The following is a 57671-nucleotide window of genomic DNA, read 5'->3' as shown; positions in this document are numbered from 1 at the left end:
GTCTTCGCCCGCGCCATCGACGAGTGCGCCCGGGCCTTCCAGCCGTGGCTCGACTGGTCCCTGGTGGACGTGGTGACCGGCGCCGAATCGGCGGCCTCGCTGGACCGGATCGACGTCATCCAGCCGGCGCTGTTCGCGATGATGGTCTCGCTGGCGCGGGTGTGGCGTTCGCTCGGGGTGGTGCCCGACGCGGTGGTGGGGCATTCGCAGGGTGAGATAGCCGCGGCGTACGACTGCGGGGCGATCTCGCTCGATGACGCCGCACGGATCGTCAGCGTGCGCAGCCAGGCCATGGCCGAGCTGACCGGCTGCGGTGGGATGACCGCGGTGGCGGCGTCGCCGGAGTGGGTCCGGGACCGGCTGGCGCGGTGGTCCGGACGGCTGTCGGTCGCCGCGGTCAACGGGCCCAGCTCCGTCGTGATCTCCGGCGAGGTGCCGGCCCTCGACGAGTTCGCCGAGCTGGCCGGCGCCGAGGGCGTCCGGGTACGCCGGGTCAAGGTCGACCTGGCCGGCCACTCCCACTACCTCGAACCCCTCCGGGACCGGTTGCTCGACGCCGTCGCGGACGTCACGTCCCGGGAGTCGGCGGTCAGGTTCTACTCGACCGTCACCGGCGGACCGTTCGACACCCGGGGCCTGGACAGCGCCCACTGGTACGCCAACCTGCGCTCGATGGTCCGGTTCGGCGAGGTCGTCGAGCAGCTGATGGCGGTGCCCGGGACCGTGTTCGTGGAGGTCAGCCCGCATCCGGTGCTCCAGCTGGCGATGGCCGAGACCGCTGACGCGCTGGCCGCCTCTCCGGTGCTGGTCAACACCCTGCACCGGGACGACGCTGGCCTGCTCAAGGTGTACGGCTCGCTGGCCGAGCTGCACGTGCGGGGCCTGCCCGTCGACTGGAGCGCGGCCTGCGGCGTCCACCCCGCCCGTCGGATCAGCCTGCCGACCTATCCGTTCCAGCGGCAGCGGTACTGGCTGACCGCCGACGACGCCGCCACGTCGCCCGGTGCTCCGGCACCGGCCGACGGCGTGCGCCCGGACAGCGAGTCATCCGCCCTGGGCCTGGTGTGCGCCGAGGCGGCGGCGATGCTGAGCACGACGAAACCGGGGCTGACGCCGGCCGTCCTCACGGCGCGGTCGGCACAGACCTTCCGGGACCTCGGCTTCGACTCCGCCATGGTGGTCGGACTCCGCAACCGGCTGGCCGCGGTCACCGGGCTGCGGCTCTCCGCCACCGTCGCCTTCACCTACCCCACGCCGCAGGCGCTGGCGGCACACGTCTTCGCTCTGGTCGAACCGCCGAAGCCGGACCCGCCGGCCGAGCCGGCGGAGCTCGACGACCGCGCCGACGACGAGCTGTACGCGCTCATCGACCGCGGATACCTGTAGTCACGTCCGTTCTCGTCCGTCCGTAAACGTTAGGGAGGGCCCGGTGGAGGATCTCGACAAGCTCCGGTCCTACTTGCGACGTGCCGTCAGCGACGCGCAGCAGCTGCGCGACCGGGTACGTCACCTGGAGGAGTCCGCTCGCGAGCCGATCGCGGTGGTGGGCGTGGGGTGTCGCTTCCCGGGCGGCGTCGCGTCTCCCGAGGACCTGTGGGACATCGTCTCCGACGGCGTGGACGCCCTGGGCGACCTGCCGTTGGATCGGGGGTGGAACCTGGCGTCGTTGTCCGGCCCGGAACCCGACGCGGCCGGAACGACGTACCCGCGGGCCGGCGGCTTCCTGGCCGACCTCGCCGGGTTCGACGCGCCGTTCTTCGGGATCAGCCCGCGCGAGGCGCTGGCCATGGACCCGCAGCAACGGTTGATGCTGGAGATCTCCTGGGAGGCGCTGGAACGGGCGGGCATCGATCCGACCGGCCTGCGCGACACCGACACCGGTGTCTTCACCGGCCTCTACGCCGTCGACTACGGCCCCCGCATGGGCAGCGGCGCCGCCGGCGAGGTCCAGGGGTACACGCTCACCGGGACGTACCCCAGCGTGGCGTCGGGCCGGGTGGCCTACGTGCTGGGCCTGGCGGGTCCGGCGGTGTCGACCGACACCGCCTGCTCGTCGTCGCTGACCGCCATCCACCAGGCGGTGCGTTCCCTGCGCTCCGGGGAGTGCGCGCTCGCGCTGGCCGGCGGGGTGTCCACGATGCCGACGCCCGGCGTGCTCGTCGAGTTGGGCCGGCAGCGGGGTTTGTCGGTCGATGGGCGGTGTAAGGCGTTTGCGGATGCGGCGGATGGTACGGGTTTTTCGGAGGGTGCTGGGGTTTTGGTTTTGGAGCGGTTGTCGGATGCGCGGCGTCATGGTCGTCGGGTGTGGGCGGTGATTCGTGGTTCGGCGGTTAATCAGGATGGTGCGTCGAATGGTTTGACGGCGCCGAATGGGTTGGCGCAGCAGCGGGTGATTCGTGCGGCGTTGGTGGATGCGGGTTTGCGTGCTGGTGATGTGGATGTGGTGGAGGCGCATGGGACTGGTACGCGGTTGGGGGATCCGATTGAGGCGCAGGCGTTGTTGGCGACGTATGGGCAGGGTCGGGATTCTGGTGTGCCGGTGTGGTTGGGGTCGTTGAAGTCGAATATTGGTCATACGCAGGCTGCGGCGGGTGTGGCTGGTGTGATCAAGATGGTGATGGCGTTGCGGTGTGGGGTGTTGCCGCGGACGTTGCATGTGGATCGGCCGTCGTCGCATGTGGATTGGTCGGCGGGTGCGGTGGAGTTGTTGACGCAGGCGCGGCCGTGGGTTGGTGGTGCGGGTCGGGTGCGGCGGGCGGGTGTGTCGGCCTTCGGCATCAGTGGGACGAATGCGCATGTGATTGTGGAGGAGGCGCCGGCGCTGGAGGAGTCGGTGGCTGGTGGTGGGGTGCCGGTTGTCGGTGGTGTGGTGCCGTGGGTGGTGTCGGGGCGTTCGGAGTCGGCGTTGCGGGCGCAGGCAGTCCGGTTGCGGGATTTTGTGGTGGGTGCGCCGGGTGTGGATGTGGCGGATGTGGCGCATTCGTTGTTGTCGACGCGGTCGTTGTTCGAGCATCGGGCGGTGGTCCTCGGCCACACCCGCGACGAACTGCTGGCCGGCCTCACCGCGACGGCCGACGGAACCGACGGCCCGTCCGTACCGGCGACGCCGGGTGGCCGGACGGTGTTCGTCTTCCCCGGCCAGGGTTCGCAGTGGGTGGGCATGGGCCGCGAGTTGTGCGCGTCGTCGCCGGCCTTCGCGCGCCGCATGCAGGAGTGCGCCGACGCACTGTCGCCCCATGTGACCTGGTCGCTGCTGGACGTCCTCGACGACGCCGAGGCACTGGACCGGGTGGACGTCATCCAGCCCGTGCTGTGGGCCGTCATGGTGTCGCTGGCCGAGGCGTGGCGCTCCTACGGCGTCGAACCGGCCGCCGTGATCGGCCACTCGCAGGGCGAGATCGCCGCCGCCTGTGTCGCCGGCGCCCTGACCCTGCCGGACGCGGCCAAGGTGGTCGCACTGCGGTCGAGGGCGATTCTGGCGCTGTCGGGTCGCGGCGGAATGGTGTCGGTCGGGCTGCCGGTCGACGCGGTGCGGGCCCGCCTGACCGAAGGGCTGTCGGTGGCGGCGGTCAACGGGCCGTCGTCGGTCGTGGTCTCCGGTGAGGTGGCCGCGCTCGACGCGCTCCTGGCCCGGTGCGACGCGGAGGGGGTGCGGGCCCGTCGGATCCCGGTAGACTACGCCTCGCACTCCGCCCAGGTGGACGATGTGCGCGACGAGTTGGCCCGGGTGCTGGCGGGAATCACCCCGCGACCGTCCGAGGTGCCGTTCTTCTCCACGGTCACCGCCGACTGGCTGGACACCACCCGGCTCGACGCCGAGTACTGGTACACCAACCTGCGGCACACCGTCCGCTTCGAAGAAGCCACCCGGTCCCTCGCCGACCAAGGCTTCACCTTCTTCATCGAGGCGTCCGCCCACCCGGTGCTGACCGTCGGCATTACCCAGACGCTGGACAGCACGGACGTCACCGGCACGGTGGTGGGCACGTTGCGCCGCGACGAGGGCGGCCTCGAGCGCCTGCTCCGGTCGGCGGCCGAGGCGTTCGTGGCGGGCCTGCCGGTGTCCTGGGACGCCGCGCTGCCCGGCCGGGACGGTCGGTGGACGCCGTTGCCGACCTACCCGTTCCAACGACAGCGCTACTGGTTGAACACCCCGCACGACGGTGCCGTCGAACCCGGACCGGACCAGCGGACCGACCGGCTGTACCAGGTGGACTGGCTGCCCCGCGCCGTCGACACTGTCGAGCCGGTCGGGCGGCACGTGGTCCTGGAGCCGTCCGAGACCGCCCTCGCCGGCCTCGACGACCCACCTCCGGTCGTCATCGTCTCGGTCGCGGGTGCGCCCGAGGCGGGCCCGGACACACCGGCGACCGTCGAGGACCACCTGCACCGGCTGCTCCGCTGGTTGCCGCGCTGGCTCGGCGACGACCGGTTCGCCGACTCCCGACTGGCCATCGTGACGCGCGACGCGATCCAGGACGAGCAGGTCCTCGCCCCGGATCTCGTCGCGACCGCGATCTGGGGATTCGTGCGTAGCGCGCAGACCGAGAACCCGGACCGGATCACGCTCGTCGACGTTGACGACCAACCCGCTTCGTGGGAGCTGGTCCCGGCGGCCGTGGCGACCGGAGAGACCCAGATCAAGATCCGGGCCGGCGTGCCGAGCACCCCGCGACTGGCCCACGCCGACGCCCACCGCGCCGCGCCGCACCACCCAGGCCAGCCGCCGTCGTCCCCGGGCGACGCCACGCTCGGAGCCGGAACGGTGTTGATCACCGGCGGCACCAGTGGACTGGGCGCCATGCTGGCCCGCCACCTCGTACGGCGGCACGGCGTCCGTCGACTCCTGCTGACCAGTCGCCGCGGGCCGACGGCTCCGGCCGCGGCAGGTCTACGCCAGGCGCTGACCGAGGCGGGTGCCGAGGTCGAGGTGGTGGCCTGTGACATCACCGACCGGGCCTCGGTGGCCGAGCTGATCGCGGCGGTGCCGGCCGACCACCCGCTGACAGCGGTGATCCACTGTGCGGGGGTCCTGGACGACGGGGTCGTGGTGACCCTGACCGAGGACCAGATCGACACGGTGCTGGCGCCGAAGGTGCGCGGCGCGTGGCACCTGCACGAGCTGACCAGCCATTTGAACCTCTCCGCGTTCGTCCTGTTCTCGTCGATCGCGAGCGTGCTGGGCACCGCCGGGCAGGCGAACTACGCGGCGGCCAACGCCTTCCTCAACGGCCTGGCGGAGGTTCGCCGGGCGGCAGGGCTGCCCGCCAGCTCCCTGTGCTGGGGCTTCTGGGCCGAGCGCAGTGAGATGGTCGCCGAACTCGGCGACGCGGACCTGGTTCGGCTGCGTCGGCAGGGTGTGCTGCCGTTGTCCTCCCACCAGGGCCTCGCGCTCTTCGACGCGGCACTCGACCACGACCGGGCCGTGCTGGTGCCCGCCCGCCTGGCGCAGCCGTCGCCGCACACACCCGACGCCGAACGGCTGGCCTCGCCGCTGCTGCGGGGTCTGCTCGCGGCGTCGGTCGAGGGCACCGACCCGACCGCCGATGCCGCCGCGGAGCCGGCACTCGTGCAGCGACTCCGCACGCTGCCCCCGGACGAGGCGGAGACGGTGCTGCTGGACGCCGTCCGTACCCATACGGCGATGGTGCTCGGGCACTCCGACATCAAGACGGCCGGTGCCACCACGGCCTTCAAGGAACTGGGCATCGACTCGCTGACCGCGTTGGAACTGCGGAACAAGCTGTCGGCGATCGTCGGCGGCAAGCTGCCCGCCACGATGGTCTTCGACCATCCGAACCCGCGCGCGCTCACCAAGTTCCTGCTCACCCGGATCGCTCCGGACGCCGGTACCGACACCGGCTCTGTCGTCGATCGGCTGACCAGGGAGATCGAGGCGCTGGGCAACCAGCTCGACGACGTGTACCTCGGTCTCGGGCCCGAGGAGCAGGCGAGCATCGCCGCGCTGCTGGGTGAGTTGCGCGGCCGGGTGACGGCGAAGGCGAGCGTTGGCGCACCGGTCGGCATCGTCGATCGGATCAGTTCGGCCTCGGCGGGAGAGCTGCTCTCGCTGCTGGACCACGAGCTCGGCTAGGGGAAGAGCGATGACCAACGACAACAATGCCGATGTCCTGGAATACCTCCGTCGGACGTCCATCGAGCTGATGGAGACGCGCCAGCGGTTGCGTGAGTTGACCGAGGCCGCCAGCGAGCCGATCGCGGTGGTCGGCCTGGCCTGCCGGTTCCCGGGCGGCGCGGTGTCTCCGGAGGCGTTGTGGGACCTTGTCGAGTCGGGCGCGGACGTCATGTCCGACTTCCCCACCGACCGGAACTGGGACCTCGACGAGCTGTACGACCCGACCGCCGGCCGACCCGGCACCTGCTACACCCGTACCGGCGGCTTCCTGAGCGACGCCGGAGACTTCGACGCCGAGTTCTTCGGCATCAACCCCCGGGAGGCGCTGGCCGCCGACCCGCAGCAGCGGCTCCTGCTCGAGGTGTCGTGGGAGTCGCTGGAACGTGCCGGCATCGACCCGCACTCGTTGCGTGGCAGCCGCACCGGCGTGTTCGCGGGCCTGGCCTACTTCGGATACGGAAACCACTTCGTCACCCCCGAGGTCATCTCGGGGTACGCGCAGACCGGATCGCTGGCGAGCGTGGCGTCGGGCCGGGTGTCGTACGTGCTGGGCCTGGAGGGCCCGGCGGTGTCGACCGACACGGCCTGCTCCTCGTCGCTGGTCACGGTGCACCAGGCGGTGCGTTCGCTGCGCCAGGGCGAGTGCGACCTCGCCCTGGCCGGCGGCGTGACGGTCACCGCGACGCCGCAGGTGTTCCGGGAATTCGCCCGGCAGCGGGGTTTGTCGGTCGATGGGCGGTGTAAGGCGTTTGCGGATGCGGCGGATGGTACGGGTTTTTCGGAGGGTGCTGGGGTTTTGGTTTTGGAGCGGTTGTCGGATGCGCGGCGTCATGGTCGTCGGGTGTGGGCGGTGATTCGTGGTTCGGCGGTTAATCAGGATGGTGCGTCGAATGGTTTGACGGCGCCGAATGGGTTGGCGCAGCAGCGGGTGATTCGTGCGGCGTTGGTGGATGCGGGTTTGCGTGCTGGTGATGTGGATGTGGTGGAGGCGCATGGGACTGGTACGCGGTTGGGGGATCCGATTGAGGCGCAGGCGTTGTTGGCGACGTATGGGCAGGGTCGGGATTCTGGTGTGCCGGTGTGGTTGGGGTCGTTGAAGTCGAATATTGGTCATACGCAGGCTGCGGCGGGTGTGGCTGGTGTGATCAAGATGGTGATGGCGTTGCGGTGTGGGGTGTTGCCGCGGACGTTGCATGTGGATCGGCCGTCGTCGCATGTGGATTGGTCGGCGGGTGCGGTGGAGTTGTTGACGCAGGCGCGGCCGTGGGTTGGTGGTGCGGGTCGGGTGCGGCGGGCGGGTGTGTCGGCCTTCGGCGCCAGTGGGACGAATGCGCATGTGATTGTGGAGGAGGCGCCGGCGCTGGAGGAGTCGGTGGCTGGTGGTGGGGTGCCGGTTGTCGGTGGTGTGGTGCCGTGGGTGGTGTCGGGGCGTTCGGAGTCGGCGTTGCGGGCGCAGGCAGTCCGGTTGCGGGATTTTGTGGTGGGTGCGCCGGGTGTGGATGTGGCGGATGTGGCGCATTCGTTGTTGTCGACGCGGTCGTTGTTCGAGCATCGGGCGGTGGTCCTCGGCCACACCCGCGACGAACTGATCGGCGCCCTGGACTCGTTGGCGGACGGTGCGGAGACCGCAGAAGTCGTGCGTGGCGTCGCCACCGAACTCGGCGGCACGGCCTTCATGTTCCCCGGCCAGGGAGCGCGCTGGAGCGCAGTGGCGCGGCAGTGGTACGACGCCTTCCCCGACTTCGCGCGGAGCCTGGACGAGATCTGCGCACGCTTCGACGCGCTCCTCCCGTTCGCCCTCAAGCCCATCCTGCTCGCCGAGCAGCCCGCGGACCACAACCGGACGGACATCGCCCAGCCGGCCCTGTTCGCCCTGCAGGTCAGCCTGTACCGGCTCATCACCCGCTACGGTCCGCGACCGAACTACCTGATCGGTCACTCCGTCGGCGAGATCGCCGCCGCGCACGTCTCCGGGGTGCTCAACCTCGACGACGCCACCAGACTGGTGGCCGCGCGGGGGCGGATCATGCAGACGGTCCGCGAACGCGGCGCCATGCTGGCGGTACGCGCCGACGAGGACACCGTGGGCGAACTGCTCGACCGGTACGACCGCGTCGCCATCGCCGCGGTGAACGGCCCGGACTCGGTGGTGGCCTCGGGCACCCGTGACGACGTGCACGACCTGCGGGACCGGCTCCTCGCCCGCGGCGTGTCGGTGAAGCTGCTCGACGTCGACCATGCGTTCCACTCCCCGCTGATGGACCCGGTCCTGGACGAGTTCGCCGACGCGATCGGCGAGCTGGCGCCGGGCACGATGACGGTGACGATCGTGTCGACCCGGCTCGGCCGGGAAGCGACCCTGGCCGAGCTGACCTCCGTCGAACACTGGGTGAACCACGTGCGCGAACCGGTCCGCTTCTACGCCGCCGTGGAGCAGGCCCGCACCGCCGGCGTCGACGTGTTCTTCGAGGTGGGGCCGGGCTCGACGCTCGCGAGCATCACCAAGGACGCCTTCGCCACCGCGAACGTGGACGACGCGCTGGTGGTGTCGTCGGCGCGGCGCGGTCGCGAGGCCGCGGCGGGACTGGCCGACGCGTTGGCGCGGCTGCATGTCCGGGGCGGCGTCGTGGGTTGGGCCGACCTGCTCGGTACCCGTCAGTGGGTCGACCTGCCGACGTACGCGTTCCAGCGTCGACGCTACTGGCTGGACTTCCGGGCCGGGACGACGGCCGACGTGGCGACCGCCGGCCTGGCGGCGCCGGACCATCCGCTGCTCGGTGCCGCCGTCGACCATCCCGACACCGGCGAGGTGATGTTCAGCGACCGGTGGTCGGTGCGGACTCACCAGTGGCTGGTCGGCCACACGGTGTACGGCCAGGTGGTCGTGCCGGCGACCGCGTACCTGGACCTGGCGCTGTGGGTCGGCGACCAGGTCGGCTGCGCCGCGGTCGAGGACCTCTCCCTGGAGGTCCCGTTGATCCTTCCGGACGCCGGTGACGTGCGGGTGCGGCTGGTCGCCGGTGCACCGGACGAGACCGGACGTCGTTGCCTGACCGTCTACTCGTGCTCCGGCGACGACCAGCCGGCAGCGGCGTGGACCCGCCACGCCGTCGGCCGGCTGGCTCCGGTGACCGCGCCGCCGCCCGCCCGGACCGTCACGCAGTGGCCACCGGCCGGCGCCCGACGGCTGGAGTTGCGGGATCTGTACGACTCCCTGGCGGACGCGGGATTCGACTACGGTCCGGCGTTCCGCGGGTTGGCCGAGGTGTGGCAGGACGGTGACGACCTGTTCGCCGCCGCCACGCTGCCCGAGGCCGCGACGACCTCGTCCGGTGGCGGGTTCGCGCTGCACCCGGCGCTGCTGGACACGGTGCTGCACGCCCTGGTGGCCGGCGGTGCCATCGAGGTACGGGGCGAGCAGGGCTGGATGCCGTTCGCCTGGTCCGGCGTATGGCTCGCCGGTGACTGCGGACCGTCGGTCCGGGTCCGGCTGTCCCCGGTCGGGGAAGGCGCCTTCTCGGTGACCGTCGCCGACGAGCGCGGTCGTGCGGTCGCGCACGTCGACGCGTTGACGTTCCGGCGGGTCAGTGCGGAGCAGGTGCGCTCGGCCGCCGGCAGTCCGGAGCAGTCGCTGTTCGAGCTGCGATGGCGGCAGGTCGAGGCGCCCGAACGGGCACCCCACCGCGGGCAGTGGGCGGTGCTGGGTGCCGAGGACGGCCTGGCGGGCCGCCTCGGTGGCGCGGACGAGGGCGGCGACGTCACTCGTTACGAGTCCGTCGACGCGGCGATCGAGGCCGGTCCGCCGCGACACCTTGTGATCGGGGTGGACGACCTGCTCGTCGGCGGCGACCCGATGGCCGAGGTGAGCCACGCGACCACCGGCGTCCTCACGCTGGTCCAGCGATTCCTGACCGAGGAGCGGCTGGCCGCCACGACGCTCGTGGTGATCACCCGGTCGGCCGTGGACACCGGCGACGGGGTCGACAGCCTGCCCGGCGCGTCGGTGTGGGGCCTGATCCGGTCCGCCCAGACGGAGCATCCCGGACGGTTCCGGATCGTGGACGTCGAGGACGAACCGGCCGCACGCGCCTGCTTCCCGGCCGTGCTCGCCGCGGGCGACGAACAACTGGCGGTGCGTGGCGGCGCGTACCTCGTTCCCCGGATGGTGCCGGTCACGCCCGCGGAGCACCAGCTCGCACCGCCACCGGACGACGCCCACCGGCTCGGTATGTCCAGCGCCGGAACGCTGGAGAACCTGACCTGGATCCCGGGCCCGCGGGCGCAGGCCCCCCTGACCAGTGGGCAGGTACGGGTCGCGGTGCAGGCCGCCGGCCTCAACTTCCGGGACGTCACGATAGCCCTCGGGCTGGTGGAGCGAACCGCCTTCGACGCCGGGCTCGGCAGTGAGGGTGCCGGCGTCGTGCTCGAGGTGGCCGACGACGTGACCGGTCTCGCGCCGGGCGACCGGGTGCTGGGCATCTTCCCCGGCGCGTTCGCGCCGGTGGCCGTGGCGGACCACCGCCTGGTCACCGCCATCCCCGACGGGTGGAGCTTCGCCGAGGCGGCGTCGATGCCGAGCGCCTTCCTGACCGCCTACCACGCCCTGTTCCAGGTGACCACGCTCGCGGCCGGACAGCGCATCCTGATCCACGCCGGTGCCGGCGGCGTGGGTATGGCCGCCGTCCAGTTGGCCAAGCACGTCGGGGCCGAGGTCTACGCCACCGCCAGCCCCGGCAAGTGGCCCGCGCTGCGGGCCTTGGGAATCGACGACGAACACCTGGCCTCGTCACGCGACCTGGAGTTCGCCACGAAGTTCTCGGCCACCACGGACGGTCGCGGGCTCGATGTCGTGCTGAACTCCCTCGCCCACGACTTCGTGGACGCCTCCCTGCGGCTGCTGCCCCGGGGCGGCACCTTCATCGAGATGGGCAAGACGGACATCCGGGACCCGCAACGGGTGGCGGCCGAGCATCCGGGCGTCGACTACACGGCCTTCGACCTCTACGAGGCGGGTCCGGACGCGCTCCGGGACATGTTCGAGAAGGTCATGGAGCTGTTCGCCGACGGACGGGTCCGGCTGAACCCGGTCTCGGTGCGCGACGTCCGGGACGCGCGTCGGACGTTCCGGGAGATGAGCCAGGGCCGCCACGTCGGCAAGCTGGTCCTCGACGTGGGCGGCGGCCTGGGCGGCGGCACCGTGCTGGTCACCGGTGGGACCGGGGGAGTGGGCTCGCTCGTGGCCCGGCATCTCGTCGCCGAGCACGGCGTACGTAGTCTGCTGCTGGCGAGCCGTAGCGGCCCGGCGACGCCCGGGGTGCGTGAGCTGGTCGCGGACCTGGAAGGCACCGGCGCGTCGGTCCGGGTCGTGGCCTGCGATGTCGCCGACCGGCAGGCCGTGGCGGAGCTGCTGGCCGCCGTGCCCGGCCGGTACCCGCTGACGGCGATCGTGCACGCGGCGGGTGTGCTGGCGGACGGCACCATCGAGTCGCTCAACCGGGAGAGCCTCGACCGGGTGCTCCGGGCCAAGGTCGGCGGTGCGGTGAACCTGCACGAGCTGACCAGGGATCGCCCCCTGTCGGCGTTCATCCAGTTCTCCGCGCTCGCCGGCACGCTGGGTACCGCGGGACAGGCCAACTACGCCGCGGCGAACGCGTTCCTGGACGGGCTGGCGTCACGACGCCGAGCCGGCGGCCTCGTCGCCACCTCGCTGTGCTGGGGGTGGTGGGAGCAGAGCAGCGGCATGACCGAGAACCTGGACCAGGCCGACCTGTCCCGGCTGCGGCGGATGGGTGTCGGTCCGTTGCCCACGTCCCAGGCGTTGGCCCTCTTCGACGCGGCGTGCGCGCTGGACACGCCGGTGCTGATCCCGGCGCGACTGGACTCCGCGGCGCTGCGCGGCAGGCCCGCCGACGAACTGCCGCCGGTGCTGCGCGAGCTCGCCGACAGCGGTCGACCGGTACGCTCCGGCTCCCGCCGGGCCTCCGACGGTGGCTCCCGTGGGTTGCGCGACCGGCTGGCGACGCTGCACGGCGACGAGGCGCAGGCGGCCGTACGGGAGTGGGTCTGCGAACAGGTCGCGGTCGTGCTCGGCTATCCGGCCGGTGCGGTGGTCGACGCCGAGCAGCCGTTCACCGTTCTCGGGTTCGACTCGCTGACCTCGGTGGAGCTGTGCAACCGCCTGGCGTCCGCGACCGGGCTGCGCCTGCCCTCCACGCTCGTCTTCAGCTATCCGACGCCGGACGAGTTGGGGCGGCACCTCAACGACCTGCTGCGTCCGGAGCCGCTGCCCGACCCGGCCGAGGACGAGGTCGAGGTCGGCGACGAGGCGATCCGTGAGGCGCTGCGCACGGTCTCCATCGACCGGCTGCGTGGCCTGGGCATTCTCGAACAGATTCTGGCCTGCGCCCAACCGGTGCAACCGGACAGTCCGGTTCCGGCGGCCGGTGCCGAGCCGGACGAACTGGCGGAGCTGGACCTGGAGGCGCTGCTGGACCTGGCTCTCGACGGGAGGAACAACTGACATGAGCGACGCCAATGACGGTCCGGCCGTGAGCGCGGGCGGAGACCGGGTGCAACAGGCCCTGCGCGCCCTGCTGGCCGAGCGTGACCGGCTCCGCCAGGAGAACGACGCCCTGAAGGCCGGCCGCGGTGAGCCGATCGCCGTGGTGGCGATGGCCTGTCGCTACCCGGGCGGTGTCTCGTCACCGGAGGAACTGTGGGAGGTGATCCGCGCCGGCCGGGACGTCGTGTCGGATTTCCCCGCCGATCGTGGCTGGCGCGACATCTACCACCCCGACCCCGACACCACGGGAAGCTCGTACGTGCGGCAGGGCGGGTTCCTCACCGACATGGCCGGGTTCGACGCCGACTTCTTCGGCATCTCCCCGCGCGAGGCCCTGGCCGTCGATCCGCAGCAACGGCTGCTGCTGGAAACCTCGTGGGAGGCGTTCGAGCGGGCGGGCATCGTGCCCGCCGAGGTACGTGGTGCCGAGGTCGGCGTGTTCACCGGGGTGAGCTCGTCGGAGTACGGGACACGACTCCTGGACGGCCCCAGCGAACTGGAGGGTTATCTGCTGCAGGGCAGCACCCTGAGCGTCGCCTCCGGCCGGGTGGCGTACGAGCTGGGGCTGACCGGGCCGGCGGTGTCGATCGACACGGCGTGTTCCTCGTCGCTGGTGGCCCTGCACCTGGCCGCGCAGTCGCTGCGGGCGGGGGAGTGCTCGCTCGCGCTGGCTGGCGGGGCGTTGGTGATGTCGACGCCCTCCATCTTCGTGGAGTTCTCCCGACAGCGCGGGCTGGCGCCCGACGGCCGGTGCAAGTCCTTCGCGGACGGCGCCGACGGGACGGGTTGGGCCGAGGGGGTGGGCGTGCTGCTCCTCGAACGCCTGTCCGACGCCCACCGCAACGGCCATCCGGTGCTGGCCGTGCTGCGCGGATCCGCGGTGAACCAGGACGGCGCCAGCAACGGGTTGACCGCCCCCAACGGTCGGGCCCAGGAGGAGGTCATCCGGCGGGCGTTGGTCAACGCCGGCGTGTCGGCGTCCGAGGTGGACCTGGTCGAGGCGCACGGCACCGGGACGGTGCTGGGCGACCCGATCGAGGCCGGGGCCCTGCTCGCGACCTACGGCCGGGACCGGGCGGCGGGCCGTCCGGTCTGGCTCGGCTCCCTGAAGTCCAACATCGGCCACGCCCAGGCCGCGGCCGGCGTCGCCGGGGTCATCAAGGCCGTGCTGGCGATGCGGCACCGGTATCTGCCGAAGACGCTGCACGTGGGCGCCCCCTCCGGGCACGTGGACTGGTCCTCCGGTGCCGTCCAGCTCCTGGTCGAGGGACGCGAGTGGGAACCGGCGGACGGTCCGCGGCGGGCCGCGGTGTCGTCGTTCGGGGTCAGCGGCACCAACGCCCACGTCATCCTGGAGGAGCCGGCGGCGGCCGAGGCGGACGACCACCGCCCGCGTTCCGCCGTGCCCGGTGGGCTGGTGCCGTGGGTGGTGTCGGGTAAGAGCGCCGCCGCCGTGGCGCAGCAGGCCGCCAGGTTGCACGACTTCGTCGCCGGTGATCCCGCCGTCGAAGTCGCCGACGTCGCCTCCTCGTTGATCTCGCACCGCACCCGGTTCCCGCACCGTGCGGTCGTGCTCGGCCGCGATCGGGACGAACTGCTCCAGGGCCTGACTGCGGTGCGCGACGGTGCTGACTCTCCCTCGGTGGTGCGCGGGGTCGCCGGCAACCTCGGCGGGGCCGTCTTCCTGTTCCCCGGGCAGGGCTCGCAGTGGGTCGGCATGGGCCGGCAGTTGTACGACTCCTTCCCGGCCTTCGCCACCAGGTTCGACGAGTGCGCCGCGGCGCTGGCCGAGTGGGTCGACTGGTCCCTGCTGGATGTCATGCGGGGTGTGCCCGGGGCGCCGACGCTGGACCGGGTCGACGTGGTGCAACCGGTGCTCTTCTCGGTGATGGTGTCCATGGCCGCCTTGTGGCAGTCATGGGGGGTCGTGCCGGCCGCGGTCATCGGGCACAGCCAGGGCGAGATCGCCGCGGCCCATGTCTGCGGCGCCCTGTCCCTGCGGGACGCCACCCGGATCGTGGCACTGCGTAGCCAGGCACTTGTGGACCTGATCGGACACGGTGGCATGGGTTCGGTGGTGGCCGGCGTCGACGTCGTGGCGCAGCGCCTGGCCCCGTGGCAGGGTCGGGTGAGCATCGGCGTCGTCAACGGACCTCGCTCGGTGGTGGTGTCCGGCGAGCCGGAGGCGCTCGACGAGTTCATCGACGCGATGAAGGCCGACGACATCCAGGCGCGCAGAATCTCCGTCGACTACGCGTCGCATTCCCACCAGGTGGCCCGGGTACGCGACAAGGTGATCGGTGCGCTGGACGGCGTGGCACCGGTCACCGCCCCGGTGCCCCTCTATTCGACGCTGCACGGCACGCGTCTGGACACCGCCGAACTCGACCGGGATTACTGGTACGACAATCTGCGTGAAAGGGTGCTGTTCGATTCCGCCGTGCGACGCTCGACCGAGGACGGATTCCGCCTTTTCATCGAGATGAGTCCGCATCCGGTGCTGACCGTTCCGGTGCAGGAGATCGTCGAGGACCTCGACGACGCGCTGGTGCTGTCGTCGACCCGCCGGGATCGGGGGGAGGTGGCGGCCTTGCTCGGCTCGCTCGCCCACCTGCATGCCCGGGGCGGACCGGTGGACTGGAGCGCCCTGATCGGGGCGGGCCGCCGGGTGGATCTGCCGACCTACGCCTTCCAGCGGCAACGCTACTGGGTGGACTCCGTACGCCGCGAGGCCGCACCGGAGCTGCGGTCGACGGTGCCGCCGCCGGTCGACGAGCCGCAGGCGCCCCTGTCCGACCAGATCTCCGCCCTGCCGGCGGAGGACGCGACGGCACTCGTCCTCGCGCACGTCCTCGACAAGGTCGCCGTCGTGCTGGGCCGCAGCTGCGGCACGAGCATCAACCCGGACCAGCAGTTCAAGGAGATCGGGTTCGACTCACTGCTCTCCATGGAGCTGAGTAAGCGTCTGACCACCTCCACGGGTGTCAAACTCCGGGCGAACCTGGTGCTGCGCCATCCGTCACCACGAATGGTCGCCGGGCACATCGTGTCCACCCTTGCGGCCGGCGACCCGCAGTAAGGCAAAAAAAGGGGCTTTCCGGGCTCCGCCGCCGATGCATTGTCCCGCCAGCGGGACGAGGCGGGTAAGGGCGGCGAGCATGCCGCCTCCGCTTTCCAAATGGCTTGTAAAGCTGAATCACCTCACCGAATGTGGGAGGTGGTTGGCGAATTTCTTCGATTCCCGCGCTATTGCTGAGGGGTGATTCGTGTGCGCTCGTTCGATGCGTCGCCCGCACACAAGGGACTGTGGCTGGCGGACGGCATGGCGTCCGCCACGCTCAACCACGCGCTGACGATGTGGGACGTGGCGGGTGAGCTGGACGGGTCAGCCATCGCGGCCGCGTTCCGGCACGTCCTCGACGAGGCGGAGATCCTTCGGGTCACCTTCGTCGACGACGGCGACGGACTGAGGTTGGTACCGCGGGAACTGGACGACTGGCAGCCGTTCTTCCTGGACCTCGCGGACGCGGACGATCCCGAGCAGGCCGCGCGGGACGCCCTGGCCGAAATGATCAGCAAGCCGTTCGACGTGTCGCGCGACCTGCTGTTCCGGCTGGGCGTGGTCAAGCTCGCCGCGAACCGGTCGCTGCTGGTGATCGCCTACCACCACCTCGTCGCCGACGGCTACGGCGCCGGCGGCCTGCTGTCGCGGCGCCTGGCCGAGGTGTACACGGCACTGGTACGGGGGCAGGACATCCCGACGCTGCCGCACCGCTGGGACGTCGAGTCGTTCGCGGCGATCGCCACCGAGTACCTCGCCTCGGATCAGTCCACGGCGGACGCCGAGTTCTGGCGCGACTACCTGAAGGAAGCACCCCCGCCGGCGCAGGTTCCCCGGATCGTCGTCCCCGATGCGCGGCGACCCGCGCTCGAAACCCCGATGAGCAGCGCGGACAGCTGGGCCGAGGTGGCCGGCGCGATCGGCATGGCCAGCCGGACGCTGACCGTCGCACGAGCCGAGGCCGACGCGTGGGCCGCTGCCGCGGAGTCGATGGGCGTGTGGATGTCGTCCATGCTGACCACCGCCGCGGCGGCGTTCCTGCGGCACCGCTGTGACCTGCCCGAGTTCCTGCTCTCCCTGGCCGCCGGCAACCGGAGCGGACCGGCGGGCACGACTCCCGGGCTGGCCGTCAACGTGGTGCCGATGCGGATCCGCGTCCCGATGAGCGCGACCGTCGCCGAGCTGGCCGACGCGATCGTCGAGGAGACCTACGAGATCTCCGGGCACACACTGCGCCACTACTCCGACATCCAACGCGCGATCGCGGTGACTCCCAGCGAACGCGGAAGCTTCGGCGTGGTCATGAACGTCATCGAGTTCGTCGACCAGATCCACTTCGCCGACCACCCGGCACGCTACTCCGGAGCGACGACCGGGAGCTTCAACGAACTCTCGATCGGCGTGTACCGCGACGGAACCCCCGACAGTGACCTGTTCATCCGGCTGGACGCGGCCGCGAGCCTGTACTCGCGGGCGGAGCTGCGCCTGATCGGCGAGGACCTGATCGCGTTCATCCGGGCCGTGGTCGCCGCCGGCGCACAGCCGATCGGCGCGTTGGACGTGGCCGGCGACACCGAGCGGGACCGGCTGCGGACGGCACCGGAGGAGACGACGTCCTCGGCTCCGACGATTCCGGAGCTGTTTGCGCAACGGGTGGCGCGGGATCCCGACGCGGTCGCCCTCGTGACCGGCGACTCGTCGATCTCCTATCGGCAACTGGACGAGCGATCCGCCCGGCTGGCCGCGGCGCTGCGCGGCCGCGGCATCGGACCCGGGACGGTCGTGGCGGTGGCGATGTCCCGCTCGGCGGACCTGGTCGTCGCGCTCCTGGGCGTGGTCCGGGCGGGTGCCGCCTACCTGCCGGTCGACCCGGGCCTGCCGGGCGACCAGCTCCGCTCGCAGCTCGACATGTCCGACGCCGGCATGCTGCTCGTCGACGCCGCGCCGGCCGTCGACCCGACGGTGCCGGTGGTGATGTGCCACGACCTCGAGGCGGCGGCCACCGATGACGCCGAGCCGGCCCGGGCACATCCCGACGGCGCAGTCGCCGTGCTGTACGGCTGCGCCTCGGCCGACCCGGACACGGGCGTCGTGGTCACCCAGCGGAACCTGGCCCGCTTCGTCCTGGACCGACACTGGCCACGCGACAGCCGCGACACCGTGCTGTGGCACACGTCGCCCGCCTCCGACGCACTCGCGCTCGAACTGTGGATGCCCCTGCTCACCGGCGGCCGGGTCATCGTGGCCGAGCAGCCCGAGATGGACGGCGACGGGCTCACCGCGATCCGGTCGGCACAGGAGATCTCCGTCGTCTGGCTGGGCGCGCGGCTGTTCTCCGCCGTCGCCGCCGAACGCCCCGACGCCCTGGCGGGACTGCGCCAGGTGTGGATCCCGGCCGACCAGGTGACCGCGACCGCCATGCAGCGGGTCCGCGCGGCCTGTCCTGGGCTGTCGATCGTCAACGGTCATGGTCCGGTCGGCGCCACCGCCCTGGTCCGGGGCGCGGCGAGGCGACCGACGAGCAGCGGCCCGCTGCCGCCGCCGGACTGACCGACGGCGTGGCACGCCACGTGCTGGGCCCCGGGCTGACGCCGGTGCCGGACGGCGTGGTCGGTGAGCTGTACGTCGCCGGCCCGGCCGTCGCGCGCGGATACGCCCGGCGCCCCGGGCACACCGCACAACGGTTCGTGGCCTGCCCGTTCGGGCCGCCGGGCGGGCGCATGTACCGCACCGGGGACCGAGCCCGGTGGGGTGCCGACGGCCGGTTGGAGTACGTGGGCCGGGCCGGTGGTCAGGCGAGCCTCGGCGGTGCCCAGGTCGACACCGGCCACATCGAGGAGGTGCTCGCCGAGCATCCTCGGCTCGCACAGTCGTTCGTGGACGTCGGTGCCGACCCCGCCGGCCAGCAGCGCCTGGTGGCGTACGTGGTTCCGGTACCCGCCCAAGACACGACGGCCGCCGGTGCCCTGGATTCCGGCACCGAAGCCTTCCACGAGGAGCTGAGCCGCTTCGTGGCCGGGCGGGTGCCCGAGTCCCTGGTGCCCTCGGCCTTCATGGTGCTGGACCGGCTGCCGGTCACGGCCGGCGGCCGGGTGGACCGGACCGGGCTACCGGTGCCCGAGTTCCGCGACAGTTCGTACCGTGCGCCGCGCAACCATACCGAGCAGGTCCTGGCGAAGCTCTTCGCCGACGTTCTCGAACTGGACCGGATCGGGATCGACGAGGACTTCTTCGACCTCGGGGGCAACTCGCTGCGGGCGATCAGACTCGTCGGACTGATCCGCGCGGAGCTGCACCTGGAAGTTTCCATCCGCACGTTGTTCGCCGCGCGCACCGTCGCCGGCCTGTCTCAGCGTTGGGAGAACCTCAACAAGTCGAGCAGGCCCGCGCTGCGCCGGCGGACGAAAGGCGGAGCAATCGTCTGAGCGGGCAGCTGCTCGCTCAGCCGGATCACATCCCAGCGACATCGACATGGCGATGGCGCGAAAGTATAGGAGGACGTGGATGCCAATGAGGATTTCTTCGACAACAGCGGCCCTCACCGGCGTGGCGCTCGTTGCCGCGGCGGTGCTGAGCCCGGCCGTCGCCCAGGCCACCGGGTCGTTCGGCTCCTCAGCTCAGCGGGTGGCGCCGACCTCCGCGCTCCAGCCGCTGAAGAAGCTGACCGGTAAGTGGACCTGCACCGGGGCGACGACTCTGCCGGACGGCAGCCAGTTGGCGTTCGACACCCAGTCCACCGCCAAGTTCATCCTCGACGGGAACTTCATGCGGTGGCAGGAGACGAACACCATCGACGGCACGCCGATCGCCTCGGCCGAATACATCTGGGGCTGGGACGCCCAGCAGGGCCTCTTCACGGCGGACCGCTTCGACAACTCCGGTCAGCGTGGCGCGCAGACGACCCCCGGATGGGTCGACAACACGCTCACCTCGACCGGCGTGCTGATCCAGCCGGACGGCACCTCGCTGCCGCTGACCACCACGATCACCAAGACCGCCAGGGACGCCTTCACCGTGCAGGCGACGATCAGCCTGGGGGCGGAGCCGGGCGCAGCCAGCGTGGTGTCCGCATCGTCCTGCGTCCGGTGACGGGCGTGTCGTCACCACTCGACGGTTCCTACCAGGTACCGGGTTTCGCTCACTGACCCGGGGATCCCCGGCGGGCGAACGCTCGCCGGGGATCCCGCAGAGCCACTATTCCCGGCCGACATACGAACAGCGCGTCGTGCGGCCATGCCAGCGGGAGAGTATTCATGACGAATCGTGAACATGAGATCTACGACGTGGTCGGCATCGGGTTCGGACCGTCCAACCTGTCGCTTTCCATCGCCCTGGAGGAGCGCGCACGGGACGAGCCGGAACGTGCGCTCAGCAACCACTTCTTCGAGCGTCAGCCGCGATTCGGCTGGCACCGCGACATGTTGCTGCCCTCGGCGACCATGCAGATCTCCTTCCTCAAGGACCTGGTGACCTTCCGCAATCCGACGTCGAGCTTCAGCTTCATCTCCTTCCTGCACGCGGCGGGACGGCTCTCGCAGTTCGTCAACAACCAGGACTTCTTCCCGACCCGCCAGGAGTTCCACCAGTACCTCGAGTGGGCGCAGTCCCGGGTGGCCGGCCGCGTCTCGTACGGCTCCGCGGTGACCTCGCTCCGCCTGGCACCGGTCGACCCGACGGCGCGACCGGACCGGCTGCGGCTGACCGTCGCGGACGTCACCGGTCAGGTCAGCCGCGTGGTCGAGGCCCGCAACGTAGTGATCTCGACGGGTCTGGTGCCGAAGATGCTCGACGGGGTCACAAGTGACGAGCGGGTCTGGCACAGTTCGGAGTTCCTGCAGAAGTTCCGCCGCATGGACCCGCGCGAGCTGCGGCGGGTCGCGGTGGTCGGGGCCGGCCAGAGCGCCGCCGAGATCACCAGATTCCTGTACGACGAACTTCCGCACGCCCAAGTTTCGGCGATCATCCCGTCGTACGGCTACTCCATCGCCGACGCCACGCCGTTCGCCAACCAGATCTTCGATCCCCGGGCCGTCGACCACTACTACTTCGGCTCCGACCAGACGCGCGAGGCGTTCTGGCGGTACCACCGCAACACCAACTACGCGGTGGTCGACGACGAGGTGATCCGGGATCTCTACCGCAGGGCGTACGACGACGAGGTACGCGGCGTCGACCGGCTCCACTTCCTCAACCTGACCAGGGTGGACGCGGTGAAGCGCTCCGGCGCCGAGACCCGCGTTCTTCTCCGGGGCGGCCCCGGCGGCGAGAAGGACGAGCTCGACGTGGACGCCCTCGTCTGCGCGACCGGCTACGACTCGATGGAGCCCACGGGGCTGCTCTGTGCGCTCGACGAGCACTGTCTGCGTGACGAGGCTGGCCGGCTCCGGATGGAACGTGACTACCGCATCGTCACCACTCCGGACCTGCCCTGCGGCATCTACCTGCAGGGCGGCACCGAGCACACCCACGGCCTCAGTTCCTCGCTGCTGTCGAACATCGCCGTACGCAGCGGCGAGATCGTCGACTCGATCCTCGCCCGGAGTTCCGGACGAAACGACAAGCGCTCCATGTACGCCAGGGCCGCGGGCGGAGTCCGTTAGTCGTCGCGTGCGGCTCGGCGACCTGGAGAGGAGACGGTGTGATGAGAACCCTGACGAAGGACCGGTGGATCCGTCGCTTCCACGACGGCGAGGGGTGTGAGACGAAGCTCGTCTGTTTTCCCCACGCCGGCGGCTGGGCGAGCGCATACCGCACCTGGCCGGCGAGCCTGCCGAAGGACATCGGCGTGCTCGGCATCCGGTACCCGGGCCGGGAGGACCGCCTCACCGAGCCGTTCCCGTCCAGTATCGAGGCCCTGGCGGACGACGTGACCGACGTGCTCGACGGGCTGGCCGGGCAGCGGCTCGTGCTGTTCGGGCACAGCATGGGCGCGTCGGTGGCGCACGAGGTGGCCGTGCGCCTGCACCGGCGAGGTCGTCCCCCGGCCGCGCTGTGCGTGTCGGCCCGGCTTCCTCCCGCGGCGCTGGTGGACCAGCCACGGCTCAGATACACCGATGACGAGATCATCGCCGAGATCGTCCGCCACGACGCGAGCCGTACCGAGGTCTTCGCCGACCTGGAACTGCGGGAGTTCGCGTTGCCCGCCATCCGCGCGGACCTGGAGCTGGTGAACGACTACCGCGGCGGGCATCGGCCGCTGCTCGACTGCCCGGTGTTCGGGTACCTGGGCGAGCAGGACACCGCGATCAGCCCGGAGACGATGCGGAGGTGGGCGGACGTCACGCGCGGACCCTTCCGGCTCCGGCTGTTTCCCGGTGGGCACTTCTATCTCAGGGACGAGGAGCGCAGGCTGCTGACCGACATGGCGCGGATCTGGGCGCCGTGATGGCGATCCGCGATGACGGCGGCGGCCGCAGAGCACTTACCGAGCGCTGGTCGCGCACGACGGTGAGCAGTTACGGCACGCCGGGTCTGGCGCTGGTCAAGGGCAGTGGCGCGGTGGTGACCGACGACGCGGGTCGGGAGTACCTAGACCTGATGGGCGGCGCCGCGACGAACGTGCTGGGGCATGCCCACCCGGCCGTCGTGAACGCGGTGTCCAGGCAGGCCGCGACGCTCGGCCACGTATCCAGCCGGGACGTGGCCGAGCCGACCGTGCTGCTCGGCGAACTGCTGCTGGCCCTGACCGGGCCGGGGCGGGTGGTGTTCACCGACTCGGGCGCCGAGGCGAACGAGACGGCGTTCCAGGTGGCGCGCCTCACCGGACGGTCCGAGGTGGTCGCGACGACCGGAGCCTTCCACGGCCGGACCATGGGGACGCTCGCGTTCAACGGTCAGCCGGGCAGGGTGCATCCGTTCCGAACGCTGCCGGACGTCGTCACCCATGTCCCGTTCGGTGATGTCGAGGCATTGCGCGGCGCGGTCAGTGACGCCACGGCGATGGTGATCCTGGAGGCGATTCAGGGCGAGAACGGCGTGCTGGTGCCGCCGCCGGGCTACCTCGCGGCGGCCCGCACGATCTGTACGGCGACCGGGGCGTTGCTGGTGCTGGACGAGGTACACACCGCCCTCGGGCGCACCGGGTACTGGTTCCACCACCAGAGCGAGGGGATCGCGCCGGACTTCGTCACCCTGGCCCAGGGCCTCGGTGGCGGCCTGCCGCTCGGGGCCTGCCTGGCGTTCGGGACGGCGGCGGACCTGCTGGCCACCGGTGCCCACGGGACCACGGTCGGTGGCAGCCCGCTCAGTTGCGCGGCGGGGCTGGCGGTGATCCGCACCATCGCCGGCATGGGCCTGCTCGACCACGTCAAGCGGGTCGGCGACCGGCTGCGCGCCGGCATCGAGGCGGTCGCGCACCCGCTGATCGCCGGGGTGCGTGGCGCCGGGCTGCTGCTCGGCATCGCGCTCACCGAACCGGTCGCCGTGCCGGTGACCGACTGGCTGCGGGCGGCCGGCTTCCTGGTCGACGCCGTTCAACCCGCCGTGATCCGGCTCGCGCCGCCCCTGGTGCTCACCGCGGCTCAGGCCGACGCCTTCGTCGACGCGCTCGCGCGGGCACTTGTCGCCGACCCGGGGCCGAGACCTCCGGCGCGGTTGCTGGTGCCGGAGGCGGCCTGAGCGGCACGACTCTTCTCGGCCGGACACCACCGCCCGGGCGGCGTACGCCGACGGTGGTGTCCGCGTACGCCGCCCGGGCGGGGGAGTGGAAAGCAGGGTGGTGGTGCGGGTGGCTCGGCTCGTCACCGCCGGGTCGGCCGTGGCCGGCGACCCCTACAGGCTGCGGGCGGCGATGTCACCGTAGGCGGTGGTCGCGTGGATGTTCAGGCCGGCGGCGGCACCGTCGGTGTTGCGCAGCTCGTTGCGGACGCGGCCGTACGTGGTGCCGGCGTCCAGGGTGGCCGAGCTGTCGCGGGCGGCGCCGATCGTGATGTTGCCCTGTTCGGTGCGCAGCGTGACGGTGCCGGCGACGGCCTCGGCGACGGTCAGGTCGCCCCGCTGGGTGCTGATTTGCCCGGGACCGCCGAGACGGCCGACGGTGATGTCGCCCGACTGCAGGGTCAGGCGGGCCTGCGCGGTCTCGTCGAGCTTCACCACGCCCTCCGCACCGTCGAAGGTGACGTCGCCGAGGCGGCCGACGCCACGGAACTCGACGCTGGCGGCCTCCGCCTCGACCCGTGAACCGGCGGGCAGCTGCACCGTGACCTCGACGGATCCGGACGAACCGAGGATCCGCCGCGCCGGCTCCGCCGCCTGGACGCGCAGGACATTGTCGTCGAAGGTGACCACGACGCGCTCGGCCGCGGTCACGTCGCGGGACTTGCCGGCGTCGGTGGGCAGGATCTCCACGGTCGTGTCGGTGCGGTCGGCGGCAATGATCTGGATGCGTCCCGCGGGGATGTCGAGCACGGCCGAGATTGCGGCGGGGGTGTCGAACCTCTGCATCATGGCTCCTCCTGAATGATGTTTCCGATGTAGGAAACACTACGTTGCTTTCAATAGGGTGGCAACAACTCCGTTGCAAAAGCTAGATAAACCAGCAGCTCAAGACGGCTATTTCGTTGCAATGGCATGGCATTCAATGCAACGCTGCGGGCGGGACCGTTGCAATAGAAGGCAGGTGAACGCTATGCTCGGGGCCGGTGCGGAGCACGGAAGGAGGCCATGATGCCGGGAGGTAGGCTCACTCAACCCGAGCGCCAGCAGATCGCCCTCGGGTTGGCCGACGGCCTCGCCTACGCGGCGATCGCCCGGCGTCTCAACCGGCCGACCTCGACGATCACTCGCGAGGTGATGCGCAACGGCGGCCCCACCGCCTACCGCGCCGACCTCGCTCACCACGCCACCGAGCGACGCGTCCGGCGCCGCCGAAAGGCCACCCCCGGGCGTGCCGACACACCACCACGGGCGCACGGTCGTGACGCCCAGGCCGTGCAGGAGTACGAGGAGACCTTCGCCACGGTCTTCATGCAGTCGGGACTGCCCCGGATGACGGCCCGGACGCTGGCCTGCCTCTACACGACCGACACCGGCAGCCTCAGCGCCTCGGAGCTGGTCGGGCGTCTGCGGGTGAGTCCGGCGTCGGTCTCCAAGGCGGTCGCCTTTCTCGACAGCCAGGGCCTGGTCCGCCGGGAACGTGACGAACGACGTCGGGAACGCTACGTCGTCGACGACGACGTGCTGTACGAGTCGGTGATGGCCAGCGCCCGAGCCACCGCCCACCTCGGCGAGATCGCCCGGCAGGGTGTGGGTGTCCTCGGCCGTGGCACACCGGCCGCCACCCGGCTGGAGAACATCGCCCGCTTCGTCGACTTCGTCTCGGAGAGCATCGCCCGGGCCGCGGGTCAGGCCCGCGAAATCCTGCACACGAAACTCGAGACCACCCGGGGCGACGCTTCCTGAGCGTCGTGGTGCCCGGCCCACCCGGCGTCGGACGGTCCGTGCCCGACCCACCCGGCGCATACCTGTGGCTTCAGCGGGGAGCGGTCGGCACCGCGACGAGCCGGCGCTCGATCTCGGACACGACCGCGTCCCGGTGGGTGGCCACGAAGAAGTGACGGCCCGGGAAGGTCAGACACTCGAAGCTACCGAGGGTGTGCCCCTGCCAGGCGGCCGCTTCGGCGGCGCTGACCACCGGGTCGTCGCGGCCGGTGAGCACGGTGATCGGGCAGTGCAGCGGCGGCCCGGCCGTGACCGGATAGGTCTCCACGGCGCGGTAGTCGGTACGCAGCGCGGGCAGCGCCATGGCGCGCACGTCGGGATCGTTGAGCGCCTCGGCGACGCCGGCGTCGCCGTCGAGTTCCTGCACGTGGGCGACCAGCCGGTTGTCGCTGAGCCGATGGACCGCCTCCGGCCGGCTCGTCGACGGGGCCCGCCGGCCGGAGGCGAACAGGTGTGTCGGCTGGTGGCCGGCCTGTTCCAGCAGCCGCGCGGTCTCGTAACCCACGAGCGCGCCCATGCTGTGGCCGAACAACGCGACCGGTCGCGGGCCGAAGACGGCCACCTGCTCGGCCACCGCCGCGGCGAGCGCCGCCAAGTTGTCGACCTGCGGCTCGTCGTGACGGTCCTGGCGGCCCGGGTACTGCACGGCCACCACGTCGACCGAGCGGGACAGGGCTGCCGAGAACGGGTAGAAGAAGTTGGCCGAGCCACCGGCGTGGGCCAGACAGACCAGGGTGACGGCGGCTTCCGGCCCGCGGTGGTACCGCCGGATCCAGCGCGGATCGGGACCGTTCATGCCGCGCACCCGGCCGGCGGCCGGAACCGGTTGATCGCCGTCAGATGCCGCTCCCGCAGTTCGGGGTCCTCGACGCCGCCGCCCTCGGCGGCTGCCAGGCAGAGCACGCCGACCTTGCCCTGGTGCCGGTTGCGGTGCAGGTCGTCGACGGCCTGTCCGACGTCGTCGAGGGGGTAGGTGACGGACAGCGTCGGATGGATGCGGCCCCGCACGACGAGCCGGTTGGCCTGCCATGCCTCGCGGTAGTTGGCGAAGTGCGTCCCGACGATCCGCTTGAGACTCATCCACAGATGGCGGTTGTCGAACTGGTGCTCGTACCCGCTGGTGGAGGCACAGGTCACCACTGTGCCGCCACGGCGGGCGACATAGACGGACGCGCCGAACGTCTCGCGCCCGGGGTGCTCGAAGACGATGTCGGGATCCTCTCCTCCGGTCAGCTCGCGGATGCGCTGGCCGAACCGGCGCCACTCGCGCGGGTCCTGGGTGGTGTCGTCGCGCCAGAATCGGTAGGCCTCGGCCTCCCGGTCGATGACCGCCTCGGCACCCATGCGCCGACACACCTCAGCCTTCTCGGAGCTGGAGACCACGCATATCGGAGTGGCACCCCCGCACAGCGCGTACTGCACGGCGAACGAGCCCAGCCCGCCGGCAGCACCCCAGATCAGCACGTTGTCGCCGAGGCGCATGCCCGCGCCGTGCGGTGACACCAACTGCCGATAGACGGTGGAGTTGACCAGCCCGGGCGACGCGGCCTCTTCCCAGGTCAAGTGGGTCGCCTTCGGCATGAGTTGGTTCGCCTTCACCAGCGCCAGGTCGGCGAGCCCACCGAAGTTCGTCTCGTACCCCCAGATGCGCTGCTCCGGGTCCAGCATGCTGTCGTCGTGGCCGTCCGGGTGCTGTAGCTGTACCGACAGGCAGTGCGCGACCACACGATCACCCGGGCGCCAACGCTGCACCCCAGGCCCGGTGCGCAGGACGATGCCGGCGAGGTCGGAGCCGATCACGTGGTACGGCTGGGCGTGCCGGGCGGCGAGATCGCCGGTGCGGGCGTAACGGCGCAGGAAGCTGAAGGTGGGCACCGGTGCGAACAGCGCGCTCCACACGGTGTTGTAGTTGACCGCGCTCGCCATCACGGCGATCAGCGCCTCACCGGGCCCTGGCTCCGGGGTCGGCACGTCGCGCACGTGCAACGCCTTGGCCGGTTCGCGCTCGGCGATCGGAATGTCGTCGAACATGTGCTGGTCATCCTCGAGCAGCACGGCCCCTCGGTAGTACTCCGGTACCGGTATGGCGGCCACCGCGGCGGCGTCGGGCGCGGCCACGACCGCCGCGGCGAAGTTCGGGTTCATCGGACACCTCCTGCTGCGGCGTTGCCGGCCATCGCCGTCTGCCGTGGCCGGGTTCGGGGTATCTCACTCAGGAAGCCGGTGCCGGTCTTGCGACCCAGTCGTCCGGCGGCGACCAGCGCGGACAGGACCGGCGCTGGGGCGAAGCAGGGCTCGCCGAACTCGTCGTGGAGCCGGCGCAGAATGGCCAACGACACGTCGAGTCCGATGGTGTCGAGCAGCGCGAACGGGCCCATCGGGTAGCCGAACTCGGCGCGGATGGTGGCGTCGAACTCCTCGGCCTGCACCTCACCGCGCTCCAGCGCGCTGATGGCGCGGTTGAGGTAGCCGAACAGCAGGTAGTTGACGATGAATCCGCACCGGTCGGCACTGTGCACGGAGACCTTGCCCAGGCGCCGCACCAGGGCGTGCGCCGTGGCCACCGTCCGCGCCGAGGTGGTCGCGGTAGCGGCGATCTCGACCAGCCGCATCGCCGGTGCCGGGTTGAAGAAGTGCAGACCGAGCACGTCGGCGGGGCGGCCGGCGGCGGCCGCGCACGCGGCGACGGACAGGCTCGAGGTGGTGGTGGCGAGCACCGTGTCGGTCGGGCAGGCGGCGGCCAGCGCGGCGAACACCCGCCGCTTGATGTCGGCGTCCTCAGCCACCGCCTCGACGACGACGTCGCAACCGGCGAGGGTGGCCTGGTCGGCCGAGGTGGTCAGGCACTCCTCGGCGGTCATCCGGGTCGGCTCGTCGAGGCGGCCGCGCGACACCGCGGCGGTGAGCGAGCGGCCGATCTGCGCGCGAGCCAGGGCGGCCCGCTCGTCGGTCCGGGCCACCACCGTGGTGTGCAGGCCGGCGACGGCGCCGACCTGCGCGATGCCGCGTGCCATGGTGCCCGACCCGACGACGCCGAGTCGGCGCAGTGGACGCGGCTCACCCGACAGACCGGCATCCCGCGGGGCGCCGGTCTGGCCGGTGTCCGGTCGGTCGTACTCGTAGAAGCCGCGGCCGACGCGGCGGCCCAGCCGACCGTCGCACGCCATCCGGATGAGGATCGCCGCAGGCCGGACTCCGGCGTCGTCGAGCATGGCGATGGCGACGTCGATGCCGAGGTCGTCGAGGTGAGCGAGGGGACCCTGCGGCAGGCCGCAGCCGAGGCGCATGGCGGTGTCGACGTCGTCGCGGGTCACATGCCCCTCGCCGTGGTGAGCGGCGGCACGATTGAGATACTCCACCACGAGAGCTGTCGCCGTTTGATCCTGCATGCCCGCTACGCTAAGAGCGGGTCTGATGCCGGTGGCACCCCTTTTCTCCGCCTGACGAAAAATCCGGGGCTGCTAAGGGTTTGGCGGTGTCCATTCGGGTCGACTACCGCGAATCACCGAGCGGCACTGCGGCCCGTCACTACGCCCACACCGTGTGTCGTTGCACAATCGATTGAACGGACAGTCCTGATTGGACGAATGCTTCGGTAATCGGGTAGCGGCGGCCATGGATGCGTTCGTAATCTCTCAATGTGACACACGGTCGAGGAGTGCATTGTGGTGTGGTCACCGAAAATGGGGCAAATATGCTGATTCGCAGGGCAGGCGTCGACAAGTCGTGAGTATGGCTACCCCATCGGGCCCATCGGGACGAATACGTCACGGTGGCGCAGGGTAGGCGGGTCGATGGAGTTCCGGGTACTCGGTCCGCTGGAAGCGGTCGACGACGACGGCGGCCGGCTCGACCTGGGGGGTCATCGTCAGCAGATCGTCCTCGCCAGCCTGGCCCTGGAACCGCGCCGGGTGATCTCGGTCGGACGACTGGTGACCGCGGTCTACGGCGATCGGCTGCCCAACAGCGCCCGTGCCCAGGTGCAGATCTGTGTGTCCGCGCTCCGTCGGCTGCTGGCGGCCAACGGGCGCCCGGAGGCGATCGCCACGCGGCACCAGGGGTACGCCCTGGAGGTGCCCGACGACGATGTCGATCTGCAACGGTACGAGTCGTTGCTCACCCGGGCGGGCGCGACCGCCGACCGGGACGAGGCCGTGCGGCTCTACCGCGAGGCACTGCGCATGTGGCGCGGGGCGCCGCTGGAGGGCCTGGACAGCGAGCCACTGCGCGCGGCCGCCGACCGACTCGTCGAGCGCCGGCTGACCGCCGTCGAGGAGTGCATCGACTTCGAGCTCGCCCTGGGCCGACACGATGACGTGATCGCCGAGCTGACCGGGCTGGTCGCCGCCCACCCGCTGCGCGAGCGGCTGCGTGGGCAGTTGATGCTCGCGCTCTACCGGTCCGGCCGGCAGGCCGAGGCGCTGGAGTGCTATCGCTCGGCCCGCCGGATCCTGATCGAGGATCTCGGCCTGGAGCCCAGCGAGCGGTTGCAGCGGTTGGAGCGCTCGATCCTCGGCTCCGACATCGGGCTCAGCGCGCCGGTGCCCCCGGCGAGGATCGAGATCGGGCTGCCCGTCGCGGCCGAGCCGGTGGTCATCCCGCCGCCGGCCGCCATCGCCGAGCAGACGACGCACGACGGCGTCGGGCCGCCCCTGCCGGCCGCCGACGGCCCGATCCTGCCGGTCACCGGCGTCGGCGTGCCCCTGCCGGTCACCGGTGGCGGCCCGAGTCTGCTGCCCACCGACATCGCGGACTTCACCGGTCGCACCGAACAGGTCCAGGAAATTCAGGAAAGGCTCGCCGAGGCCGCGGAGAACCCAGCTCAGTTGGCGGTGCCGATCGTCGTGGTCGCCGGCAAGCCCGGCATCGGCAAGACCTCGCTGTGCGTACACGTCGCGCACCGGCTCACCTGGCGCTATCCGGACGGCCAGCTCTTCGCCGACCTGCACGGCGGTACGTCCCGGCAGGCCAGTCCGACCCAGGTGCTGGAACGCTTCCTGCGCGGCCTCGGCGTGCCGGGCAACGCGATCCCGGACGAGCTGGAGGAGCGCGCGGAGATGTACCGCGACCTGCTGGCCGACCGGCGCATCCTGGTCGTGCTGGACAACGCCGGCAGCGAGACGCAACTGCTGCCGCTGCTGCCGGGCAACCCCAGCTCCGCGGTGCTGGTCACCAGCCGGCGGCGCCTGGCCGGGCTCCCGGGCGCGGTGCACATCGAGGTGGACGTCTTCGACTCGGTCCAGTCGATCGCGCTGTTGTCGCGGATAGCCGGGGGCGACCGGGTGCAGGCCGAGGCGGACGCGGCGGCCGAGCTGGCCGAGCTGTGCGGGCAGCTGCCGCTGGCGTTGCGGATCGCCGGCGCGCGGCTGTCGGCGCGCCCGCACTGGACGGTGGAGCAGCTCGCCAGCCGTCTGGAGAACGAATCCCGCCGACTCGACGAGCTCAAGCACGGTGCCCTGGGGATCCGGGTGAGCATCTCGCTCACCTACGACAACCTGGCCGATGAGGCCCGCCGGCTGTTCCGCCGGCTGGCCCTGCTCGATTTCCCGGCCTTCGGTGGCTGGGTCAGCGCCGCGCTGCTCGACCAGCCGCTGGCCGACGCGCAGGACCTGCTCGATGAGCTGGTCGACGCGCAGCTGGTCGAGATCACCGGCACCGAGGGGGGTCCGCGCGCCCAGTACCGGCTTCACGATCTCATCCGGGTGTTCGCTCGGGAACGGCTGGCCGCGGAGGAGTGCGCCACCGACCACAGCGCGGCCTTGGCGCGGGTGCTCGGCGGGCTGCTCTTCCTCGCCGAGCAGGCGCACGAGCGGTTGCACGGTTGCGACACTCGGCAGGTGCACAGTCAGGCCGAGCGGTGGACGTTCGCCCCGAAGGTGGTGGCGCGGATCATCCGTGATCCGCTGGGCTGGCTGGAGCGCGAGCGCCTGAACCTGGTCGCCGCCGTGCGCCAGACGGTCAAGGTCGGCCTGGTCGAGCTGTGCTGGGACCTCGCGTTCACGTCGGTGACCCTGTTCGAGTCGCGGATCTATCTCGACGACTGGCGAGAGACCCACCGGGTGGCCCTGGCCGCGTGCCGATCCGTTGGCGATCAGCGCGGCGAGGCGGTGATGCTGTACTCCACCGGCTCGCTCGGCATCGTCGAGAAGCGCTTCACCGACGCGCGGGAGAATCTGGAGCAGTCCGAGCTGCTGTTCAAACAGCTCGGTGCCGAGCACGGGGTCGCCCTGGTCAGCCGCCAACTGGCCTATCTGGACCGGATCGCCAGCGACTTCGACAACGCGACGCGTCGCTACGAGAGTGCGTTGCACGTGCTGCTCGCCGCCGGTGACCTGACCGCGGCGGCCTACGTGCTGAACAGCATGGCGCAGACCGCGCTGGAACGCGGCAACCCGGAGGAGGCCAAGCGGATATTGCCGCGCGCGTTGGAGCTGAGTCGACAGGCTGGCAGCCGGCGCGTCGAGGCGCAGGTGATGCTCCGGCTGGCCGACGCGCACCTGAGCGCCGGGGACCACGCGGCGGCCGTGACGGCGTTCGACGAGACCCTGACCGTGGTGCGTGACCTGGGTGATCCGATCGGCCAGGCCTACGCGCTGCACGGACTGGGCCTGGCCCACCTGTGCTCCGGCGACCACGAGCAGGCGGGCCGCGCGCTCACCGAAGCGCGGAGGCTGGCGTCCAGCACGGGCGAGCGGATGATCGAGGCGCGGGTCGAACGCAGCCTGGGCGAGTTGGACCTGGCGGTCGGTAAGGCACCGCAGGCGGTGGTGCACCTGAACCGGGCCCTGAGCCTGTTCCGCAGCATCCAGGCGCCGACGTTCGAGGCGCGGGTGCTGGCCATGCTCAGCGAGGCGTACGCCGCCGCCGGTGGTGGCGACCAACGGTACGCCGAGCCGGCGGAGAGCGAGGCGACGGCCACGCCAGCCCACCACGAGATGACCGCGACGTAGCCGCCGCCACGGGCCGGGCGAATGGCCGGCGGTGTCGGCCTTTCCGCTCGGCGGGGCAACCGTGGTGCCGGTTGCGGCACCACAATTGCAAAAAGACGGTGTGCGGGCGATAAGCCTGCACACCGTCTTTCTGCTGTGGCGGGTCGTTCGGCAGCACGAATCCGTGGTTGTGGGGCATTCCGTCCGGTGCGGCGTCGATCAGGTCCAGGGCCAGTTGTCCAGCGTGGTCGAGCTCACGGTCGTCTCGCCGGCGGAGAGCGTGGTGTCGGCGTGTGCGGCGGAGGCACCGGCCAGGGCGAGCCCGATACCGAACAAACCGGCGACAATGGCCTTGGCGATGTGAGCAGCAGTCGAACGCATGGTTAATCCTCGTTTCTTAGCGGATTACCGGCTGCCTAGAGGGCGGTGCGGCAGCGGTTCTGGAAACGAAGTTATGGCCCCGGTCCATTGGCGCACTATTGAAGTTCTTTCCTGCCTCCAATGGTCGGCATCAGCCGCGACGATAGGCATTCGAATGCATGGCGATAGCACCCCATTCGATGATCGCGGAAACCAGGCGCTCGCGCAGTCGCGGGCTGAACAGGAGCAAAAGTCGATGAAGGTCACTGCACAGGCCCTTGATGTGGTATACGGCCGGCCCGCAGCCGGAGTTCCGGCGCGGCTGGAACGACGTACACCCGAAGGCTGGAAGCCGGTGGCCGGCGTGGGGACCGACGACCACGGCCACATCCTCGACTGGTCGGGCAACCGTCTGGTCAAGGGCGACTACCGCGACGTTTTCGACAGCGGCTCCTACTTCGCCGATCTCGGAGTCGGCACCGTCTACCCCGAGATCGCGGTTGTCGTCGGGCTCCTCGACGACACGGACGTCTGCGACATCCAGGTGCTGCCGGCGCCGTACTCGTGCTCGATGTTCATCGGTGCTCGCAGCTGACATCGAAGGGCGCGCCGCGCGCGCCGTCGTGATGAACGCGCCGCGACGACCACACGCCGCGGCGATGATCAAGGAGGACATCATGCATTCCTTTCACAACGCGGTGAAGCGCTACCGGCCGGCCGTCCATGAGCCGTTGCCGGACCGCACCTGGCCGGATCGGGTCATCGCCGCGGCCCCCCGCTGGCTCTCGACCGACCTTCGCGACGGCAACCAGTCGCTCGTCAACCCGATGGACCCGGCCCGGAAGCTGAGCATGTTCCGGCTGCTGGTGACGATGGGTTACCGGGAGATCGAGGTCGGTTTTCCGTCGGCGAGCAGGGACGACCACGATTTCCTACGGCTGCTCATCGACAAGGACCTGATTCCCGACGACGTACGGATCACCGTGTTGGTCCAGGCGCGGGACGACCTGATCCGGCGCACCGTGCAGAGTCTGGTCGGCGCGCCGCGCGCCACCGTGCACCTCTACAACGCGACCTCGCCGCTGTTCCGCCGGATGGTGCTCGGCGTCGACCGGGACGGGTGCCGGCAGCTCGCCGTGCACGGCACGCAGCTGATGATGAAGTACGCCGAGGAGAGCCTCACCGACTGCGACCTGGGCTACCAGTACTCGCCCGAGCTGTTCAACGACACCGAGGCGGACTTCTCCCTGGAGGTCTGCGAGGCGGTGATGGACGTGTGGCAGCCGGAGCCCGGCCGGCCGATCATCCTGAACTTCCCGACCACCGTCGAACGCACCATGCCCAACGTCTTCGCCGACCGGATCGAGTGGATGGACCGGCATCTGAGCCGGCGCGAGCACCTGTGCCTGTCGGTGCATCCGCACAACGACCGGGGTACCGGGGTGGCCACCGCCGAGCTGGCCGTGCTCGCCGGCGCCGAGCGCATCGAGGGCTGCCTGTTCGGTAACGGCGAGCGGGCCGGCAACGTCGACCTGGTGACGCTGGGGCTGAACCTGTTCAGCCAGGGTGTCGACCCGGGCATCGACTTCTCTGGTCTGGACCGGATCCGGCGCACCGCCGAGCGGTGCACCGACCTGCCGGTGCACCCCCGGCACCCGTACGCCGGGGACCTGGCCTACACCGCCTTCTCCGGTTCCCACCAGGACGCCATCAACAAGGGTTTCGCCGAGCAGAGCCGGGTCGCGGCCGAGCAGGGCGTCCCGGTGGACGAGGTCGCCTGGGAGATTCCCTATCTGCCGATCGACCCTCAGGACGTGGGCCGCGCCTACGAGAGTGTGGTGCGGATCAACAGCCAGTCCGGCAAGGGCGGGGTGGCGTACGTGCTGAGTTCCCGGCTCGGGCTGCACCCGCCGCGGGATCTGCAGCTGGAGTTCGCCGGCCTGGTGCAGTCCTACGCCGATGCCGAGGGCGGCGAGATCGACCCCGAGCGGGTGTGTGCCCTGTTCCGCGACGAGTACGTGTCCGGGTCGCTGATGGTGGTGCCGGTGGCGACGGCCCGTCCGGTGTCCGCGTATCTGCACATCGACGGTGCCGCGTTCACCGTCGGTGGGCAACGCACCGACGAGCTGGAACGGATCGGGCGGGCGCTGGCCCGCTGGGGCGTCGAGGTGCGGGCGGTGCACCGCACCGGCACCGGGCTGGCCGACTCGACCGGCCTGGTCGTCTACGCGGAGCTGCGGGTGGGCGACGAGACCCTGTGGGGCGCCGGCATCGAGGCCGAGCTGCCGGCGGCGGTGTCGGCCGCGGTGCGCTCGGCGGTGGCCCGGGTCGGTCGGACCCCGCTGGCCTCGGTGCCGAGGCAGGACCAGGCGCCTGCGGTCGCACCCCGCTACGCCCGGGTCGGGTGAGCACGATCGACGGATGGCGCGGCGATAGGGGTACGACAGCGGCCGTCCGTAGCGTCTGGAGTACCGGCCGATCCCAGGTGAGCGAGCCGGAGCTGCGATCGTATCGAGAGGATGATCATGAAGTTGGTCGAGCGCGCGGACGCGATCGCCACGCTGGACGGCCTCCTTGCCTCGGCCGTCGCCGGCAAAGGACGGATCGCCGTCATAGCGGGCGCGGTAGCGTCCGGCAAAACCGAGTTGTTGAACACCTACGCCGACCGGGCGGTGGACCGCGACGCCCTGGCGATCACCGCGATCGGCGCGGACGCCGAGCGTGACCTGCCGCTCGGTGTGCTCACCCAGTTGCTGCTCGACGCGCCACTGGTTCCCGAGGAGCAGCGGCGCGCGATGAACCTGCTGTACGAAGGGGTCCGCGCCGACGACTGCGACAACCAGATCGACCCGCAGATCGTGCACGCCCTCTGCACGATCCTGTTGGAGCTGTCCCACCGCTATCCGCTGATCATCGCGGTCGACGACATCGACCGCGCCGACCGGCTGTCGATCGTCTGCCTGTCCTACCTGGCCCGGCGGGCGCGCTTCGCGCCGATGCTGCTGCTGTTCACCCAGACCGAGCAGGGCCGCCGGGACGACGTCGCATTCGACACCGAGGCGTTCTGGCGGCCACCGCACGGCTCGCGGGTCGTCCTGTCGGCCCTGTCGGCCGACGCGATGCGCGAACTGGCGGCCAGCTACGTCGGCGAAGCCGACGCCGAGCGGCTGGCGCCGGCCTGGCAGCAGGTCAGCGGTGGCAACCCGCTGCTGCTACGTGGCCTGCTCGACGATCACCGGGAGGCGTCGGCCGCCGGTGCCGGGGTCGGCGGCGAACCGGTGACCGGGGAGAACTTCGCCCGGGCGGTGGTCTCCTGCCTGCACCGCACCAGCGCCCGGGTGCTGCGGGTGGCCCAGGGGCTGGCGGTCTGCGGCGATCTCGCGCTGCTCGAACAGTTGGTCCCGGACGACGGCGGGCAGATCGGCCCGGCGGTACGCACGCTGACCACGATGGGCCTGATGTCCGGTGCGGACTTCCGGCATCCGGCCGCTCGCGCGGCGGTGCTGGCCGACATCGACGAGCTGGACCGGGTCGACCTGTTCAGCCGGGCCGCGGTGCTCGCTCATCGCGGTGGCGCGTCCAGCGGCGTGGTGGCCGAGCATCTGCTCGGCGCCGGCGACGTCAACGAGGCGTGGGCCGTGCCGGTGCTCGAGGACGCCGCCCGGCAGTCGTTGCGGGAGGGCCAGGTGGCGGTGGCGGTGCGCTACCTGCAACTCGCGCTGCGCGCCTGCACCGACAGCCAGCGTCGCGCGCGGATCACCGCCGCCCTGGTACGCGCCGAGTGGCGGATCAACCCGAGCGCGCCGACCGGTTACCTGCCCGAGTTGGCCGCCGCCCTGCGTGGCGGGCACCTGCGCGGGGTGGACGCGCTGGTGCTGACCAAGGCGCTGCTCTGGCACGGCCAGTTCACCGAAGCTCGGGAGGCGTTCGAGCTGATCAGCGCGCACAGCGGCAAGGCCGACGCGGAGACCCTCGCCGAGTTGGTCATCACCCGGCCGCTGATGCTGGCGACGTACCCGTCCTTCCGGCCCCTGCTGCACCCGGGCATCCAGCTGCCGGTGGCGATGCCGACGGTGTCGGCCAGTCATCGGCTGTCGGCGGCCACCGCGCTGGCCGGGGTACTCAGCGACGGCCCGTCGGAGCGAGCGATCGCGGTGGCCGAACGGATCCTGCGCAACTCGCGCCTGGACGAGATGAGCCTGGACACCGTGGAGAGTGCGTTGCTGGCACTCACCTACGGTGGCTGCCCGGCCAACGCCGCGGTGTGGTGCGACGCGTTCGTCGACGAGGCGCGGATGCGACGCTCGCCGAGCCGGCAGGCGCGGCTGGCGGCCATCCGCGCGGAGATCTCGATGCGCCTGGGCGACCTGACCGGGGCGCGGCAGCACGCCACCGACGCGCTGACCGTGATGCCGTCGAGCAGTTGGGGCGTCGCGATCGGTGGTCCGCTGGCTGTTCTGATCATGGCGACCACCGCGATCGGTGACATCGGTGCGGTCCGCGACCACCTGGATCAGCCGGTGCCGGAGGAGATGTTCCAGACCCGGTTCGGATTGCACTACCTGTACGCTCGGGGCCGGTACAGTCTCGCCGTCGGTGAGTTGCCGCTGGCGTTGCGCGACTTCAGGCTCTGCGGCCAGCTGGCCGCGCAGTGGGGAATGGACACCCCCGGCCTGGTGCCGTGGCGGGTCGACGCGGCCGAGACGTTGCTGCGGATGAACGCGCCGGAGCAGGCCCAGCAGCTGATCGAGGACCAGCTGAAGCGCTGCGGCGACGGCCAGCCGCGGGTGCGCGCCATGGCCCTGCGCCTGTACGCCGCCTGCGGAGAGCTCCGGCACCGGCCGATGTTCCTGCGTCAGGCCGCCGACCTGCACAATGGCGGTGACGACTACGAGCTGGCCCGCACCCTCGTCGACCTGACCGAGGCGTTCCAGACGCTTGGTGAGTCGCGGCGGGTCCGCCTCATCGCCCGGCGGGCGCGTACCACGGCCGAGAAGGCAGGGGCGCTACCGCTGCTTCAGGCGCTGACCCTGGAGTCCGGCTGGGACGAGGGGGACACCGCGGATGCGATCAACCCGGTCGTGGCGGTGGCGGTCCTGAGCGAGGCCGAGCATCGCGTCGCCGCTTTGGCGGCGGCCGGTTACAGCAACCGGGAGATCTCCGCGAAGCTGTTCATCACGATCAGCACGGTCGAGCAGCATCTGACCCGTACGTACCGCAAGTTGAACGTCGCCCGCCGTGGCGACCTGCCGGCGAGTCTGAGCCCGGACTACTCCGCCAGCGTCTGAGCGACAGGCAGCAGGCCGCACCCATCGGGTGCGGCCTGCTGCCGTGGCGTCGCCAGTCGTGCGGTCCGACCAGCGGTTCAGACGACGGCGTACGCGGGTGCCACCACCGCGATGGCGGTCACGACCAGCCCGTGCCGGGCCAGCCAGCGGCCGTTGAAGCCGGTGAGCCGGCGCCCGTGCAGCTGCGCCCCCGTCACCAGTATCCGGGCCTCGAAGGTGCCGGCCAGCGGGTCGAAGGTGATGTCGGCGTCCTCGAAGTCCAGCCAGCGCCCGGTCAGCGGGAACCAGGCCTTGTAGACGGACTCCTTGGCGCTGAACAGCAACCGGTCCCAGCACACGTCGGGGTGCTCGCGCCGCAGCAGGCCGATCCGCTCCCGTTCCTCAGGCAGCGACACGGCCGGCAGGACGTCGTCGAGCAGCGGTGCGTTCGGCTCGGCGTCGATGCCGATGGTGGTGATGACCTCGGATTCGGCGAGCACCGCGGCGCGGTAGCCGTCGCAGTGCGTGATGCTGCCGATCAGGCCGGCCGGCCAGCGCGGTTCGCCGCGCGGCCCAGGCGGCACCGACGCCGGTGCGCGTCCGAGGCGGGCCATCGCCTGCCGGGCGCACCAGCGGCCGGTGGTGAACTCCCGCCGCCGTTTGTCCACCGCGACGCGGACGACCCTTTCCTCGTCCGGAAAGAGAAACGGGTCGGGCGCCTCGGTGAAGGTGTCGACGGCGACCGTGCCGGCGGGGAGAATCGCCTCGATCATGGCACGCTCCGAACCGGTGACTGTTTCTCCGTTCCCGCCGTCGATGGCGGCGGGGCGCTCTTGTCGACAGTGGGCATGTATCGAATGCTAAAGACCGCCACCGCGTACCGGAATGCGCGGCGGCGGTCTCTCGGGCTCGAGCCGGCACGGTTACGGGAGGACCAGGGCGAGTAGGGGAGGTGGGGTGCGATCCCGACGGGTGGTCAGCGGGCCACCAGGCCCCGATCCGTGAACTGGGCACGGACCCGGTCGAGCAGGTCGGGCGTGGGCGGCTCGGTGTCGGCGCACGGGTAGGGCAGCCCCAGCTCACGGTACTTGTGCGCGCCGAGTCGGTGGAACGGCAGCACCTCCACCCGCTGCACCGTGGGTAGAGCGGCCACGAAGTCGGCGACCCCGGCCACGTTCGCCGGGTCGTCGGTGAGACCGGGCACGAGCACGAAGCGGATCCAGATCGGAATGCCCCGCTCGGCGACCCGGTGGGCGAAGCGCAGGGTCGGCGCGACCGCACCGGTTCGGGTGACCCGGCGGTAGGTCGCCGGATCCCAGCTCTTGATGTCCAGCAGCACCAGGTCGGTCGCGTCGAGCAGCTCCGGGGTGGCGCGGTCGCCGAGGAAACCGCTGGTGTCCAGCGCGGTGTGCAGACCCAGTTCCGCGCAGCGTCGCAGGACGGCCGCGGTGAACCGGGGCTGTTGCAGCGGCTCACCGCCGCTGAGGGTGACGCCACCACCGGCCACCTTGATGAATCGCTCGTACCGCCGGATCTCGGTGACCAGGTCGTCCACGGTCATGGCCCGTCCGCTGCGCTGGTACCAGGTGTCGGGGCTGTGGCAGAAGCGGCAGCGCAGCGGGCAGCCGGCGAGGAACGCCACGAAGCGGGTGCCGGGTCCGTCCACTCCGGTGGAGGTGTCGAAGGAGTGGACGGAACCGAGCACCGTACCGGCGGGCACGTAGGACGGGCGCGACGGCCAGGCCATGGCGGTCACAGCCGGCCGTGGACGGTACGGGAGATGACGTCGCGCTGCTGCTCGCGGGTCAACCGGACGAAGTTCACCGCGTACCCGGAGACCCGGATGGTCAGTTGCGGGTACCGCTCGGGGTGGGCCATGGCGTCTTCGAGGGTGGCCCGGTCGAGCACGTTGACGTTGAGGTGGAAACCGCCCGCGTCGGTGTAACCGTCGAGCACTCCCACGAGATTGTCGATCTGCTCGTCACGGGTACGACCGAGCCCGTCCGGGGTGACCGTGGTGGTGAGCGAGATGCCGTCGCGGGCGCTGGCGTACGGCAGCTTCGCCACCGACAGTGCCGCGGCGACCAGGCCGTGGGTGTCCCGGCCGTTCATCGGGTTCGCGCCCGGCGCGAACGGCTCGCCGGCTCGACGACCGTCCGGGGTGTTGCCGGTGTGCTTGCCGTAGACCACGTTCGAGGTGATGGTGAGCACCGACAGGCTCGGCTCGGCACCCCGGTACGTCGGCTGCGCCCGTACCTTCTCCATGAAGCGCTCCACCAGGTCCACGGCGATGGCGTCGGCCCGGTCGTCGTTGTTGCCGAAGGCGGGGTAGTCGCCGTCGACGGTGTAGTCGGTGACCAGGCCGGTGCCGTCACGCAGCACCTTCACCTGGGCGTGCCGGATCGCCGAGAGGCTGTCCACGGCCACCGAGAGCCCGGCGATCCCGGTGGCGAGGAAGCGGTGCACCGGGTGGTCGTGCAACGCCATCTCCAGCCGCTCGTAGGCGTACTTGTCGTGCATGTAGTGGATGACGTTGAGCGCGCGGACGTAGGTGCGGGCCAGCCAGTCGAGGGTCCGGTCGAAGGCGGCCAGCACGGTGTCGTAGTCCAGCACGTCGTCGGTGACCGGCGGCGTCGCGGGCGCGACCTGCTCACCGGTGATCTCGTCCCGGCCGCCGTTGATCGCGTAGAGCAGGGCCTTGGCGAGGTTGGCGCGGGCGCCGAAGTACTGCATGTCCTTGCCGACGCGCATCGCCGACACGCAGCAGGCGATCGCGGTGTCGTCGGAGTACACCGGCCGGATCAGGTCGTCGTTCTCGTACTGGATGGCGCTGGTGTCCAGCGACACCTGCGCGCAGAAGCGCTTGAAACCGGTGGGCAGGTCGGGCGACCAGAGCACGGTCAGGTTCGGCTCCGGCGCCGGACCGAGGTTGTACAGTGTCTGCAGGAAGCGGAAGCTGGTTCGGGTCACCAGCGGCCGGCCGCCCGCGTCGACGCCGCCGATCGCCTCGGTCACCCAGGTGGGGTCGCCGGAGAACAACTCGTCGTACTCGGGGGTGCGCAGGAACCGGATGATCCGCAGCTTGATCACGAAGTCGTCGATCAGTTCCTGGGCGGCGGACTCGGTGAGCCGGCCCTCGGCGATGTCGCGGTCCAGGTACACGTCGACGAACGTCGACGTGCGGCCCAGCGACATGGCGGCGCCGTTCTGTTCCTTGGTGGCGGCCAGGTAGGCGAAGTAGAGCCACTGGATCGCCTCGCGGCCGGTGGTGGCGGGCGCGCTGATGTCGTGGCCGTAGCCGGCGGCCATCTCCTTGAGTTCGCCGAGGGCGCGGATCTGCTCGGCCAGCTCCTCCCGGTCCCGGATGACCTCCTCGGTGCCGGGACGGTCGTCCAGGGAAGCCTTGATCGCCGCACGTTCGGCGACGAGGCGGTCGACGCCGTAGAGCGCGACCCGCCGGTAGTCGCCGATGATCCGGCCGCGGCCGTACGCGTCGGGCAGTCCGGTGACGATGTGCGAGCGCCGCGCCGCCAGCACGTCGGCGGGGTAGGCGTCGAAGACCCCGGCGTTGTGGGTCTTGCGGTACGTGGTGAAGATGCGGCGCACCTGCGGGTCCATGGCGAAGCCGTACGCGGTGAGCCCGTTCTCCACCATCCGCAGCCCACCGTTCGGCATGATCGCCCGGCGCAGCGGCGCGTCGGTCTGCAACCCGACGATCAGCTCGCGGTCCCGGTCGATCCAGCCGGGCGCGTGGGAGGTGATCGTGGCGGGGGTGTGCGGGTCGACGTCGTAGATGCCGCGCTCGCGTTCCACGGTGAACATGTCGCGTAGCCGGTCCCACAACCCGGTGGTGCGCGGGGTGGGCCCGGTGAGGAACTGGGCGTCGCCACGGTACGGGGTGACGTTGTCGCGGACGAACGCGGCCACGTCGACGGTGTCGCGCCAGGCGTCGCCGTGGAAGCCGCGCCACGGGTCGGACCCGGCCCTCGGGTGCTGCTCGGGCCGGACTGCCGTGCTGTGCTGCTGGACCATGTCTCCTCCTGGAAGCTCTCCTCGAGCCTCTCCCGGAGGCGACCGGGCGGTCAGGGGCGAAAGACCCGGTCGGTCCGGGCCGCTGGGCACCGGCGCGGTCGCGAGGCATCGGTGACGATCAGAGTGTGACCGGACGACGTGACCGGCACTGACGATCGGAGTATCCGGATGACCGCCGTGCCCGCGACGAGCCTCCTACCCGCCCCGGCCACGCCGCCGCAGAACGGCACCGCCAGCGCACCGGGAACGACGATCGACACCCTGGTCGACAACGGACTGCGGGCCCTGGACGACTACGCCGCCTTCGACCAGGAGCGCGTCGACCGGATCGTGGCGAAGGCCTCGGTGGCGGCACTTGGCCGGCACGCCGACCTGGCCCGGATGGCGGTGGCCGAGACCGGACGCGGCGTCTTCGAGGACAAGGCCGTCAAGAACATTTTCGCGTGTGAGCACGTCACCAATCACATGGCGGGTCTGAAGACGGTCGGGGTCATCTCCCGGGACGAGATCAACGGCATCGTCGAGATCGCCGAACCGGTCGGCGTGGTCTGCGCCGTCACCCCGGTCACCAATCCCACGTCGACGACCATCTTCAAGGCCCTGCTCGGCCTGAAGACCCGCAACCCGATGATCTTCGCCTTCCATCCGGCCGCCCAGCGATGCAGTGCCGAGGCTGCCCGGGTGGTCCGGGACGCCGCCGTCGCGGCGGGCGCACCCGAGCACTGCATCCAGTGGATCGAGCAGCCCTCCGTCGAGGCCACCGGCGCGCTCATGAAGCACCCGGGCGTGTCCACGATCCTGGCCACCGGCGGCAACGGCATGGTGCGCGCGGCGTACTCGTCCGGCAAGCCGGCCCTCGGTGTCGGTGCCGGCAACGTGCCGGCGTACGTCCATCGCGGTGCGCGGCTGCGCCGGGCGGTGCACGACATCGTGTTGTCGAAGTCGTTCGACAACGGCATGATCTGTGCCTCGGAGCAGGCGGTGATCATCGATGCCGAGGTGTACCCGGCGGCGCTCGCGGAGTTCCAGCGGCTGCACGCGCACGTGGCCACCCGGGACGAGAAGCGCCGGATCGAGGAGTTGATCTTCGGCGGCGCCGCCGGTGGCGACGACTGCGCTGGCGGGCGACTGGGCCCGACTAGCCATCGCAAATGACAACCGTTATCTTCTGATGGTTGGGGATCCCCTGAACATCGGGAGCGCGCGGTGGGACATGTGCTGGTGGTCGAGAGCTGGGTCGGTGCGATGAGCACCCTGCTGCCCCGGGCGATCCGGGAAGCAGGACACCGGTTCACCTTCCTCACCAGGAATCTGCACCACTACCTGCGCCAGGACAGTGGCGACGGGGCGCACCCGCTGCTCACCGCGGACAACGTGCTCACCGCCGAGACCAACGACCCGGCCAGGCTGCTGCCCCAGGTCCAGCGACTGCACGAGGTGCTGCGCTTCGACGGGGTCGTCACCTCCTGCGACTACTACCTCGGCACGGTTGCCCGGCTGGCCGCGCACCTGGGTCTGCCGGGTGCCCGGCCGGAGGCCGTCGAGCACGCCTGCCGCAAGGACCTGGCGCGGCACCGGATGCGGGCGGCCGGCCTGCCCGGTCCGGCGTTCGCGGTCGCCGAGGACTGGCCGGGAGCGCAGGCCGCCGCGCGTGCGTTGGGCTTTCCGCTGGTGGTCAAGCCGGTCGACCTGTGCGCCGGGATGCTCGTCCGGCTGGTGACCGATCTGACCGAGCTGCGCGAGGCCTTCGACGCCCTCGACGCGTTCCCGGTCAACGCGCGTGGTCAACGGCGCGCACCGCAGGTGCTGCTGGAGGAGGTGCTGGTCGGGCCGGAGGTCAGCGTCGAGACCGTCACCGTCGACGGCGTGACGACGGTGCTCGGCGTGACGGACAAGAGCCTGGCCGGCGAACCGTGGTTCGTCGAGACGGGACACATGTTCCCCGCCGCGCTGGACGCCGCGACGGTCGCCGCGGTGTGCGACATGGCGGTCGCCGCCCTGGCCGCGGTCGGGTTCGACCGGGGGGTGGCGCACACCGAGCTGCGGCTCACGGCGGCCGGGCCACGGGTGGTGGAGATCAACCCTCGGCCGGCGGGCAACCAGATCACCGAATTGGTGCGGCGGGGGACCGGGGTGGACCTGCCCATGGTGTACACCCAGCTCGCCCTCGGTGAACAGCCGGACGTCACGGTGGCCGACACGGGCGTACGTAGCGCGGCCATCTCATTCCTGCTGCCGCCCCGCGCCGGCACCGTCGCCGGGATCGACGGTGCCGCCACCCTCGCCGCGGCGCCCGACGTCGTCGACTGGGCGGTGAAGCCCGCCGGGCACCGCGCTGGCGACGCGGTGAGCAACAACACCTACCTCGGCCACGTCATGACCGTGGACACCACCGGCCTCGGCGCCCGCGCCCGGGCCGAGGAACTGGTCGCCGGCCTGCGGGTGCGCTACGCCGACGAGTTCGCCGGAGCGCTGGCGTGACGACACCGGAACCGGTGGGGACCGGTGCGTCGTTCACGTCGGTGACGGACCTGATCGAAGCCGTCGGCGCGGGCCGTCTCGGTCCCGACCCGACCACCGAGCAGGTGAGCGTCGCGTTCACCACCCGGCAGGGTGCCCGGCACGCCGGGCGCGACCGCAGCTACCGCAACCAGGTGCTGAGTCTGCGGGTGGGCGCCACCGTCGGATCCTGCGCGACGGAGCCGGACGAGCTGAGCGACGACGTCGCGTACGACTGCGTGGGCCGCAGCGTCGCGGAGCTGCTCAACCACCCGGTGCCGGCGGTCCGCGTCGCGGCCCTGGACGCCTACCTCGCCGCCGCCCGTCCGCACGCGCGCACCGCCGACGACGCGGTCACCATCCCCGCCGGCACCTCGCTGGCCAAGTCGACCGCCAGGGCCGCCGCGGTCGTGGACCTGCTGGCGGTGACCCCGGGACAGCACGTCCTGGTCGTCGGTGTGGTCAACTCCCTGCTCGGGCAGCTGCGCCAGCGCGGCCTCAGCTACCTGCCCTGCGATCTGGCGGGCGGCAGCACCGAATGGGACGAGCCGTGCCTGCCGGACGCCGCCGCCCTGCTGGACCGCTGCGACGCGCTGCTGGTGTCCGGCATGACGCTGGGCAACGGCACCTTCGAGCCGCTGCTGCGGCACGCGCGCGCCACCGGCAAACCGATGGTGGCCTTCGCACAGACCGGCAGCGCCGTCCTGCCCTGTTTCCTCGGCGCCGGCCTCAGCGCCGTGTCCGCCGAACCGTACCCGTTCTTCTGGCTCGACGGTGGACCGACGACGCTGTACCGCTACCGCGCCGCCGGCAGGCCGTCATGCTGACCGACCCCGCGCCGACGACGTGCGCACCGCATCTGTTGGGTCTGCTGGGCCGCTCCCCGGTGGCGTTCGTCGACACCCCGCTGCCGCACCCGCACGGCGGCTTCCACGCCAAGGTGGAGTATCTGAGTCCCGGCGGGATGAAGGCCCGCGCCGCCGTGGCCATGCTCCAGGCCGCCCGGCAGCGCGGCGACCTGCGGCCGGGAGCCACCGTGGTGGAGTCCACGAGCGGCACCCTCGGCGTCGGGCTGGCGTTCGCCGGCCAGGCACTGGGCCACCCGGTCGTCCTGGTGGTGGACCGCGAGATCGAGCGACCGATGCGGGCGCTGCTGACCGCGTACGGGGCGGTGGTCGAGCAGGTCGACCGGCCGCACCCGGTCGGCGGGTGGCAACAGGCCCGCCTGGATCGACTGCACGAGATCCTGGCGCGCACCCCGGACGCCTACTGGCCCGATCAGTACCACAACCCGGACAACGTCGCCGGATACCACGCCCTCGCCGCCGAACTGAGCGGGCAGGTCGAGGCCGTCGACGTGCTGGTGTGCAGCGTCGGCACCGGCGGGCACAGCGCCGGCCTGGCCCGGGCGCTGCGGCGGCACTGGCCACGGCTGCGGCTCGTCGGCGTCGACACCGTCGGATCGACGATCTTCGGACAGCCCGCGCGACCACGGCTCATGCGCGGGCTTGGCAGCAGCATCTTTCCCCGCAACGTCGACTACACCGCCTTCGACGAGGTGCACTGGGTCGGCCCGGTGGAGGCGGTGGACACCTGCCGCCGGCTGGCCCGGTCAGCCTTCGTCACCGGCGGTTGGAGCACCGGCGCCGTCGCCCGGGTCGCCGCGTGGATCAGCCGCATGCAGCCCGGCGCCCGGGTGGTCACGGTCTTCCCGGACGGCCCGCACCGCTACCTCGACTCGATCTTCGACGACGCGTACTGCGCCGCGCACGGGCTGTTCGGTCCCGCTCCGGGTCACCCGATCGAGATCCCCCACCCGAACGCCGTCGAGGTCACCCGGTGGAGTCGCTGCCGGACCGTCCTCGACCCGTTGCGCCGGCTGGCGGTGCCGGCATGAGACTCGACTGGCGCAGTTACCCGCTGCGGCTCCGTGAGCCGTTGCGGATCTCCCGCTCGACGATGTCGGGCCGTGACGCCGTCCAGGTCGACCTGTCCCACGACGGCGTCACCGGCCACGGCGAGGTCGTCACCAGCGCCTACTACGGCCTCGACCGGGCCGCGATCCTCGATCTGCTGGCCGGTCTCGGCCAGCGGGTGTCCGGCTACGGCGAACCCGAGACGCTGCTCGCGGAGCTGCCCGCGCTCGCCGCCGAACTGCCCGCCGGGGTGCTGGCGGCCCTGGACGCGGCCGTCCACGACCTGCTGGGTCGTCGCGCCGGGATGCCGGTGTACCAGTGGCTCGGCCGGCCGGATTTCTCCCCGGTGCCCACGGCCCACACCATCGGCCTGGTCGGGCCAGAGGACGCTGCGGCCACCGCTGCGGCGCTGGCTCGGCGCGGCTTCCAGCTCGTCAAGGTCAAGTGCGGTGACGCCGCTGACCCGGACCGGATCGCCGCCGTACGGGCCGCCATGCCGCAGGCCCGGCTGGTGCTCGATCCCAACGGCGCCTGGACACCGGAGCAGACCGTGCGGCTGCTCGACACGCTCCGGCCGCACCGCATCGACGCCGTCGAACAACCCATCGCGCCCGGCACACCGCGGCTGCTCGCCTGGATCAGCGCCCGCACCGAGGTGCCGGTCATCGCCGACGAGGACGCCGCCACCGTGGCGCATCTCGACGCCCTCGCGGGCGCGGTCGGCGGCGTCAACGTCAAGATCGCGAAGTGCGGCGGTATCCACGCCGCAACGCGGATCGCCGCCACGGCCCGCGGGTACGGCATGGATCTCATGCTGGGGTGCCTGGTGGCCAGCTCGCTGGGCATCGCGCCGGCGGTGCACCTCACCGGCGAAGCCCGCTGGATCGACCTGGACGGACACCTGCTGCTCACCGACGACCCGTGGACCGGTATCGACGGCCACGACGGTGTCCTGCGGCTGACCGACGAACCCGGCCTCGGCGTGCGGGCGGCCCGATGAGCACGTGGACCACCCTGCGCAGCTTTCCGCTGCCGATCCGGCTGCTGGTGGTCAACCAGTTCGGCGTCAACGTCGGCTTCTACCTCCTGCTGCCCTACCTCGCCGGTCATCTGGCCGACGACGTCGGTCTGTCCGCCGCCGTGATCGGCATCGTGCTCGGCGTGCGGAACCTCAGCCAGCAGGGGCTGTTCCTGCTGGGCGGCTCGGCCGCCGACCGGCTCGGTGCCCGTGGCGTCATCATCGCCGGCTGCGCCCTGCGGGCCGTCGGCTTCGGACTGTTCGCCCTCAGCACCTCGCTGCCGTCGCTGCTGGCCGCGTCGATCCTGTCCGGGTTGGCCGGGGCGTTGTTCAACCCGGCCGTTCGCAGCTACGTGGCGCAGGCCGCCGCCGACCGGCGCGCCGAGGCGTTCGCGTTGTTCAACGTGTTCGCCAGCGCCGGCGCGCTGCTCGGACCACTGCTCGGGGCCGCACTGCTGCTCGTCGACTTCCGGGCTGCCGCGCTGAGCGCCGCGGCGGTGTTCGCCGCGCTCACCGTGGCGCAGGCGGTGTGGCTGCCCGCCCAACCGGTGACCGCCAGCGAGGCCACCGTCTGGCACGACTGGCGCACCGCCGTCACCGACCGCCGGTTCCTGGCGTTCAGCACGGCGCTGGCCGGCATGTTCACCTTGCAGACCCAGCTGTACCTGATCCTGCCGATGCAGGCGGAACACGTCACCGGGCAGCCCGTGGCGGTGGCCGTGCTGTTCGTCGTCTCCACCGTCGTGACCCTCACCCTGCAACTGCCCCTGACCGGCTGGCTGCATCGCCGCGTCAGCCGTGGCGCGAGCATCACCGCCGGCATGGCCGTCATGGGAGCCGGTTTCCTGCTGCCGCTGCTGCGGGTGGACTCGGCACCACCGGTGTTGCGACTGCTGCCTGTGCTGGCCGCTGCCGTCCTGCTCACCGTCGGGGTGATGATCACCCAGCCGTTCGTCCTGGAGCTGATCCCCGCCTTCGCCGGACAGCGACTGACCGGCACCTACTTCGGCCTGTTCTACCTGGTGTCCGGAGTTCTCGCCGCCGGCTGCACCGCCGCCGTCGGCGCGGCGGTGGGCAGCTCCACCGGCGTGCCCACCACGGCGTGGCTGCTCACCGCCGGCGTCGGGCTGGCGTCGGCCGGCGCGGTGTGGCTGCTGCGCCGTGGCGGCCTGCTCACGCCCGCAGCGGCTACGGCGCCGGTGGCTGTGTCGTGAACGGCCAGAACTTCCTCACCGACAACCCGGAGCTGTACGAGCAGCAGTTCCCCGACCCGGAGCACCTCGCCGCCCGCTTCGTCGACGACCTCGTCCGCCGCTTCGCCGACCGCGTCGTCGCCACGCCCCGGTTGCTCGACGTCGGATGCGGCACCGGCCGCGACGCCGGGCACCTGGCGACCCTCGGCTACACCGCCACCGGGTTGGACACGTCGCTGCCGATGCTGACCCACGCGCGGCGCCGCCATCCCGCCGTCCGGTTCGTCCACGCCGACCTGCGCACCTTCGACCTGGCCGACCGCTTCGACGTCATCACCTGCCTGGACAGTGCGTTGCTGTACTGCCACCGCAACGCCGACCTGACCGCGTTCCTGGGGCGCTGCCACCGGCACCTGCGCCCCGGTGGGTTGCTGCTGGCGGAGATGCGCAACGGTGCGTTCTTCCTCGGCAACACCGAACTGCTCGACGGCATCCGCACCCGCACCGTGACCTGGCGCGCCGTCACGTACACCTCGGCGACCCGGTTGTGGATCGACCACCGGGAGCAGTTGCTGCGCCGCGAACGCGTCTGGACCTGGCCGGCCTGCCCGCGACCGCTGGTGCAGACCTCGGCCTGGCGGCTGCTGTTCCCCGCCGAGCTACGGCACCTGCTCGCCACCGCCGGGTTCGACGTCGTGGCCCTGTTCGACACGCCCGGCCCCCGGACCGACCCGCCCTGGCATCCGGCAGCGGCGCTGTCGGACGTCCTGTCCGGCGACCGGCTGCACCTGGTCGCCCGCCGCCGCGACGACGCGGCGTAACGCTCACCTGTGCATCGAAAGGAAATCCATTATGTTCCATCAGTCAGTCGCCGTGCCGCGCGTGCGCGCCGCGGCTGCTCGGCGGCGCCGCCGCCGTCTCCGCCGCCCTGCTGACCGGCTGTGGCCCGAGCGGGGACCCGGCCGGCACCTCGGCCGGACAGCCCCGGCGTGGCGGTAGGTTGCGGGCGGCGTTCGCCGGCGGCGGTGTCAACGAGACGCTGGACCCGCACCTGGCGAACCTGTTCAACGAGGCGTCGCGCGCCAAGGCGATGTTCGACAAGCTCGCCGACTACGGCCCGGACGTCTCCATCCAACCTCGCCTCGCCGAACGCTGGGAGCCCAGCAGCGACCTCACCCGCTGGCGGATCACCCTGCGGCAGGCCACGTTCCACGACGGCACGCCGGTCCGCGCCGCCGACGTGCTCTACAGCTATGCCAGGATCACCGACCCGAAGCGGGCGTTCCGTGCCAAGGCCAGCCTCGACCTGCTCGACCTGCCCAACAGCCGCGCCGTCGACGACCGCACCTTGGAACTGGTCCTCAAGCGGCCCTTCGCCGAGTTCCCCAACGCGTTGGCCGCGTTCGGCGCGTACATCGTCCCGCAGGACGCCGACAGCTTCGAGCGGCCCGTCGGCTCCGGACCGTTCACCTTCGACTCCTGGCAGCCCGGCCGGTCGCTGCTGCTCAAGCGGTACGACGGCTACTGGGAAGGCGCCGCGCACCTCGACGAGCTGGAGTACCTGATCAGCAACGAGGAATCGGCCCGGGTCAACGCCCTGCTCGCCGGGCAGGTGGACTACGCGCACGACATCACCCCCACCACCGCCCGTACCCACGCCGACGGTGGCCGGATGGCCGTCACCCGGATGCCGAACAGCACCATGCAGTCGCTCGCCATGAAGGTCGACCGGCCGCCGTTCGACAACCGCGACCTGCGCGAGGCCATGTTCCTGCTCACCGACCGCCAACAGCTGGTCGACACCGTCCTCGCCGGTTCCGGGCAGGTCGGCAACGACCTTTACGGCAAGGGCTACCAGTACTACGCCGACGACATCCCCCAGCGCACCCCCGATCTCGACCGGGCCCGGTTCCTCGTCGACAAGGCCGGCGCCAGGGGCCTGCGGATCCCGCTCGACACCGCGTCGGTGGCCAGTGGTTTCGTCGAGGCCGCCAGCGTCTTCGCCGAGCAGGCCAAGCAGGTCGGGCTCGTCATCGAACCCGCACTGGGCAACAAGGACACCTACTGGAAGGACATCCTCAACTCCGGTGTGCTGGCCTCGTACCGCTCCGGTGCCATGCCCATCGAAACGCACATCTCCCAGCGGTTGCTCACCAACTCCACCACCAACGCCACCCGGTGGGCCCGACCCGAGTTCGACGCCCTCTACACCAAGGCCGTCTCCAGCGCCGACGAGGCGACCCGCCGGCAGGCGTACGGGGACATGCAGCGCACCCTGCACGCCGAGGGCGGATTCCTGATCTGGGGCTTCGCGGACTTCCTCGTCGCCACCGCGCCCCGCGTCGGTGGGGTCTCCGCCGACGCCCCGGCCAACACCCTCGACTGGGCCCGCTTCGACAAGGTCTGGCTGGGGTGAGTCTGCCCCGCTACGCCGCCGGGCGGCTGCTGCTCGGCCTGGGGCAGGTCGCCGGGATCACCACGATCGTGTTCGTGCTCACCGAGGCGCTGCCCGGTGACGCCGCCGTGGTGATCGCCGGCGACCATCCCGACCCGGCCCGCATCGCCGCGATTCGGGCGCAACTGGACCTCGACCAGCCGGCCTGGCAGCGCTACCTCGACTGGCTGACCGACCTGCTCCGGGGCGACCTCGGCGTCTCGCTGATCTCGCAGCGGCCGATCGTCGAACGGCTCGCCGACAGTGCGGCCGCCACCCTGCTGCTGGCGGCGGTCACTCTGCTCGTGCTGGTACCGCTCGCCGTCGCACTGGGCATGCTGGCCGCCCGCCGGGAAGGCGGGCGACTGGACCGGGTGGTGTCCGCGGTGTCGGTCGCGCTGTACGCGGTACCCGAGTTCGCCCTGGCGATCCTGCTCATCGCCGTCTTCGGCGTCCAACTCGGCTGGCTGCCACCCACCGCGTTCGGTGCCGACCTGCTCGCCCGACCGGCCGTGCTCGTGTTGCCGCTGCTGGTGCTGCTCGCTAGGCCGATCTGCACCATCAGCCGCCTCACCCGCGCCGGCATGCTCGACGCCCTGCGCGGCGAGCACGTGCGCCACGCCCGACGGCTCGGCATCACCGGCAGCCGGCTCTGGCTTCGCCACGCGCTCCCCGGCGCGCTGGCGCCGGTGGTGCAGCAGCTCGCCCGGACCACCGACTGGCTGCTCGGCGGCGTCATCGTCGTCGAGGCGGTGTTCGTCATCCCCGGACTCGGCACCGCCCTCGTCGACGCGGTGTCCACCCGCGACATCCCCACCGTGCAGGCGCTGTGCGTCCTCGTGGCCGTCACCACCGTGGTGGTGAACCTGGTCGCCGACCTGGTGGCGTTCCGTCTCGCACCCCGCACCGGGGTCGTGCGGTGAGGCGGCTGCGCACCCTGACCGGAGCGGTGCTGCTGGCGGTGCCGCTCGCGCTGGCCGTGACCGGCCCGTGGTTGGCCGGCGAGCCGGGTGAGCGCACGTTCCCGTTCGCCGACGACGGCCTGCTGGGCACCGACTTCATCGGCCGTGACGTGGCGCGGCAGGTCCTGCTCGGCGGCCGGTCCGTCGTCGTGGTCGCCGTCAGCGCGACGTTGCTGGCCTACCTCCTCGGCGTGCCGGCCGGTCTGCTGGCCGCCGCCACCCGCCGCCGGTGGGTCGACGAGCTGCTCATGCGCCCCCTGGACCTGGCGCTGGCGGTGCCGTCGCTGCTGCTGCTGATCCTGCTGGCCGCCACCGCGCCGCCCGGCCCGCTCACCCTCGTCGGGATCGTCGCGCTGATCGGGCTGCCGGAGATCACCCGGATCACCCGGGCCGCCGCGCTGCCGCTGGCCCACGGGCCGGCCATGGAGGCGATGCGCCTGTACCGCGAGACCTGGTGGCGACGTGGTCCCGGCTACGTCGGCACCGGCATCCGCCGGGTCCTGCTGGCCGACGCCGGAGTCCGGTTCATCGGCGCCATCTACCTGGTGGCCACCGCCAGCTTCCTGGGCATCGGCGTGGCACCCGACGCCGCGGACTGGGCCGTCATGGTGGACCGCAATCGCACCGGCCTGTTCCTGCAACCCTGGTCCGTCGCCGTGCCGGCCGCGCTCATCATCTGCCTGGCCGTCGGCTTCAACCTGGTCACCGATCGGATGCTGCACACCACTGCCGTCCCCAGCCCGGCACCGCCACCCGCACCGGCCACGACCGGCGACCGCGCGCACGCGCCCGACGCCCTCCTCCAGGTGCGGGAGCTGGCGGCCACGACCGCCGACCGGACGCTTGTCGACGGCGTCTCCTTCAGCCTGCGAGCCGGCGAGATCCTCGCCGTCATCGGCGCATCCGGCAGCGGCAAGACCACCACCGCCCGCGCCCTGCTCGGCGAGGTGACCCCCGGCGTCACCCACACCGGCTCCATCACCCTGGCCGGTCGGCCGGTCACGACTGCCAGCCCGCCGGAACCCGGCACCGTCGGCTACGTACCTCAGCAACCCGGTGCCGCCCTGCACCCCGTACGCCGCATCGGTGCCGTGCTCCACGAGATCGCCCGGCACCAGGCACCCGGCGCCAGCCGCGGCGCCCGCGGACGTACGGTGGCGGCCACCCTCGCACGCGTCAGCCTGCCGACCGACCGCCGGTTCCTGCGCCGGTTTCCCCACCAGCTCTCCGGCGGACAGCAGCAACGCCTCGTCATCGCCCACGCCCTGCTGGCCCACGCCGTCCTGCTCATCGCCGACGAACCCACCACCGGACAGGACGCGCTCACCCGCGACGCCGTCGCCGCAGAGCTGACGAAACTCGCCCGAGCCGGCATCGCCGTCATCCTGCTCAGCCACGACCTGCACCTCGTCAGGGCCGTGGCCAACCAGATCCTCGTGCTGCACCGAGGCGCCGCCGTCGAATCCGGCCCGGCCACCGAGGTGCTCGCCGTACCGCGCCACCGGCACACCCAGCAGTTGCTCGCCACACCACCGGCCCGGCCACCGGCGACGGTCCGACCGGACCGGTCGCTGCTAAGCGTCACCAATCTGAGCGCCGCCCACCGCGACGGCGGTCGGCAGCGCGACGTGCTCCGCGACGTCAACCTGGCCGTGGCGGCCGGACGCTGCCTGGCCGTGGTCGGCCGGTCCGGTAGTGGCAAGACCACCCTCGCCAGGTGCATCGCCGGCCTGCACCCGGTCCACACCGGGCAGGTGTCCCTCGCCGGGCAGCGCCTCGCCGCGCACCTCGACCGACGCCCGCCACACGAGCTCGGCGCCATCCAGTACGTCTTCCAGGACGCCCGGGCCAGCTTCGACCCCTACCGGCCGGTGGTGGACCAGATCGGCAGGCCCGCGCGACGCCTGCGCGACGCCACGCCGGAACAGGCCCACCACACCGCCCGGCACCTGCTCGACCGGGTAGGTCTGGCCCAACACACCGCGACTCGGCGTCCCGACCGGCTCTCCGGCGGCGAACTGCACCGCGCGGCGCTCGCCCGCGCGCTGGCCAGCGGACCCCGCGTGCTGATCTGCGACGAGACGACCGCCGGGCTCGACCGCATCACCCGGCACGGCATCCTCACCCTCCTCGACGAGCTGCGACGCGACCTCGAGCTGACCGTCGTCGTGATCAGCCACGATCGCGACGTCGTGGCTCACCTCGCCGACCACATCGTCGTTCTCGACGACGGAGTCGTCGTCGACAGCGGCCCGGCCGACGCCCTGCTCCACCACGCACACCACCCGCTGACCCGCGCGCTGCTGCACATCGACCCGGCGACCGCCACGGCACCGTCCAACCCATGACCGGAGGAACCATGCAGTACCCGCACAACGTCGGCCCGTACGAGGTCCAGCCGGCCGACCGCCGGCACCTCGACGGCGCCCGCGGCGTCATGCTCGACACCTTCTACCGCGACTTCGGCTACGGCTACCGGCCCGACTGGCACCGGGATGTCATCGACCTGGACGGCACCTACCTCGCGCCGGAGCGGCACGCCCTGTTCGTCGCCACCAAGGGCGACGAGGTCGTCGGCACCACCGCGGTACGCGCCGGCGGGCCCAAGAGCCCACCGCACCCGGGCTTCCTCGCCCAGCGCTACCCGGACGACACCACCGCGCAGCTGTTCCGGGTCTACGTCCGACCGGAACACCGACGCTGCGGTCTCGCCCGGGCACTCGTCGGCCTCGCCGTCGACTTCGTCGCCCGGCAGCCCCGCTACCGTGCGCTCTATCTGCACACGGACCCGCGCGTCGACGGCGCCGAGCCGTTCTGGCGGAGCCTGGCCACGCCGGTCCACGACCCGCGTGCGGGCGACGACGACACGTACCGGACCGTGCACTTCGAGATCGCCCTGCCCGGCCGCGCTCGGTAGCCGCCATCGGGCAGCCGGGCTACGCCGGGCGCTCGGCGGCGGCCAATCCCGGGCCCGGCTGGGCCTGAAGCAGTCGCCGACGGCTGTTGTTGCCGAGCCACCGGTGCGATCCGGGCCTGCGGGCCTCCCGGGTGAGGTGCCCGACGGCGAACCGGTAGGTGAGGGCCTTGAGTCTCGCGCCGAGGCGGCCGCCGACGAACATCCTGTTCGCGATGTCGTCGCGGCCGGCGAGCTGGTAGATGCCGGCATGCGAGCCCAGGCCGACGCACATGGCGCCGAAGAAGACACTCGCCGGTTCACAGGTGGTGCCCGCGATGCGCCGCAGTACCGTGTCGGCGGCGTGCGCGCCGAGGCAACTCGCCGTGTACGCGCTCATCCGGTACGGCACGCCGGACGGCGCGGCCGAGTCCCCGGCCGCGACGATGCGCTCGTCGTCGACGCTGGTCAGCGTCTCGTCGGTGATCAGGCGTCCGATGGCGTCGGTCCGCAACCCGCTGCGCGTGGCCAGATCCGGCACCCCGAAGCCCGCGGTCCAGACGGTGATCGCACTCGGCAGCGTACGACCGTCTTCGAGCCGCACCGCGTCCCGCGTGACCTCGGTGACCTCGGTGCCGGGACCGGCCAGGACGTCCACGCCGATCCTGGTGAGCGACCTGGCGGCGGCACGCCGTGCCGTCGGGTGCAGGTACGCGCCGAGCGCGTCCCCGCAGACCAGACTGACCCGCTGGCCCCGCTCGGCCAGTTCGGCCGCGGTTTCGATGCCGGTGGGCCCGGCTCCGACGACAGTCACCGGGGTCGCCGGAGGCCGGTCGTCGAGGATCGCACGCAGCCGCCGCGCCGCCTCGAGTGTGGCCATCGGGTGGGCGAACTCGGCCGCGCCGGGAACACGTGGTTCGGCACTCGCACTGCCTGCCGCGTAGACGAGGTAGTCGTAGCCGAGGGTGCCGCCGCCCAGCAGCGTCACCCTGCGCTGAGCTGCGTCGACTGCCGTGACGGTGTCCTGGACGAGCCGAACGCCCTCGGCCAGCACCTGTCGGTACGGCGCGACCGCGTCGTGGACGCCGGCGACCACGTGGTGCAGCCGGAGCCGGATGACGAAGTCCGGCCGTGGATTCACCATGGTGACGGCGACGTCGTCGCGTTGCGTCAGCCGATTGGCGGCCATCACGCCGGCGAATCCGCCGCCGATCACTACCACCCTGGTTCCTGCTGCCATGTCTGACTCCCTTCGCGGACGGTTGCACCCCCAGGACACCGACAGAACCCCGGATGTGACCGTCGCGGTTCTCCCGGCTCCGGCCGCCACCGTCCGGACCGGGCTGTGCCGGCGGTGCAACGGCGTGATCCCCTGACGGACCGATCTGCCGTCAGGGGATCACCGAGGAGCGGACTCGGGTCAGGGCACCGCCACCGGCGCGTCGTTGTTGCCCGGCAACCGGGTCACGCTCGGCAACGGCGCAATGGTCACTGCCGAACGGCTGCCCGCCTCGTCGGCCGGGCAGATCGCGGTGCCCAGCAACGTGTTCCAGGCGATGTCGATCGGGTGCGGATCGGGCAGGCCGACCTGGTAGTGGCTGATGTTGATGCCGGACGACAGCTGACGGGCGCCGTCGCGGCTGTGCAGTGAGATCGTCAGGTGGCCGATGACCGCGCCGTCGTGGCCCCAGAACTCGCCGCACGGGGTCGGCAGCGAGTAGATGCCGAGACCGTAGCTGCCGGCGGCGGGCTGTTCGGGCAGCATCGGTACGGCGGTGAGCATCTCGTCGAGAGTGGCCGGGCTGAGCAGGTCGCCGCCGAGCAGTGCCCGGAAGAAGGTGTTCAGATCCGCCGTGGTGGCGATCATCTCGCCGGCCGTCCACGCCCAGCTCATGTTGAACTCGCTGAGATCACGCACTCCGAACGGGGCGAAGTAGGCGCCACTGTGTGGGCCACGGATCCGCGCGTCGGTGCCCGGGAAGAACGTGTCGGTGAGTTTCAGTGGTCGCAGAATGCGCCGCTGGACCTCGGCCGCCGCGTCGTTGCCGGTGATCGTCTCGATCAGCAGTCCGGCCAGGAGGTAGTTGGTGTTCGAGTAGCTGAACCGGGCACCGGGAGCGTTTGTCGGTGGCAGGGCCAGGCCGATGGCCACCAGGTCGGCCGGAGCGTACGTGGTGACCCGCATCTGGTCGATCGCCGCGTACGAGTTGATCATGGCGTTGGTGTAGTTGCCGATGCCGCTTGTGTGGTTGAGCAGCATCCGGACGGTGACCTCGGTGCCGAGCTCGTCCGGCACGATGTCGGGCAGCCACCGCCCGATCGGGTCGTCCAGGCTCAACCGGCCCTCGTCGACGAGTTGGAGCACGGTGGTGGCGACGAACGTCTTGGTGATGCTGCCGATCCGGTGCCGCATCTGCGGCCGCATGGGTTGAGGTCTGGTCAGGTAGGCCTGGCCGGCGGCGTCACGCCAGTCGCGCCGGCCCTCGCGCACGGCGACCAGCACGCCCGGGGCGCCGGCTTCGGGTACCGCGGCGAGGGCGGCGCGCAACGCGGCGCGATCCGGCCCGCCGGTGGCCGGCCGCGCCGCGGAATCCGGCCGCGCGGTGGCGGATGCGGGTACGACGGCGATGGTGGCCACCAGCGCGACGCTGGTGGCCACGATCTTCAGTGTCCGATGAGTACGCGACATACCGACATGCTCGCCGGGACCCCGGTGGGACACATCCGGCTCAGGCGGGAGACTCGCCTCCCACCGTGGCACGAGCCGGGGTCAACCGCTCGACGCACGATGCCAGGGCAGGCAAGGGTTTGGCGGCCCGGACGCCGGGGGTAGAGAGCGATCCGCCCATCGTCCCACCCCCGAAGGAACACACCATGTCGGTACAGGCATTCCTCTATGTCGTCGCGGTCATCCTGCTCGTGCTGGCCGCGCTGCCCATCTCCACCCGGGGTGTCTCGCTCGCCCTGCTCG

At 71.4% G+C, this 57671-nt stretch carries 36 protein-coding genes and 1 pseudogene (2 of these 37 cut by a window edge); 27 read left to right on the top strand and 10 right to left on the bottom strand.

The window, feature by feature from the left end; translation table 11 throughout:
• From ENC19_RS30560 to ENC19_RS22480, 10 genes and pseudogenes are all read left to right on the top strand, one after another.
• A protein-coding gene (locus tag ENC19_RS30560) for an acyltransferase domain-containing protein (protein WP_235945004.1) crosses the window boundary here: on the top strand, positions 1-1386 show its 3' portion. 30 nt of this gene lie to the left of the window's left edge; the window shows 1386 of its 1416 coding nt (coding positions 31-1416); the start codon falls outside the window, past its left edge; its stop codon occupies positions 1384-1386.
• Positions 1387-1429: 43 nt separating this feature from the next.
• A complete protein-coding gene (locus ENC19_RS31550) occupies positions 1430-6094 on the top strand; it encodes a type I polyketide synthase (protein ID WP_164449071.1) in 4665 nt (1554 codons plus the stop codon).
• A 43-nt stretch (positions 6095-6137) separates the two neighbouring features.
• Positions 6138-12656, top strand: a pseudogene (locus ENC19_RS22515) (type I polyketide synthase); the annotation flags it as partial.
• A gap of 28 nt (positions 12657-12684) precedes the next feature.
• Positions 12685-15777 (top strand): type I polyketide synthase, encoded by a 3093-nt coding sequence (locus ENC19_RS22510; protein WP_408058101.1) that lies wholly within the window; start codon positions 12685-12687, stop codon positions 15775-15777.
• 189 nt (positions 15778-15966) lie between these two features.
• Complete coding sequence (locus tag ENC19_RS22500; RefSeq protein WP_328824342.1) at positions 15967-18309, top strand: condensation domain-containing protein; 2343 nt, start codon at positions 15967-15969, stop codon at positions 18307-18309.
• A gap of 8 nt (positions 18310-18317) precedes the next feature.
• The gene (locus ENC19_RS30540; protein WP_328824340.1) at positions 18318-19184 is read left to right on the top strand and encodes a phosphopantetheine-binding protein; all 867 of its coding nucleotides are present in this window, start codon (positions 18318-18320) and stop codon (positions 19182-19184) included.
• Between the two features lie 79 nt (positions 19185-19263).
• Positions 19264-19848 (top strand): DUF1579 family protein, encoded by a 585-nt coding sequence (locus tag ENC19_RS22495; RefSeq protein ID WP_164449068.1) that lies wholly within the window; start codon positions 19264-19266, stop codon positions 19846-19848.
• Between the two features lie 164 nt (positions 19849-20012).
• Complete coding sequence (locus ENC19_RS22490) at positions 20013-21359, top strand: lysine N(6)-hydroxylase/L-ornithine N(5)-oxygenase family protein (RefSeq protein ID WP_164449067.1); 1347 nt, start codon at positions 20013-20015, stop codon at positions 21357-21359.
• Between the two features lie 41 nt (positions 21360-21400).
• Complete coding sequence (locus tag ENC19_RS22485) at positions 21401-22144, top strand: thioesterase II family protein (protein ID WP_164449066.1); 744 nt, start codon at positions 21401-21403, stop codon at positions 22142-22144.
• Entirely contained in the window at positions 22144-23376 is a 1233-nt protein-coding gene (locus tag ENC19_RS22480) for an acetylornithine transaminase (RefSeq protein WP_164449065.1), read from the top strand. Before ENC19_RS22485 ends, ENC19_RS22480 begins: the two co-directional genes overlap by 1 nt.
• Positions 23377-23529: 153 nt before the next feature.
• Here the strand turns inward: ENC19_RS22480 and ENC19_RS22475 are convergent, their stop codons facing one another.
• The gene (locus tag ENC19_RS22475; protein WP_164449064.1) at positions 23530-24201 is read right to left on the bottom strand and encodes a DUF4097 family beta strand repeat-containing protein; all 672 of its coding nucleotides are present in this window, start codon (positions 24199-24201) and stop codon (positions 23530-23532) included.
• Between the two features lie 222 nt (positions 24202-24423).
• On the opposite strand from ENC19_RS22475, the gene ENC19_RS22470 reads away from it, so the two are divergent.
• The gene (locus ENC19_RS22470) at positions 24424-25158 is read left to right on the top strand and encodes a helix-turn-helix domain-containing protein (protein ID WP_164449063.1); all 735 of its coding nucleotides are present in this window, start codon (positions 24424-24426) and stop codon (positions 25156-25158) included.
• 70 nt (positions 25159-25228) lie between these two features.
• On the opposite strand, the gene ENC19_RS22465 is transcribed toward ENC19_RS22470, so the two are convergent.
• The 3 genes from ENC19_RS22465 to ENC19_RS22455 are packed head-to-tail and all read right to left on the bottom strand — an operon-like array spanning position 25229 to position 28586.
• Positions 25229-25993 carry a thioesterase II family protein gene (locus ENC19_RS22465; protein WP_164449062.1) on the bottom strand — a complete coding sequence of 255 codons (765 nt, stop codon included), beginning with the start codon at positions 25991-25993 and terminating at the stop codon, positions 25229-25231.
• Complete coding sequence (gene ccrA / locus ENC19_RS22460) at positions 25990-27342, bottom strand: crotonyl-CoA carboxylase/reductase (RefSeq protein ID WP_164449061.1); 1353 nt, start codon at positions 27340-27342, stop codon at positions 25990-25992. Before ccrA ends, ENC19_RS22465 begins: the two co-directional genes overlap by 4 nt.
• Complete coding sequence (locus ENC19_RS22455; RefSeq protein ID WP_164449060.1) at positions 27339-28586, bottom strand: 3-hydroxyacyl-CoA dehydrogenase NAD-binding domain-containing protein; 1248 nt, start codon at positions 28584-28586, stop codon at positions 27339-27341. The genes ccrA and ENC19_RS22455 overlap by 4 nt, the downstream gene beginning before the upstream one ends.
• A gap of 405 nt (positions 28587-28991) precedes the next feature.
• Between ENC19_RS22455 and ENC19_RS22450 the strand changes: the two genes are divergently transcribed.
• Positions 28992-32147 carry an AfsR/SARP family transcriptional regulator gene (locus ENC19_RS22450; RefSeq protein WP_164449059.1) on the top strand — a complete coding sequence of 1052 codons (3156 nt, stop codon included), beginning with the start codon at positions 28992-28994 and terminating at the stop codon, positions 32145-32147.
• Positions 32148-32345: 198 nt separating this feature from the next.
• Here ENC19_RS22450 and ENC19_RS22445 read toward each other — a convergent pair whose 3' ends face one another.
• Positions 32346-32507, bottom strand: coding sequence for a hypothetical protein (locus ENC19_RS22445; RefSeq protein ID WP_164449058.1), 162 nt, complete (start codon positions 32505-32507; stop codon positions 32346-32348).
• A gap of 154 nt (positions 32508-32661) precedes the next feature.
• Between ENC19_RS22445 and ENC19_RS22440 the strand changes: the two genes are divergently transcribed.
• The 3 genes from ENC19_RS22440 (at position 32662) to ENC19_RS22430 (ending at position 37774) form a co-directional block, all read left to right on the top strand.
• Complete coding sequence (locus ENC19_RS22440) at positions 32662-33081, top strand: hydroxyisourate hydrolase (RefSeq protein WP_164449057.1); 420 nt, start codon at positions 32662-32664, stop codon at positions 33079-33081.
• Positions 33082-33163: 82 nt separating this feature from the next.
• Positions 33164-34894, top strand: coding sequence for a 2-isopropylmalate synthase (locus ENC19_RS22435; RefSeq protein ID WP_208020985.1), 1731 nt, complete (start codon positions 33164-33166; stop codon positions 34892-34894).
• Between the two features lie 117 nt (positions 34895-35011).
• Complete coding sequence (locus ENC19_RS22430) at positions 35012-37774, top strand: helix-turn-helix transcriptional regulator (protein WP_164449056.1); 2763 nt, start codon at positions 35012-35014, stop codon at positions 37772-37774.
• A 77-nt stretch (positions 37775-37851) separates the two neighbouring features.
• On the opposite strand, the gene ENC19_RS22425 is transcribed toward ENC19_RS22430, so the two are convergent.
• The 3 genes from ENC19_RS22425 to pflB form a co-directional block, all read right to left on the bottom strand.
• Positions 37852-38526 (bottom strand): 4'-phosphopantetheinyl transferase family protein, encoded by a 675-nt coding sequence (locus tag ENC19_RS22425; protein WP_164449055.1) that lies wholly within the window; start codon positions 38524-38526, stop codon positions 37852-37854.
• A gap of 203 nt (positions 38527-38729) precedes the next feature.
• Positions 38730-39500 carry a pyruvate formate-lyase-activating protein gene (gene pflA, locus ENC19_RS22420; RefSeq protein ID WP_164449054.1) on the bottom strand — a complete coding sequence of 257 codons (771 nt, stop codon included), beginning with the start codon at positions 39498-39500 and terminating at the stop codon, positions 38730-38732.
• Between the two features lie 5 nt (positions 39501-39505).
• Positions 39506-41785 carry a formate C-acetyltransferase gene (pflB, locus tag ENC19_RS22415; RefSeq protein ID WP_164449053.1) on the bottom strand — a complete coding sequence of 760 codons (2280 nt, stop codon included), beginning with the start codon at positions 41783-41785 and terminating at the stop codon, positions 39506-39508.
• Positions 41786-41953: 168 nt separating this feature from the next.
• Between pflB and ENC19_RS22410 the strand changes: the two genes are divergently transcribed.
• From ENC19_RS22410 to ENC19_RS22355, 11 genes are all read left to right on the top strand, one after another.
• Positions 41954-42940: an aldehyde dehydrogenase family protein gene (locus tag ENC19_RS22410; protein WP_164449052.1), complete on the top strand. Its 987-nt coding sequence runs from the start codon at positions 41954-41956 to the stop codon at positions 42938-42940.
• A 51-nt stretch (positions 42941-42991) separates the two neighbouring features.
• Positions 42992-44266, top strand: a complete 1275-nt coding sequence (locus ENC19_RS22405; protein WP_164449051.1) for an ATP-grasp domain-containing protein — start codon at positions 42992-42994, stop codon at positions 44264-44266.
• The gene (locus ENC19_RS22400; RefSeq protein ID WP_164449050.1) at positions 44263-45111 is read left to right on the top strand and encodes a Rossmann-like domain-containing protein; all 849 of its coding nucleotides are present in this window, start codon (positions 44263-44265) and stop codon (positions 45109-45111) included. Before ENC19_RS22405 ends, ENC19_RS22400 begins: the two co-directional genes overlap by 4 nt.
• Positions 45105-46181, top strand: coding sequence for a PLP-dependent cysteine synthase family protein (locus ENC19_RS22395; RefSeq protein ID WP_164449049.1), 1077 nt, complete (start codon positions 45105-45107; stop codon positions 46179-46181). The genes ENC19_RS22400 and ENC19_RS22395 overlap by 7 nt, the downstream gene beginning before the upstream one ends.
• Positions 46178-47200: an enolase C-terminal domain-like protein gene (locus tag ENC19_RS22390; protein WP_164449048.1), complete on the top strand. Its 1023-nt coding sequence runs from the start codon at positions 46178-46180 to the stop codon at positions 47198-47200. The genes ENC19_RS22395 and ENC19_RS22390 overlap by 4 nt, the downstream gene beginning before the upstream one ends.
• On the top strand, positions 47197-48432 hold the full coding sequence (locus tag ENC19_RS22385; RefSeq protein WP_164449047.1) for an MFS transporter: 1236 nt from the start codon (positions 47197-47199) through the stop codon (positions 48430-48432). The genes ENC19_RS22390 and ENC19_RS22385 overlap by 4 nt, the downstream gene beginning before the upstream one ends.
• Positions 48429-49232: a class I SAM-dependent methyltransferase gene (locus ENC19_RS22380; protein ID WP_164449046.1), complete on the top strand. Its 804-nt coding sequence runs from the start codon at positions 48429-48431 to the stop codon at positions 49230-49232. The genes ENC19_RS22385 and ENC19_RS22380 overlap by 4 nt, the downstream gene beginning before the upstream one ends.
• A gap of 179 nt (positions 49233-49411) precedes the next feature.
• A complete protein-coding gene (locus ENC19_RS22375; protein ID WP_216592283.1) occupies positions 49412-50827 on the top strand; it encodes an ABC transporter substrate-binding protein in 1416 nt (471 codons plus the stop codon).
• Positions 50824-51768 (top strand): ABC transporter permease, encoded by a 945-nt coding sequence (locus tag ENC19_RS22370; protein WP_216592284.1) that lies wholly within the window; start codon positions 50824-50826, stop codon positions 51766-51768. Before ENC19_RS22375 ends, ENC19_RS22370 begins: the two co-directional genes overlap by 4 nt.
• Positions 51765-54155 carry an ABC transporter ATP-binding protein/permease gene (locus tag ENC19_RS22360; RefSeq protein WP_328824339.1) on the top strand — a complete coding sequence of 797 codons (2391 nt, stop codon included), beginning with the start codon at positions 51765-51767 and terminating at the stop codon, positions 54153-54155. The genes ENC19_RS22370 and ENC19_RS22360 overlap by 4 nt, the downstream gene beginning before the upstream one ends.
• Positions 54152-54724, top strand: a complete 573-nt coding sequence (locus tag ENC19_RS22355; RefSeq protein WP_208020984.1) for a GNAT family N-acetyltransferase — start codon at positions 54152-54154, stop codon at positions 54722-54724. The genes ENC19_RS22360 and ENC19_RS22355 overlap by 4 nt, the downstream gene beginning before the upstream one ends.
• A 19-nt stretch (positions 54725-54743) precedes the next feature.
• Here ENC19_RS22355 and ENC19_RS22350 read toward each other — a convergent pair whose 3' ends face one another.
• Both ENC19_RS22350 and ENC19_RS22345 read right to left on the bottom strand, forming a co-directional pair.
• Positions 54744-55940, bottom strand: coding sequence for an NAD(P)/FAD-dependent oxidoreductase (locus ENC19_RS22350; RefSeq protein ID WP_164449045.1), 1197 nt, complete (start codon positions 55938-55940; stop codon positions 54744-54746).
• Positions 55941-56120: 180 nt separating this feature from the next.
• Complete coding sequence (locus tag ENC19_RS22345; RefSeq protein WP_328824337.1) at positions 56121-57359, bottom strand: serine hydrolase domain-containing protein; 1239 nt, start codon at positions 57357-57359, stop codon at positions 56121-56123.
• Between the two features lie 215 nt (positions 57360-57574).
• Here ENC19_RS22345 and ENC19_RS29410 point away from each other — a divergent pair, with 215 nt between their 5' ends.
• Positions 57575-57671, top strand: partial view of a hypothetical protein gene (locus ENC19_RS29410; protein WP_166458961.1) — the 5' portion only. The gene runs 50 nt beyond the window's last position; only the first 97 of its 147 coding nucleotides appear in the window; its start codon is at positions 57575-57577; its stop codon lies off the right edge, out of view.

The organism is Verrucosispora sioxanthis (assembly GCF_010560025.1).
Lineage (GTDB): Bacteria > Actinomycetota > Actinomycetes > Mycobacteriales > Micromonosporaceae > Micromonospora > Micromonospora palythoicola.
The sequence above is the reverse complement of the archived record's forward strand: the minus strand, read 5'-3'. Positions and strand labels throughout refer to the sequence as shown.

Excerpts from the sequence above, each read along its gene's own strand:
- ENC19_RS22495 (WP_164449068.1), top strand. The coding sequence starts at position 19,264 with ATGCCAATGAGGATTTCTTCGACAACAGCGGCCCTCACCGGCGTGGCG.
- ENC19_RS22490 (WP_164449067.1), top strand. The coding sequence starts at position 20,013 with ATGACGAATCGTGAACATGAGATCTACGACGTGGTCGGCATCGGGTTC.
- ENC19_RS22485 (WP_164449066.1), top strand. The coding sequence starts at position 21,401 with ATGAGAACCCTGACGAAGGACCGGTGGATCCGTCGCTTCCACGACGGC.
- ENC19_RS22480 (WP_164449065.1), top strand. The coding sequence starts at position 22,144 with ATGGCGATCCGCGATGACGGCGGCGGCCGCAGAGCACTTACCGAGCGC.
- ENC19_RS22475 (WP_164449064.1), bottom strand. The coding sequence starts at position 24,201 with ATGCAGAGGTTCGACACCCCCGCCGCAATCTCGGCCGTGCTCGACATC.
- ENC19_RS22470 (WP_164449063.1), top strand. The coding sequence starts at position 24,424 with ATGCCGGGAGGTAGGCTCACTCAACCCGAGCGCCAGCAGATCGCCCTC.
- ENC19_RS22465 (WP_164449062.1), bottom strand. The coding sequence starts at position 25,993 with ATGAACGGTCCCGATCCGCGCTGGATCCGGCGGTACCACCGCGGGCCG.
- ccrA (WP_164449061.1), bottom strand. The coding sequence starts at position 27,342 with ATGAACCCGAACTTCGCCGCGGCGGTCGTGGCCGCGCCCGACGCCGCC.
- ENC19_RS22455 (WP_164449060.1), bottom strand. The coding sequence starts at position 28,586 with ATGCAGGATCAAACGGCGACAGCTCTCGTGGTGGAGTATCTCAATCGT.
- ENC19_RS22450 (WP_164449059.1), top strand. The coding sequence starts at position 28,992 with ATGGAGTTCCGGGTACTCGGTCCGCTGGAAGCGGTCGACGACGACGGC.
- ENC19_RS22445 (WP_164449058.1), bottom strand. The coding sequence starts at position 32,507 with ATGCGTTCGACTGCTGCTCACATCGCCAAGGCCATTGTCGCCGGTTTG.
- ENC19_RS22440 (WP_164449057.1), top strand. The coding sequence starts at position 32,662 with ATGCATGGCGATAGCACCCCATTCGATGATCGCGGAAACCAGGCGCTC.
- ENC19_RS22435 (WP_208020985.1), top strand. The coding sequence starts at position 33,164 with ATGCATTCCTTTCACAACGCGGTGAAGCGCTACCGGCCGGCCGTCCAT.
- ENC19_RS22430 (WP_164449056.1), top strand. The coding sequence starts at position 35,012 with ATGAAGTTGGTCGAGCGCGCGGACGCGATCGCCACGCTGGACGGCCTC.
- ENC19_RS22425 (WP_164449055.1), bottom strand. The coding sequence starts at position 38,526 with ATGATCGAGGCGATTCTCCCCGCCGGCACGGTCGCCGTCGACACCTTC.
- pflA (WP_164449054.1), bottom strand. The coding sequence starts at position 39,500 with ATGGCCTGGCCGTCGCGCCCGTCCTACGTGCCCGCCGGTACGGTGCTC.
- pflB (WP_164449053.1), bottom strand. The coding sequence starts at position 41,785 with ATGGTCCAGCAGCACAGCACGGCAGTCCGGCCCGAGCAGCACCCGAGG.
- ENC19_RS22410 (WP_164449052.1), top strand. The coding sequence starts at position 41,954 with ATGACCGCCGTGCCCGCGACGAGCCTCCTACCCGCCCCGGCCACGCCG.
- ENC19_RS22395 (WP_164449049.1), top strand. The coding sequence starts at position 45,105 with ATGCTGACCGACCCCGCGCCGACGACGTGCGCACCGCATCTGTTGGGT.
- ENC19_RS22390 (WP_164449048.1), top strand. The coding sequence starts at position 46,178 with ATGAGACTCGACTGGCGCAGTTACCCGCTGCGGCTCCGTGAGCCGTTG.
- ENC19_RS22385 (WP_164449047.1), top strand. The coding sequence starts at position 47,197 with ATGAGCACGTGGACCACCCTGCGCAGCTTTCCGCTGCCGATCCGGCTG.
- ENC19_RS22355 (WP_208020984.1), top strand. The coding sequence starts at position 54,152 with ATGACCGGAGGAACCATGCAGTACCCGCACAACGTCGGCCCGTACGAG.
- ENC19_RS22350 (WP_164449045.1), bottom strand. The coding sequence starts at position 55,940 with ATGGCAGCAGGAACCAGGGTGGTAGTGATCGGCGGCGGATTCGCCGGC.